Origin of the sequence: Evansella vedderi (assembly GCF_030813435.1) — a bacterium.
GTDB lineage: Bacteria > Bacillota > Bacilli > Bacillales > Salisediminibacteriaceae > Evansella > Evansella vedderi.
The window spans coordinates 115,344-173,014 of the sequence record NZ_JAUSUG010000003.1 but is presented as its reverse complement, the minus strand read 5'-3'; the positions used below and the strand labels follow the sequence as shown (position 1 = coordinate 173,014).

At 38.0% G+C, this 57,671-nt stretch carries 56 protein-coding genes (2 of these 56 cut by a window edge); all 56 read left to right on the top strand.

What is annotated here, in order from left to right; genetic code table 11:
* On the top strand, positions 1-210 hold the 3' portion of the coding sequence (locus J2S74_RS05220; protein ID WP_307322710.1) for a flagellar FlbD family protein. It extends 12 nt beyond the left edge of the window; 210 of the gene's 222 nt are visible here — the last part of the coding sequence; its start codon lies beyond the left edge, outside the window; it ends in the stop codon at positions 208-210.
* A gap of 5 nt (positions 211-215) precedes the next feature.
* Positions 216-647: a flagellar basal body-associated protein FliL gene (gene fliL / locus J2S74_RS05215; protein ID WP_307322707.1), complete on the top strand. Its 432-nt coding sequence runs from the start codon at positions 216-218 to the stop codon at positions 645-647.
* Between the two features lie 38 nt (positions 648-685).
* Positions 686-1,681, top strand: coding sequence for a flagellar motor switch protein FliM (gene fliM, locus J2S74_RS05210; protein WP_307322705.1), 996 nt, complete (start codon positions 686-688; stop codon positions 1,679-1,681).
* Entirely contained in the window at positions 1,674-2,849 is a 1,176-nt protein-coding gene (fliY, locus tag J2S74_RS05205; protein WP_307322702.1) for a flagellar motor switch phosphatase FliY, read from the top strand. Before fliM ends, fliY begins: the two co-directional genes overlap by 8 nt.
* 33 nt (positions 2,850-2,882) lie before the next feature.
* Positions 2,883-3,245 carry a response regulator gene (locus tag J2S74_RS05200; RefSeq protein WP_307322700.1) on the top strand — a complete coding sequence of 121 codons (363 nt, stop codon included), beginning with the start codon at positions 2,883-2,885 and terminating at the stop codon, positions 3,243-3,245.
* 15 nt (positions 3,246-3,260) lie between these two features.
* Positions 3,261-3,950: a flagellar biosynthetic protein FliO gene (fliO, locus tag J2S74_RS05195; RefSeq protein ID WP_307322697.1), complete on the top strand. Its 690-nt coding sequence runs from the start codon at positions 3,261-3,263 to the stop codon at positions 3,948-3,950.
* A complete protein-coding gene (gene fliP, locus J2S74_RS05190) occupies positions 3,951-4,619 on the top strand; it encodes a flagellar type III secretion system pore protein FliP (RefSeq protein ID WP_307322695.1) in 669 nt (222 codons plus the stop codon).
* Positions 4,620-4,632: 13 nt separating this feature from the next.
* Positions 4,633-4,902 carry a flagellar biosynthesis protein FliQ gene (gene fliQ / locus J2S74_RS05185; RefSeq protein ID WP_307322692.1) on the top strand — a complete coding sequence of 90 codons (270 nt, stop codon included), beginning with the start codon at positions 4,633-4,635 and terminating at the stop codon, positions 4,900-4,902.
* Positions 4,903-4,908: 6 nt separating this feature from the next.
* Positions 4,909-5,688, top strand: a complete 780-nt coding sequence (gene fliR / locus J2S74_RS05180) for a flagellar biosynthetic protein FliR (RefSeq protein ID WP_307322689.1) — start codon at positions 4,909-4,911, stop codon at positions 5,686-5,688.
* Positions 5,688-6,767: a flagellar biosynthesis protein FlhB gene (gene flhB, locus J2S74_RS05175; protein WP_307322686.1), complete on the top strand. Its 1,080-nt coding sequence runs from the start codon at positions 5,688-5,690 to the stop codon at positions 6,765-6,767. Before fliR ends, flhB begins: the two co-directional genes overlap by 1 nt.
* Positions 6,768-6,820: 53 nt before the next feature.
* Positions 6,821-8,863 carry a flagellar biosynthesis protein FlhA gene (gene flhA, locus J2S74_RS05170; protein ID WP_307322683.1) on the top strand — a complete coding sequence of 681 codons (2,043 nt, stop codon included), beginning with the start codon at positions 6,821-6,823 and terminating at the stop codon, positions 8,861-8,863.
* Entirely contained in the window at positions 8,860-9,975 is a 1,116-nt protein-coding gene (gene flhF, locus J2S74_RS05165) for a flagellar biosynthesis GTPase FlhF (RefSeq protein WP_307322681.1), read from the top strand. Before flhA ends, flhF begins: the two co-directional genes overlap by 4 nt.
* Positions 9,976-9,980: 5 nt before the next feature.
* The gene (locus tag J2S74_RS05160) at positions 9,981-10,865 is read left to right on the top strand and encodes a MinD/ParA family protein (protein ID WP_307322680.1); all 885 of its coding nucleotides are present in this window, start codon (positions 9,981-9,983) and stop codon (positions 10,863-10,865) included.
* Positions 10,865-11,950, top strand: a complete 1,086-nt coding sequence (locus J2S74_RS05155) for a protein-glutamate methylesterase/protein-glutamine glutaminase (RefSeq protein ID WP_307322678.1) — start codon at positions 10,865-10,867, stop codon at positions 11,948-11,950. Before J2S74_RS05160 ends, J2S74_RS05155 begins: the two co-directional genes overlap by 1 nt.
* Before the next feature lie 11 nt (positions 11,951-11,961).
* Positions 11,962-13,986 carry a chemotaxis protein CheA gene (locus J2S74_RS05150; RefSeq protein WP_307322676.1) on the top strand — a complete coding sequence of 675 codons (2,025 nt, stop codon included), beginning with the start codon at positions 11,962-11,964 and terminating at the stop codon, positions 13,984-13,986.
* A gap of 101 nt (positions 13,987-14,087) precedes the next feature.
* The gene (locus J2S74_RS05145) at positions 14,088-14,567 is read left to right on the top strand and encodes a chemotaxis protein CheW (RefSeq protein ID WP_307322674.1); all 480 of its coding nucleotides are present in this window, start codon (positions 14,088-14,090) and stop codon (positions 14,565-14,567) included.
* Entirely contained in the window at positions 14,567-15,208 is a 642-nt protein-coding gene (locus J2S74_RS05140; protein WP_307322672.1) for a chemotaxis protein CheC, read from the top strand. The genes J2S74_RS05145 and J2S74_RS05140 overlap by 1 nt, the downstream gene beginning before the upstream one ends.
* The gene (locus J2S74_RS05135; RefSeq protein WP_307322670.1) at positions 15,201-15,689 is read left to right on the top strand and encodes a chemotaxis protein CheD; all 489 of its coding nucleotides are present in this window, start codon (positions 15,201-15,203) and stop codon (positions 15,687-15,689) included. The genes J2S74_RS05140 and J2S74_RS05135 overlap by 8 nt, the downstream gene beginning before the upstream one ends.
* Positions 15,690-15,743: 54 nt before the next feature.
* Entirely contained in the window at positions 15,744-16,505 is a 762-nt protein-coding gene (locus J2S74_RS05130; RefSeq protein ID WP_307322669.1) for a FliA/WhiG family RNA polymerase sigma factor, read from the top strand.
* A 67-nt stretch (positions 16,506-16,572) separates the two neighbouring features.
* The gene (locus J2S74_RS05125) at positions 16,573-17,952 is read left to right on the top strand and encodes a flagellar assembly protein A (protein WP_307322667.1); all 1,380 of its coding nucleotides are present in this window, start codon (positions 16,573-16,575) and stop codon (positions 17,950-17,952) included.
* Between the two features lie 47 nt (positions 17,953-17,999).
* Positions 18,000-18,326 (top strand): hypothetical protein, encoded by a 327-nt coding sequence (locus tag J2S74_RS05120; RefSeq protein WP_307322665.1) that lies wholly within the window; start codon positions 18,000-18,002, stop codon positions 18,324-18,326.
* 10 nt (positions 18,327-18,336) lie between these two features.
* Entirely contained in the window at positions 18,337-18,876 is a 540-nt protein-coding gene (locus J2S74_RS05115; RefSeq protein ID WP_307322663.1) for a DUF6115 domain-containing protein, read from the top strand.
* A gap of 733 nt (positions 18,877-19,609) precedes the next feature.
* Positions 19,610-20,320, top strand: a complete 711-nt coding sequence (gene rpsB / locus J2S74_RS05110; protein WP_307322660.1) for a 30S ribosomal protein S2 — start codon at positions 19,610-19,612, stop codon at positions 20,318-20,320.
* Positions 20,321-20,576: 256 nt separating this feature from the next.
* Complete coding sequence (gene tsf / locus J2S74_RS05105; RefSeq protein ID WP_307322657.1) at positions 20,577-21,461, top strand: translation elongation factor Ts; 885 nt, start codon at positions 20,577-20,579, stop codon at positions 21,459-21,461.
* A gap of 124 nt (positions 21,462-21,585) precedes the next feature.
* Positions 21,586-22,311 carry a UMP kinase gene (gene pyrH, locus J2S74_RS05100; protein WP_307322655.1) on the top strand — a complete coding sequence of 242 codons (726 nt, stop codon included), beginning with the start codon at positions 21,586-21,588 and terminating at the stop codon, positions 22,309-22,311.
* Positions 22,311-22,868 (top strand): ribosome recycling factor, encoded by a 558-nt coding sequence (frr, locus tag J2S74_RS05095; RefSeq protein ID WP_307322652.1) that lies wholly within the window; start codon positions 22,311-22,313, stop codon positions 22,866-22,868. Before pyrH ends, frr begins: the two co-directional genes overlap by 1 nt.
* 284 nt (positions 22,869-23,152) lie before the next feature.
* The gene (uppS, locus tag J2S74_RS05090) at positions 23,153-23,923 is read left to right on the top strand and encodes an undecaprenyl pyrophosphate synthase (RefSeq protein WP_307322651.1); all 771 of its coding nucleotides are present in this window, start codon (positions 23,153-23,155) and stop codon (positions 23,921-23,923) included.
* Between the two features lie 15 nt (positions 23,924-23,938).
* A complete protein-coding gene (locus J2S74_RS05085; RefSeq protein ID WP_307322649.1) occupies positions 23,939-24,730 on the top strand; it encodes a phosphatidate cytidylyltransferase in 792 nt (263 codons plus the stop codon).
* Positions 24,731-24,742: 12 nt separating this feature from the next.
* Positions 24,743-25,891: a 1-deoxy-D-xylulose-5-phosphate reductoisomerase gene (locus tag J2S74_RS05080; protein WP_307322647.1), complete on the top strand. Its 1,149-nt coding sequence runs from the start codon at positions 24,743-24,745 to the stop codon at positions 25,889-25,891.
* Between the two features lie 18 nt (positions 25,892-25,909).
* On the top strand, positions 25,910-27,169 hold the full coding sequence (gene rseP, locus J2S74_RS05075; protein ID WP_307322644.1) for an RIP metalloprotease RseP: 1,260 nt from the start codon (positions 25,910-25,912) through the stop codon (positions 27,167-27,169).
* A 158-nt stretch (positions 27,170-27,327) separates the two neighbouring features.
* A complete protein-coding gene (locus tag J2S74_RS05070; protein WP_307322642.1) occupies positions 27,328-29,028 on the top strand; it encodes a proline--tRNA ligase in 1,701 nt (566 codons plus the stop codon).
* 132 nt (positions 29,029-29,160) lie between these two features.
* Positions 29,161-33,465 (top strand): PolC-type DNA polymerase III, encoded by a 4,305-nt coding sequence (locus J2S74_RS05065; protein ID WP_307322639.1) that lies wholly within the window; start codon positions 29,161-29,163, stop codon positions 33,463-33,465.
* Between the two features lie 478 nt (positions 33,466-33,943).
* The gene (gene rimP / locus J2S74_RS05060; protein ID WP_307322636.1) at positions 33,944-34,414 is read left to right on the top strand and encodes a ribosome maturation factor RimP; all 471 of its coding nucleotides are present in this window, start codon (positions 33,944-33,946) and stop codon (positions 34,412-34,414) included.
* A 68-nt stretch (positions 34,415-34,482) separates the two neighbouring features.
* Positions 34,483-35,658 carry a transcription termination factor NusA gene (gene nusA / locus J2S74_RS05055; protein WP_307322633.1) on the top strand — a complete coding sequence of 392 codons (1,176 nt, stop codon included), beginning with the start codon at positions 34,483-34,485 and terminating at the stop codon, positions 35,656-35,658.
* Between the two features lie 14 nt (positions 35,659-35,672).
* Entirely contained in the window at positions 35,673-35,939 is a 267-nt protein-coding gene (gene rnpM, locus J2S74_RS05050) for an RNase P modulator RnpM (protein ID WP_307322630.1), read from the top strand.
* Positions 35,936-36,238, top strand: a complete 303-nt coding sequence (locus J2S74_RS05045) for a YlxQ family RNA-binding protein (protein WP_307322627.1) — start codon at positions 35,936-35,938, stop codon at positions 36,236-36,238. Before rnpM ends, J2S74_RS05045 begins: the two co-directional genes overlap by 4 nt.
* A 68-nt stretch (positions 36,239-36,306) precedes the next feature.
* A complete protein-coding gene (infB, locus tag J2S74_RS05040; protein ID WP_307322625.1) occupies positions 36,307-38,493 on the top strand; it encodes a translation initiation factor IF-2 in 2,187 nt (728 codons plus the stop codon).
* Entirely contained in the window at positions 38,490-38,771 is a 282-nt protein-coding gene (locus J2S74_RS05035) for a DUF503 domain-containing protein (protein ID WP_307322623.1), read from the top strand. The genes infB and J2S74_RS05035 overlap by 4 nt, the downstream gene beginning before the upstream one ends.
* 37 nt (positions 38,772-38,808) lie before the next feature.
* Positions 38,809-39,159 (top strand): 30S ribosome-binding factor RbfA, encoded by a 351-nt coding sequence (rbfA, locus tag J2S74_RS05030; protein ID WP_307322620.1) that lies wholly within the window; start codon positions 38,809-38,811, stop codon positions 39,157-39,159.
* 307 nt (positions 39,160-39,466) lie between these two features.
* A complete protein-coding gene (truB, locus tag J2S74_RS05025) occupies positions 39,467-40,378 on the top strand; it encodes a tRNA pseudouridine(55) synthase TruB (RefSeq protein ID WP_307323163.1) in 912 nt (303 codons plus the stop codon).
* Between the two features lie 49 nt (positions 40,379-40,427).
* Positions 40,428-41,393 carry a bifunctional riboflavin kinase/FAD synthetase gene (gene ribF, locus J2S74_RS05020; protein ID WP_307323160.1) on the top strand — a complete coding sequence of 322 codons (966 nt, stop codon included), beginning with the start codon at positions 40,428-40,430 and terminating at the stop codon, positions 41,391-41,393.
* 113 nt (positions 41,394-41,506) lie between these two features.
* Positions 41,507-41,776, top strand: coding sequence for a 30S ribosomal protein S15 (rpsO, locus tag J2S74_RS05015; RefSeq protein ID WP_307322617.1), 270 nt, complete (start codon positions 41,507-41,509; stop codon positions 41,774-41,776).
* A 241-nt stretch (positions 41,777-42,017) separates the two neighbouring features.
* Positions 42,018-44,108, top strand: coding sequence for a polyribonucleotide nucleotidyltransferase (pnp, locus tag J2S74_RS05010; RefSeq protein ID WP_307322615.1), 2,091 nt, complete (start codon positions 42,018-42,020; stop codon positions 44,106-44,108).
* 130 nt (positions 44,109-44,238) lie between these two features.
* Positions 44,239-45,198: a polysaccharide deacetylase family protein gene (locus J2S74_RS05005; protein ID WP_307322612.1), complete on the top strand. Its 960-nt coding sequence runs from the start codon at positions 44,239-44,241 to the stop codon at positions 45,196-45,198.
* A gap of 53 nt (positions 45,199-45,251) precedes the next feature.
* Complete coding sequence (locus J2S74_RS05000) at positions 45,252-46,490, top strand: M16 family metallopeptidase (protein WP_307322610.1); 1,239 nt, start codon at positions 45,252-45,254, stop codon at positions 46,488-46,490.
* 178 nt (positions 46,491-46,668) lie between these two features.
* Positions 46,669-46,899 (top strand): YlmC/YmxH family sporulation protein, encoded by a 231-nt coding sequence (locus J2S74_RS04995; protein WP_013489038.1) that lies wholly within the window; start codon positions 46,669-46,671, stop codon positions 46,897-46,899.
* A 247-nt stretch (positions 46,900-47,146) separates the two neighbouring features.
* Positions 47,147-48,049 (top strand): dipicolinic acid synthetase subunit A, encoded by a 903-nt coding sequence (gene dpaA / locus J2S74_RS04990; RefSeq protein ID WP_307322602.1) that lies wholly within the window; start codon positions 47,147-47,149, stop codon positions 48,047-48,049.
* A gap of 1 nt (position 48,050) precedes the next feature.
* The gene (locus J2S74_RS04985; protein WP_307322600.1) at positions 48,051-48,644 is read left to right on the top strand and encodes a dipicolinate synthase subunit B; all 594 of its coding nucleotides are present in this window, start codon (positions 48,051-48,053) and stop codon (positions 48,642-48,644) included.
* Positions 48,645-48,890: 246 nt separating this feature from the next.
* Positions 48,891-49,940 carry an aspartate-semialdehyde dehydrogenase gene (asd, locus tag J2S74_RS04980; protein WP_307322599.1) on the top strand — a complete coding sequence of 350 codons (1,050 nt, stop codon included), beginning with the start codon at positions 48,891-48,893 and terminating at the stop codon, positions 49,938-49,940.
* An 84-nt stretch (positions 49,941-50,024) separates the two neighbouring features.
* Entirely contained in the window at positions 50,025-51,245 is a 1,221-nt protein-coding gene (gene dapG, locus J2S74_RS04975) for an aspartate kinase (protein ID WP_307322598.1), read from the top strand.
* 20 nt (positions 51,246-51,265) lie between these two features.
* Positions 51,266-52,132 (top strand): 4-hydroxy-tetrahydrodipicolinate synthase, encoded by an 867-nt coding sequence (dapA, locus tag J2S74_RS04970; RefSeq protein WP_307322596.1) that lies wholly within the window; start codon positions 51,266-51,268, stop codon positions 52,130-52,132.
* 122 nt (positions 52,133-52,254) lie between these two features.
* The gene (locus tag J2S74_RS04965) at positions 52,255-53,013 is read left to right on the top strand and encodes a ClpP family protease (protein WP_307322594.1); all 759 of its coding nucleotides are present in this window, start codon (positions 52,255-52,257) and stop codon (positions 53,011-53,013) included.
* Positions 53,010-53,231 carry a YlzJ-like family protein gene (locus J2S74_RS04960; protein WP_307322593.1) on the top strand — a complete coding sequence of 74 codons (222 nt, stop codon included), beginning with the start codon at positions 53,010-53,012 and terminating at the stop codon, positions 53,229-53,231. The genes J2S74_RS04965 and J2S74_RS04960 overlap by 4 nt, the downstream gene beginning before the upstream one ends.
* 147 nt (positions 53,232-53,378) lie before the next feature.
* The gene (locus J2S74_RS04955) at positions 53,379-55,757 is read left to right on the top strand and encodes an FtsK/SpoIIIE family DNA translocase (RefSeq protein WP_307322592.1); all 2,379 of its coding nucleotides are present in this window, start codon (positions 53,379-53,381) and stop codon (positions 55,755-55,757) included.
* Between the two features lie 22 nt (positions 55,758-55,779).
* Entirely contained in the window at positions 55,780-56,499 is a 720-nt protein-coding gene (locus tag J2S74_RS04950) for a GntR family transcriptional regulator (RefSeq protein WP_307322591.1), read from the top strand.
* 222 nt (positions 56,500-56,721) lie between these two features.
* Positions 56,722-57,671: the 5' portion of an EF-P 5-aminopentanol modification-associated protein YfmF gene (gene yfmF, locus J2S74_RS04945; RefSeq protein ID WP_307322590.1), read on the top strand. The gene runs 328 nt beyond the window's last position; 950 of the gene's 1,278 nt are visible here — the first part of the coding sequence; it begins with the start codon at positions 56,722-56,724; its stop codon lies off the right edge, out of view.

The window sequence follows — 57,671 nt, the reverse complement described above, 5'->3', positions numbered from 1 at the left end:
ACAAGGTTAAATAATCAGCAATTTACACTAAATGCTCTTCTGATTGAACAAATGGAAGAACTTCCTGATACTACTATAACCTTAACAAGTGGGAAAAAAATTGTGGTAAAGGAATCAGAACAAGTTATTATTCGTAAAGTGGAAAATTTTTATAAACGTATTGGACTATTATCAATTCAAACGCTACCAGAAAACAAAGAGAAAGGGTGAGGAAATTGTTTAATAACAGACTAGTAAATATTATGCTCGTCATTTTAATCACCCTTACGTTAATAGGCGCACTAACATTAGTTCTTTATACACAAGTTTTTCAAGAATCAGTTGCTCATGGTGAACCTACTATAGATGAAATTCTAAGAACTTCTGTTGAAACGGAAGAAATAACCACAAATTTATTATCTAATCATGTTATTCGAACGCAATTTGTTATTCAGCTCGATAGTACCAGAGCAAAAACAGAGTTCGAAAAGCGAGATTTTCAGGTTAATAATATTATCATTCAAGAACTGTCTGATATGAAAGAGAGCGATTTTCGAGGTTCCGAGGGAATTAGGAGTCTTGAGAAAAGAGTGAAAGATAGAGTAAATGAAATTATGTTAGATGGGGAAGTAGTAGGGGTTTATATGAATCGACGTATCGTGCAATAGAATTGATGACGCAGGAATAGAAATTGAGGTGAGGCTCCATGGCAGATGTACTTTCACAAGGGGAAATTGATGCCCTGTTATCTGCATTATCTACTGGAGAAATGGATGCAGAGGAATTAAAAAAAGAGGAATCACAGAAAAAGATAAAGCTATATGATTTTAAGAGAGCCCTCCGTTTTTCAAAGGATCAAATTCGAAGTCTGACGAGAATTCATGAAAATTTTGCAAGGCTTTTGACAACACAGCTTTCGGCTCATTTAAGGACATACGTTCAGATTTCTGTAGCTTCCGTAGATCAACTCCCATATGAGGAATTCATTCGTTCTGTCCCAAAAATGACCATTTTAAATGTTTTTGAACCTTATCCACTAGAAGGAAGGTTTGTAATGGAGGTTAATCCAAATATTGCTTACGCCATGCTGGATCGCATGTTGGGTGGTCAAGGCGAAGCCTTGAATAAAGTAGAGAATTTAACTGAAATTGAGACAAAAATATTAACACAGCTTTTTCAAAGAACGCTAGATACATTGAGAGAGGCGTGGGAGTCCGTTGTGGATATAGATCCGATGATGGATGAAATTGAAGTTAATCCCCAGTTTTTACAACTGGTTTCACCTAATGAAACAGTAGTAGTAATTTCTTTGTCTACGACAATTGGAGAAGCCTCAGGGATGATTAATATTTGTTTACCCCATGTGGTTATTGAATCTATCTTACCAAAGCTGTCCATCCATTTATGGATGCAGCAAAAAAAGAAGGATCACCAACCAGGAGAGTATCCTGCCCTTGAGAAAAATTTAAAGAAGGCTCCATTAAATCTAAGTGTAGAACTTGGTAAATCACAAATTACAATACAAGAGTTTTTACATCTTAGGGAAAATGACGTTATAGAATTGGATCAATTGATAGAAGATCCATTACTTGTACTTGTGGCAGATCAACCAAAGTATTTAGCCCAACCAGGAAAGTTCAAAGGTAATTTAGCTGTTCAAATTACGGAAGTTATGGAAAAGGAAGGTGAAGACAATGAGTGATGAGATGCTTTCTCAAGAAGAAATAAACGCTCTGTTGATGGGGATGTCTTCCGACAATGAAGATGAGAATAAGACTGAGGATTTAGATATAGGTAATTATTTATCAGGTATAGAGGAAGATGCCCTTGGTGAGATTGGGAATATCTCCTTTGGAAGTGCGGCTACAGCATTATCTACTTTGTTAAATCAAAAGGTAGATATCACAACACCACATGTATCCGTTATTCACAAAAATAAATTAAGCGAAATTTTTCCAAAGCCACATGTTGCTGTTTCTGTAAATTATACAGCGGGATTTGAAGGGATGAATCTTCTTGTTATAAAAACAACAGATGCTGCCATCATTGCCGATTTAATGTTTGGAAATGATGGAAGTAATGCAGGAGAAGACTTAGGAGAAATGGAACTCAGTGCTGTACAGGAAGCAATGAATCAGATGATGGGATCTGCCTCCACTTCCATGTCGACTATTTTTAATAAACGTGTAGATATATCTCCGCCAAATATAGACCTTTTGAACTTAAAGGAAAATCCGGATCATGCTGATATTCCCGAAGATGACGTACTTGTACAAATATCCTTTGATATAAAGGTAGGGAATTTAATAGATTCAAAGCTTATGCAGCTTGTAACTGTAAGTTTTGCAAAGAACATGGTAGAACAGTTGATGAATCCAGATTATGAACTTCCAGAGACTGCCTCAGAGGCTAACACTGCAGAAGTGAAGCATAGTGAGGGCGGTTATACAGAGCAAGTTCATTCTAATGATCTGAATCACCGAATGGAGAGGGACTTATATAGCCCAGAACGTAAGGAACTACAACAAGCTCCAAAACTGGACCGTTCAGCTAAAGTTCAGCCTGTTGCTTTCTCGAACTTTGAAGCACCATCATTAGGAGAAACGGAAGCAAAAAATTTAAATATGCTATTGGATATTCCCCTTGATGTAACAGTTGAGCTTGGCAGAACAAAAAGATCTATTAAGGACATACTCGAATTGACACAAGGTTCTATAATTGAACTGGACAAACTTGCAGGTGAACCGGTAGATATTTTAGTGAATCAACGACTTATTGCAAAAGGTGAAGTTGTTGTCATCGATGAAAACTTTGGTGTCAGGTTAACAGATATTGTCAGTCAAAGGGAACGAATCCAAAATCTTAAATAAAAATAATGAACGAACGAGGAGGCTCTTTTTCAAATGGCGACAAAAGTCTTAATTGTAGATGATGCAGCATTTATGCGAATGATGATTAAAGATATTTTAACAAAAAACGGGTATGAGGTTGTTGCAGAGGCTGGGGACGGTGCTCAAGCAATTGAATTATATAAAGAACATTCACCAGACTTAGTAACAATGGATATTACAATGCCTGATATGGATGGAATTACATCCTTAAAAGAAATTAGAAAGATGGATCCAAATGCTAAAGTAATTATGTGCTCAGCGATGGGGCAGCAAGCGATGGTTATCGATGCTATCCAGGCTGGTGCAAAGGATTTTATTGTTAAACCATTTCAAGCAGAACGGGTGCTTGAGGCAATAAGTAAAACCATCAGTTAATAGGAGTGTCGTCCATTGGGACATATTCAACGTAAAGTAATCATTATAATAACAATTTTTCTATTTTTACAGGCTCCTTTTCTAGTATCGGCAGACGATCAAGACTGGGAGGCTGGAGATGGCAACGTTCTAGACAATCTACTCAGAGAGTCTACTAATAACAGTAGCGAGATAGAAGATAACGAGGATGAAATCATTAGTAGTCCAACGAATGAAGATGATTCAAGTATTGTAGTTGGTGGAAATGACCAAAACGTTTTCTGGCTTTTGTTTCAAATGTTTTTAGCTTTGGCATTTATTCTCTTTTTAATATATGGACTTCTAAAGTTTATCAATAGTAAAAGTCGTTCCTTCCGGAGTAATTCCACCATTGAAAGTATTGGTGGTGTACCCCTTGGTTCCAACCGTTCGGTACAAATCGTCCGAGTAGGGAAGAAATTATTTGTAGTTGGTGTGGGGGATTCCATTCAACTGATTAAAGAAATTGATGACCCTGTAGAAGTGGAAAGGATTTTGGAAGAGCATCGTCCATCAGAATTCGTTGACCAGCCTGTGAGTAAAGTAATTAATTGGTGGAAAGAAAAAGCTTCTAATTCTGCTTCACATGAGGATAATCGTTCGTTTCAGCATCTCCTCCATAAAGAATTGAAAGACGTCAAGGAATCTCAACAAAAAGTTCATTCTGCATTGAAGGGGAAGGAATAAATGATTGAAATACCAGCATTGGACATATTTAGTGAAGAGCCGGAGAATTTAACTGCTACGATTCAACTGTTACTTTTATTAACAGTCCTGGCTTTGGCACCAAGTATTCTTATCCTAACTACTTGTTTTACCCGAATTATTGTTGTATTGTCCTTTGTCCGTTCAGGGCTGGCAACGCAGCAAATGCCACCTAACCAAGTTTTAATAGGTCTCGCCCTATTTATTACATTTTTTGTAATGGCACCAGTATTTTCAGAGGTTAATGAGCAAGCGCTGCAGCCTTTATTTGAAGGAGAAATCACTCAGGAAGAGGCCTTTGAAGCAGCAGCAATACCCATGAAAGAATTTATGGCCCGTCATACACGGGAGAAGGATTTAGCTTTATTTATGGGCTATGCAGGTTTACCTAGACCTGAAACGTTGGATGATATACCACTAACCGCCCTTATTCCCGCCTTTGCCATTAGTGAATTGAAAACAGCCTTTCAAATAGGCTTTATGATCTTTGTACCGTTTCTAGTAATAGATATGGTAGTTGCAAGTATTTTAATGTCTATGGGAATGATGATGCTTCCACCTGTCATGATTGCCCTGCCATTTAAGATTTTACTATTTGTTATGGTTGATGGATGGCACTTAGTTGTCCGATCGTTGCTACTTAGTTTTTAGAGGGTGATAAATGATGAGTTCCGAAATGGTAATATCGTTAGCAGAAAGAGGCGTATTTACTGTAATCATGATAGCTGCACCACTTTTAATAACAGCATTAGGCCTAGGGCTGATTGTAAGTATTTTTCAAGCCACAACGCAAATTCAAGAACAGACACTAGCATTCATACCTAAGATTGTTGGAGTGCTTATTGCCTTGATTATATTTGGACCTTGGATGCTTTCCGTTGCCTTAGCCTTTGCAGAGCAAATATTTAGCAATCTTCATCAATTTATAGGGTAAGAAAGAATGATTGAAATATTAGAGTGGTTTCCTGCATTTCTATTAATTTTAGTCCGTATTTCTGCATTCATGATTACAATGCCGTTCTTTTCTTATCAAAATATACCAGCATCAATAAAAATCGGTATTTCCGTGTTTATAAGCTGGATTATGTTTTTTACAGGGGACTGGCCCCTTTTAAGCATAGATTATGTTTTTTATTTATTAATTATCAAAGAGGCATTAGTGGGGCTTACCGTTGGCTTTATCGCCATGATTCTTTTATATGCAATCCAGGTTGCTGGAGGCTTTATTGATTATAAAATGGGCTTTATGATTGCCAATGTTATTGACCCGCAAACTGGTGCGCAAACTCCTTTAACTGGGGGGTATTTATATACCTTCGCTCTGTTGTTTTTGCTTGCTACCGATGCCCATCATCTATTGTTAGATGGTGTATATTACAGCTATCAGTTTATACCGTTAGAGCAATTGTATCTGCCTTTAGGGAGTGAAGCTGTACTGGAGCATGTTGTAACAGCCTTTACAACTATGTTTCTTATTGCCTTTCAAATGTCCATGCCTATCGTAGGCTCGTTATTTCTGATCGATGTTGCATTAGGGATGGTTTCTAGGACTGTTCCTCAGATTAATGTTTTTGTAGTGGGGCTGCCCCTTAAAATTATTGCAGGTTTTATTATGTTGTTTCTAGTGATGGCCCCATTTTTTGTTATTGTTCAGCAATTAATTGAGACAATGACGCTAACAATGAGGACGCTCATGCAATTATATGGAGGGGTTTCTTAGTGTATCTTTCCCTTGATTTACAATTTTTTGCTCAAGAGAAAACAGAAAAAGCCACCCCAAAAAAGCGTCAGGAAACAAGAAAAAAGGGTCAGGTGGCCAAGAGTAACGATGTGAATACTGCCTTTATATTGTTATTCGTTTTCCTATCCTTTTTATTCCTTGGAAGATTTGTAGTAGAGCAGTTAATTTCCATTACAAGATATACCTTTCAAGATTATTTATTAATCGATTTAACTGCCAATAACGTACAATCCATGTTTATAGATTACAGTCTTCAGGCAGCTCTAGTAGTGGGACCGGTAATGTTTATTGCCATGATAGCCGGTATTTTTAGTAACTATTTGCAAGTTGGTGTTTTGTTCGCTCCAGAAGCAATCAAGATGAAATTAAGTAAGATTGATCCTATTCAAGGAGCAAAGCGAATTTTTTCCATACGTGCACTAGTGGAGTTTCTTAAATCTATGCTTAAAATTTCCCTAGTTGGATTAGTGACCTTTACAATTATTTGGATTTATTTAGAGGAAATACTTATCCTATCCCTCTATTCAGTAAGGGAAGGGGCTCTATTTGTTGGGAATTTAACGGTTATTATGGGATTAGCAGTGGCTTTTCTTCTTATCTTTCTTTCTGTATTTGATTATATGTATCAAAAGTATGATCACGAGAAAAACATCCGAATGTCAAAACAAGACTTAAAGGATGAATACAAAAAAACAGAAGGCGATCCCTTAATTAAATCTAAGGTGAAGGAAAAGCAGCGGCAAATGGCTATGAGCAGAATGATGGCAGAAGTACCAAAAGCAGATGTAGTTATAACAAACCCCACACATTATGCAGTTGCATTAAAGTATGATGATCAGCAAATGGATGCACCGGTAGTTATTGCAAAGGGAGTAGATTTTATTGCATTAAAGGTCATTAATGTAGCAAAGAACAACGATGTGATAACAGTTGAAAACAGACCTCTAGCAAGGGCACTTTATGCTCAAGCAGAGATAGGGGATCAAGTTCCAGAGGATCTATTTAAAGCTGTAGCAGAAGTATTGGCTTATGTATATAGAATACAAAACAAAATGTAAAACACGTTAAATCACCACCTATTGGTAGTATCGCATTAAGGAGAGAAGTGCAAATGGCAACGAGAGATTTTAGTATTTTATTAGGGGTAATTCTTATAGTAGTTATGCTGATTATTCCCCTTCCAACAGGAATGATCGACTTTTTGATAATTGTAAATATCTCTATTGCCTTACTTATCATTTTAGTTTCCATGAATACGAGAGAACCATTACAGTTCTCCATATTTCCTACTCTATTATTATTAGTAACTCTGTTTCGTTTAGGCTTAAATGTTTCTACTACAAGGGCAATCCTAGGTAATCAAGGGGATGCAGGAAATGTTATTGATACATTTGGTAATTTTGTAGTGGGTGGAAATGCTTTAGTAGGTTTTGTCGTATTCATTATCCTCGTTGTAATCCAATTTGTGGTTATAACGAAAGGGGCTGAGCGAGTTTCAGAGGTCGGGGCTAGATTTACATTAGATGCCATGCCAGGGAAACAAATGAGTATCGATGCGGATTTAAATGCTGGCATGATTTCTGATTCGGAAGCAAGGGAACGGCGCAAAAAGATTGAACAAGAGGCTGATTTCTATGGATCCATGGACGGTGCCAGTAAATTCGTAAAAGGGGATGCTATTGCAGGGATTGTCATTGTCTTAATAAATATTATCTTCGGATTAGTTATTGGTATGGTGCAGGAGGGATTACCTCTTGCTGCAGCAGCCAATAAATACACACTACTTACCGTTGGTGACGGATTAGTGAGTCAAATACCAGCTCTATTAATTTCAACCGCTACAGGGATTGTAGTAACTCGTGCTGCATCAGAGGGGAACCTTGGACATGACGTTACAAAGCAATTGTTTGCCTATCCTAAAATGTTGTATGTAGCCGGTGGAACGATAGCATTATTAGGGTTTATGACACCAATTGATCAGTTTGTTACAACAACTGTTGCGATCTTTTTGGGAGTAGGTGGTTTTCTATTAGATCGAAATGAGAAGAATACTCAGATATTAGAGGAACCGGATGGGGAGTTAGAAGAACAAGAAGAAGATATGAAATCTCCAGAAAGTGTTGTCAACCTACTTCAGGTTGACCCTATTGAATTTGAGTTTGGATATGGTTTGATACCATTAGCAGACGCAAATCAAGGGGGAGACCTATTGGATCGGGTTGTGATGATTAGAAGGCAGCTGGCTATTGAGATGGGAATGATTGTCCCTGTTATTCGAATTAGGGATAATATTCAGCTGCAGCCGAATGAATACTCCATAAAAATAAAAGGTAATGAGGTAGCTAAGGGTGAGCTATTGTTGGATCATTTTATGGCAATGAGCCCTGGGGTGGATGATGAAAATATAATTGGGATTGAAACGATAGAACCTGCCTTCGGCCTCCCTGCTATTTGGATTTCAGAGGAATATAAGGAGCAGGCTGAACTTTCCGGTTATACAGTTGTAGACCCTCCTTCCGTTGTGTCTACTCACTTAACGGAAGTCATAAAACGTCACGCCCATGAATTAATAGGAAGACAAGAAACGAAACAGTTAATTGATCATTTAAATGAGACTTACCCGACGTTAGTGGAGGATGTAACACCAAATCCGCTGACAACAGGTGATATTCAAAAGGTTCTTAGTAAACTATTGAGAGAAAAAGTATCCATTAAAAATTTGCCTGTTATCTTCGAGACTTTAGCAGATTATGGACAGATGACAAAGGATACGGATTTATTAACAGAATATGTTCGACAATCCCTTTCACGTCAATTGTCAAAGCAATATACAGTAGAGGGAGAGGCTATGTATGTTATCACAGTAAGCGGAGCAGTTGAGAAAATGATTGCTGATGCAGTACAGCAAACGGAGCATGGCAGCTTCTTAAATTTAGACCCTAACTCCATGCAGTCAATTGTAGAATCTACACTAATGGAGATTGAAAGAATTCAAGAAACAGGACATATGCCAGTCATTTTATGTTCTCCAGCAATAAGGATGTATTTCCGTCATTTATTAGAGAGAACTGTCCCACAAGTACCTGTACTATCTTACAATGAATTGGAGCCTTATATTGAAGTACAAAGCGTTGGAGTGGTGAATGGACCATGAAGGTAAAAAAGATTATCGCAAGAAATATGCCAGAAGCAATGACGAAAGTACGAGCCGAACTAGGAAATGATGCCGTTATATTAAACTCAAAAGAAGTCTACACTGGCGGTTTCCTAGGCTTTTTTACAAAAAAGAATATGGAAGTAATAGCGGCTGTTGATCCAGTAAAGCCTCAAAAAACAGAAAGGATGCCGACGAGATCTCCAATCAAGCATGAAAGGCAGAGAAGAGATAAAATTGCCATGGAAATTGCAGAATTAAAACGGCTAGTAAAAGGAATAAATGAACAACAACAGGAGAAAACATTAACCTTGGATCCAGCTTATCCTGGCTATTTACAAAATATAAATCAGCGTCTTCTTGAAGAGGAAGTGAAGGAAGTTCACCGTCTCCAAATTATGAAACAATTACTAAAGCGTTGGTATTCGGAAAATGGGGAAGAAGAAAGGGAAGAACAACTTCTACTGTGGTTAAAGGAAGCGGTAGCTGACTATTTAAATGATGTGGAATATGGTCCTTTCCTTTTTAAGAAACGTTATTTAAATGTTGTGGGTCCCACAGGGGTAGGGAAAACGACTACTCTTGCTAAGATTGCTTCAAGAGCAGCAATCTTACATCAAAAAAAGATAGCTTTTATTACAACAGATACTTACCGTATTGCGGCGATTGAGCAGCTTAAAACATACGCTAAGATACTAAATGTTCCTATAGAGGTTGCTTATTCAATTGATGATTTTAAACTGGCAAAGGAACGGTTAAAAAATTTTGATTTTATATTAGTGGATTCTGCTGGGAGGAATTTCAGAAATCCATTATATGTGGAGCAATTAAGGGAAGTAATTGATTTTGATGATGAGATGGAAACGCATCTTGTTTTATCATTAACATCAAAATATCGGGATATGAAAAACATTATGGATCAATTTCAAAAGGTAAAAATTAATAAAGTCATTTATACAAAAGCTGATGAGACAGACACATACGGTGCAATGATTAATATCCATGGCGATTATAAAATTGGGGCCTCCTACATTACAACAGGGCAAAATGTACCTGATGATATTTTAGAAGCTTCGAAAGAGACAGTGATAGATAGGATACTAAGGAGCTGACAATGATGAAAGACCAAGCAGATGTATTAAGGGAAAGAATGGCATATGTTCGACAAGGTGCCATAAAGAATACAAAGGTTATTGCTGTTGTCAGTGGTAAAGGTGGAGTCGGAAAATCTAATTTTGTTGTCAATTTTGCTATTGCGTTACAACAATTAAATAAAAAGGTTTTGGTATTTGATTTAGACATTGGGATGGCAAATGTGGATATTCTTTTAGGAAGAACGTCCTTCCAATCGATTGTGGATATGTTAGAGAAGGACTTGAACATTAGAGAAATTATCGAGGACGGTCCTGAAGGGTTAACCTTTGTATCTGGTGGATCCGGCCTAACTGAATTATTTGAAATGAATCAACAAAAAATAGATATATTTATTAAACAATTGTTTTTGTTACAACAAGATTATGATTATATCATTTTTGATATGGCAGCAGGTGTTTCTAATGATAGTCTTCAATTTCTACTATCGGCTCATGAGGTAATATTAGTAACGACTCCGGAACCCACGTCGATTACAGATGCTTACGCAACGATTAAATATATACATTCACAAGATAAAAAATTACCAATTTCCTTGGTGGTTAATAGAATCCATGATCGTCGGGAAGGTCCCTTAACAGCAGAAAATATGGCAGCAGTATGTTCCAAGTTTTTGGGAAAGGAAATAACACATCTTTCCACTATTCCTGATGATGAGGCTGTATCGAAAGCCGTACGTTCGCAAACACCATTTATTTTAAAGTCTCCGAGGGCAGAGTCTTCTAAAGCGATAAAAGAAACCGCTAAATCCTATATAGGAACGACGGAAATTCAAAGTGATAAAGGTGGTAACTCCCTTCACAGCTTTGTGGACAGGTTCACAAGCTTCTTCCGAAAGCAGGGGATATAATGATAAACGTTCTTGTAGTAGACGACTCCGCGTTTATGAGGAAAATGATCTCAGATATTTTAGAAAAGGACTCTCGGATTAAGGTGGTTGACAGGGCGAGAAATGGGGAAGATGCTTTAAAAAAGATCAAGCTTCATAACCCTGATGTCATTACACTAGATGTGGAAATGCCTATAATGGATGGACTTGAAGCACTCCAAATAATAATGAGGGAGTATCCGAAGCCGGTTATTATGGTTTCAAGTACTACTAAAGAAGGGGCCGCAACGACAATACGTGCAATGGAGTACGGTGCATTTGACTTTATTGAGAAACCTTCAGGATCCATTTCCTTAGATATTTATAAAGTACAGACAGATTTAATTGATAAGGTAATTTATGGTGCAAAGGTTTCCATCACTAAATTATCAACTAATCACCAGAAAGATCCATGTAAAGAAGCTCCAATTATTTCAGAAGTTAGTAATAGTTTTCCAGTCTCCTATCCTTTCATAAATTCAAAAAAATTAAGTTCAAAAGGAATAATCGCTATAGGGACTTCAACTGGTGGTCCGAAAGCATTGCAAAGAATTTTATCGGAGTTACCGGAAGACTTTCCTCACCCAATCCTTATTGTACAGCATATGCCTATTGGGTTTACTAAATCATTAAGTGAAAGATTGAATACTTTGTCCAAAATTTCAGTAAAAGAGGCGGAGAATGGAGAATTTGTCCAAAGGGGTGTAGCCTATATTGCACCCGGAGGTTACCATTTAAAGGTAAGGAGACTTGGTACTGCCCTAGTCATCGTACTGGATCAATCAGAACAAATAAATAATCACCGCCCATCTGTTGATGCCTTATTCCTGTCATTATCTGAGCTTCCAAAGCAAGATGTAATGGCTATCATCTTAACAGGTATGGGATCTGATGGAAAAAACGGCTTATTACAACTGAAGAAAACCACCCCTACGATAGCTGTTGCAGAATCCAATGAGTCAGCCATAGTGTATGGTATGCCCCGCGCTGCCATTGAAACAAACAAGGTAGATATTATAGTAAACATCGAACAAGTAGCTTCAACAATTGTACGCCATTGTAAGTAGGAGGGGTCTTCATGGATAAAAGTCAATATTTAGATATGTTCATCGATGAAAGTAAGGAGCATTTGCAAGCAATCAATGATAATTTACTGCTGTTAGAAAAAAATCCTTCAGAAGAGAATATCATTAACGAAATTTTCCGTTCAGCACACACTTTAAAGGGAATGTCAGCTACGATGGGGTTCAGTGATTTGGCAAATCTAACCCATCAAATGGAAAATGTTCTAGATGGAATACGTAATGAAATTATCATGGCATCCAGCGAATTAATAGATATGGTATTTGAATCTGTTGATTATTTAGAAGCTATGATTCAAGATATTGCCGATGGAGGCAACGGGCAAAAAAATGTAACAGAAATAGTGAAAAAGCTAGAAATGCTTGAAAAAGGATCTTTCGAAGAGACTTCCACTACAATAGAAATTATAAATCAGATGGAAATTACAGATTATGATGATTTTGAGCAAACCGTTTTATCTCAGTCTAGGGAACAAGGCTTTAATGCATATTATGTATCTATTTCTTTACGGGAAGATTGTATCTTAAAGGCTGCAAGGGTATATATGGTGTTTGAAGTATTAGAACAAATCGGTGAAGTAATTAAATCTGTACCTTCTGTGGAAGAGTTGGAAGAGGAATCTTTTGACTTTGATTTTTCTGTTACTTTAATAACGAAGGAAGCAGAAAGCGATGTAAAAGGAAAAGTATTAAAAGTATCTGAGATTGAAAGTGTAAGTATTCAAGAATTAACAATGGAAAAGGGGAAGAGAAGCTCTAAAGAGTCCAATCAACCCCAAAAATCGGTAACGACGGAAGAGGATGTAAACCCCTCCCTTCCTGTAGAAGAAAAGGGTGACACCACCACTAGTTCTCAAATAAAAAACGGTACATCAAGTAAAACGATTCGAGTAAATATCGAACGACTTGACAGCTTGATGAATTTGTTTGAGGAATTAGTTATTGATCGTGGACGTCTTGAGCAAATATCTAGTGAATTAAAGGACAATGATTTAACGGAAACTGTGGAACATATGTCAAGAATATCAAGTGACCTTCAAAGTATCATTTTAACGATGAGAATGGTTCCGGTCGACCATGTATTTAATCGCTTCCCAAGGATGGTTCGTGGTCTCGCTAAAGAGCTAAATAAAATGGTAGATTTAGAAATCGTCGGTGCTTCTACAGAGCTTGATAGAACAGTTATAGATGAGATTGGTGATCCACTCGTTCACTTGCTACGAAATTCCATTGATCATGGAATTGAAAGCTGTGATATAAGGAAAAGGGAAGGGAAGTCAGAGATAGGTAAAATCACCTTAAAGGCCTACCATAGTGGTAATCATGTTTTTATAGAGGTTTCTGATGATGGAGCCGGAATAAACCGCCAAAAAGTAATGGATAAAGCGATAAATAATGGAATTATTCATAGGGAAACAGCAGCAACTCTAACAGATCAAGAAGTGGACGAGCTTTTATTTTCTAGTGGTTTTAGTACTGCAGAAGAAATTTCCGACATATCTGGCCGAGGAGTTGGCCTGGATGTAGTAAAAAATAAAATCGAATCCTTAGGGGGAAGCGTCTCTGTTTTTTCTAATCCAGGGGAAGGAACTACTTTTTCTATTCAATTACCATTAACCTTATCGATTATTTCAGCAATGCTAGTAGAGGTGCAGGATGAAATTTATGCACTCCCGCTCTCCTCTATTATTGAAACGGCAATAATTAAAGAAGAGGATATACTTTCGGCCCATAACCAGAAGGTCATTGATTTTAGAGGAAGTGTTGTTCCTGTTATTGATTTAACGGAGTTTTTCCAAGTGCCCGTAAGTAAGGAGCAAAGTGAATATTACTCTGTAGTTGTGGTAAGAAAATCAGATAAAATGGCAGCTTTAGTGGTCAATTCTTTTATAGGGCAGCAAGAGATCGTTTTGAAATCGTTAGGAAACTATTTAACTTCTACCTTTGCCATTTCAGGTGCAACAATTTTAGGAAACGGTGAAGTTGCTTTAATTATTGATTGCAATGCTTTCATTAAATAATAGGACAGGAAAGAACTATGTACGTATTTGGAATGGAATGGGATAATTATTTGAGGGATTTTGTCGAATAAAACAGAATATACATGGGGGAGGGAATACAAATGAGCAAAATAAGTGTAGAAAAGGATTTAAAAGCGATTGTATTTCAGCTTAGAAACGAAGAATATGGTGTAGAAGTGGATCAGGTACGATCCATTGAAAGACTTCAACATATTACTAGAGTCCCTAGATCACCGGAATTTGTTAAAGGGGTTATTAATCTTCGAGGAGTCGTAACTCCAATAATCGATTTAAGAAGCAGGTTTGGAATGGAAGCACAGGAGTATACAGATACATCCCGAGTGATTATCGTATCTATTGAGGACATGAATGTTGGTTTAGTGGTAGACGGTGCAAATGATGTAATAGATGTTCCTATAGAAGCCATAGAAGCACCCCCAGAAGTAGTTGGAGGTATAGAGGCAGATTATATTCGAGGAATCGCAAAACTAGATAAAAGATTATTAATCATTTTAAACCTTGATAAAGTTCTTCGTACAGATGAAATAAAAGAAATGGAAAATTTAGAGGCTAATACGTAATGAGCTATTTGAAGGGGATGGAACCCAAGTACTTAGATGTTCTACAGGAGGTTGGGAATATCGGGGCAGGCCATGCTGCTACGGCAATGTCGAAACTCTTAAATAAAGGGATAGATATGAAGGTTCCGGCAGTTAAAGTAGTCCCTTTTAAAGAAATGAATGACTCTGTTGGGGATGAAGAAGGGGTTGTAGCTGCCATTTACTTCAGAATTCAAGGTGAAGCTTCAGGACATATGTTTTTTATGATACAAGCTGAAGAAGCCTCAAAGCTGATTCAGCAAATAGTGGGCGATCCTATGATAGATTTTACCCTTCCAACTGTTAATGAGATGGCTTTATCAGCACTAAGTGAAGTGGGAAATATTCTTGCAGGCTCTTATTTATCTGCCTTTTCGGATTTTACTGGTTTACATTTACAACCAACTCCCCCAGCCTTAGCTATTGATATGCCAATGGCCATATTAAGCTATGGTTTAATGGAGTTTTCTGAGGCTGGGGATGTAGCTATTCTTATTAATACAGAAATCAATGAGAAAATGGAAAATGATGTAATGGGATCAAAAGGTCATTTTTTCTTATTACCTGATCCAGACTCTTTGGAACAGATTTTTACCTCCTTGGGAGTAAAGGTGAATGAGTAGGGTTATTAAAGTGGGGATGGCACATTTCGATTTTGCTAAGGCACCTGACAAAATACGTACCTCGGGATTAGGTTCTTGTGTGGGTATTATTATATTTGATGAATGGAGTAAGATATGTGGACTAGCTCATATTATGCTCCCCGAGTCAGTCATGGCTAGGACAAATACTATTCAACGGGCTAAATATGCGGACACTGCTATTGCTGATATGTTAACAGAACTCTTAAAAGATGGTGCTTCCCCTTACCGTTTAAAAGCAAAAATAGCAGGGGGAGCTCAAATGTTTCATTTTGGGTGCAGTAATGAGAGGATGCGTATTGGGCCAAGGAATGTTGAGGCAGTACGTAAGATTTTAAACCATTATGGTATAAAAATTATCGGAGAGGATGTTGGGGGAAATAATGGGAGGACCATTGAATTCGACCCATCTACATCCATTTTAGAAATTCGTACAGTAAATCAAGGCACAAAAGAACTTTAATTATTAATAGCTTCTATTATGAAAAGTTAAATCATGAAGATTAGGAGGGGTCCCATGTCGCAAGTCACCGCCGCAACATTAAAACAAGATTGGAATAGCTGGAGTGATGGACGTGATTCTTCAGCATGTGAAAGATTAATAAAAGCATATCTCCCCTTAGTGGAATACCATGTTCAGAGGATTGGAGCTAACCTTCCCCGTAATGTACAATTGGATGATTTACGTAGTAATGGGATGCTAGGTCTATATGATGCATTAGAAAAATTTGATGAACATCGGGAATTAAAATTCGATACGTATGCTTCCTTTCGTATACGTGGTGCCATCATTGATGGTCTTCGCCAGGAGGATTGGTTACCGCGATCTGTAAGGGAAAAGGCAAAAAAGATAGAAAAAGCGACTGAGAAGCTAGAACAAAAATTTGGGCGTTATGTTAATGCTAAAGAAGTAGCTGAATTTTTACAAATGGACGAAGGTGAAGTACTTCATACCATGAATGAAAGCTTTCTAGCAAATCAGCTGTCTATTGATGAACCTACTAAGGATTCAGACAAGGATGATACTTATACTTCTACATTAAAGGATGATAAAACACCGACTCCTGAACAGAGAATAAACCATCAGGGGCAACTTGAAGAGTTAGCAGAAGTCATAAAATCATTAACTGAAAAAGAGCAGTTAATTATAAGTCTATTTTATTTTGAAGAATTAACATTAACGGAAATTGGTGAAATATTAAACCTTTCCACATCTAGGATTTCACAAATCCATTCCAGAATTATATTTAAATTACAGCAACGGTTAAAAACGGATTAAATGCTTCCCCTTTTTATAGCTATTGAAACTTTTATTGCAAATTTCATAGAAGAAAGGGGCTCTTTTTGTGGAGACGATACATGATTTTTTCAAAATAGAGTTATTAAATAACAACCTTAAAGCTATTTTAAAGAAAAATAAGGATTTTGAGGATGAAGTGACTTTAGAGGATTTACACAAAGTTCTGCGGGAAAGGGGAATTGTAAATGGTATTAATGAAAATGTATTAATAGATATAGTGAATGGTCAAATAAGCCTTCCTGCTGTTATAGCCGAAGGCTTACCTCCAGTAGAAGGAAAAAGTGCTTACTTGAAACCTGTCTACTACCATCAGGATAAAGATAAATCTGAAGGTAACGGAAATGATCTTTTTAAAGATTTAAAAGAAATAATAGTAATACCTTCCGTAGTGTCCGGAGATGTTGTTGGTTTAAAAGTAGAGAAGGAAGATGGAAAAAATGGAATAGATGTTTTGGGCCAAGAAATTAAGGTTAAACCAAGCCGTGACTTTACATTAAGACCAGGGAAAAACACCAAAATAAGTGAAGACGGTCTTCGTGTTATTTCATTAATTGATGGGCAAATTTCTCCTGAGAAGAAGGTAATTCATGTTTTTCCTTCTTATGAGGTTAATGGAGATTTAGATATGAAGGTAGGTAACATTGATTTTGTGGGTAATGTAAATATACGGGGTGGAGTGCCGTCTGGATTTAAGGTCGTTGCTAAAGGAGATATTCGTGTTCACGGAACGGTGGAAGGGGCAGAATTAACAGCTGGGGGCTCCATTTTTATACAACAAGGAATTGTTGCCCAAGGAAAAGGTTCCATTAAAGCAAAGGGCAATTTACATACGTCATTTATTAATCAAGGGAATATTCAAGTCGATGGGGATTTAAATGTTAATCAATCGATCCTTCATAGTCAGATTGATGCTCTCGGGTATGTTTATTGTAAAGGAGGACGAGGTAACATTGTAGGAGGGAATATTTCAGCAGGACAAGGGATTGAAGTAAACGAAGCAGGAAATTCCATGAATACCCCCACTGTCTTTTACGTAGGGGTCAGTCAACAGGTTATTGAAAAGGAAAGGGATTACAAGAAATCAATCCTTGAGTCTGAGTCGGAATTACAAAAGTTGAGTCTCTTATTCGATACAATAAAGAAAAAAGAACAGCTTGGTGCACTTTCCCAAAAGGAAAGAATATTGAAGCTTAGAGTTCGCCATACAATAGAAGAAACGACAGCATTAATGGAGAATAAGAAAGAAAAGTTGCTAGATTTACATGATTTGCTAGACTCTCAACCAAATGCGGCCATAAAGATATATAAAAATGTTTTCCCAAATACAGATATTTTTTTTGGTAAATATAGGAGAAAAGTGCTTACTAATCATCAAAAAATTGTATTTAAATTAGCAAAAAGTGAAATTAGGCTAGAGCATCTCTAGATTGATGGTTAAATATTCAGTGATGCTTTTCTATTGGAGGGGTATAGATGAGCGGTTTAAAGTCCATTGAATTACAAGTTGCCTTACCAAGGACCCAAACTGCTGGAAAGCTTCAAGATCAAATACAGCAGAGGGGTACTGTGAGTCAAGACCATTTGGCTCAAAAAAACACAGAAGACCAGTTGAGAAAAAAAGCTACCGTAAACAAAATGGAACAAGGGGAAAAACCACGTATAAACAAGGATGACAATAGGGGTAAAGGAATAAAAAAACAACAGCGAAAAAAAAGGAATTCCCAGACGGAAGAAACAGAAGAGCAATTTAAGAAAGAGTTACATCCATACAAAGGGAAAAATTTTGATGTGAAGTGGTGACATATTTACAATGGGTTATTTATTAATAATTAGTTTTATTTTACACCTTGTGAGTTTTTACTTTATGATTCTTCTTTTTCAACGACAAAAGGAGCAAAATCCTGTAGATCAAGAAAAAAACTTAAAGGAAATGGAAGATTTACTGCTATCCTATACGGCAGAGATGAAGGAAAACAATGAACGTTTAGTCAAAATGGTCCTTAAGGAAAAGGGACTGCAACGTGCGAATGAGTTAAAACAACAAACTGAACAAACTCAAAAGAGTCCGAAACCCTCTATTACGCATGTTGATGTTTCTGGAGTTGAGTCAACGAAGGTTACTGAGGAAAAAAATGAGACTAAGGAAGAAGAGCTTCCTATGTTAAAGGATGAGGAAAAATATAAAGATTATGCTCCCCCTACCCCAAAAGAAGAGGAGCATGACACTACTCCATCAGATACCTCAAGAGTTTTATCACTTCATCAACAGGGCTATACTGTAATGGAAATTGCTCAGAAATTAAATATGGGCATTGCAGAAGTGGATTTACTATTGAAGTTTCATAAATAGACTCCCCTTAATATAGCGCTCATTACTCCGTTAAAATATGTTTTTCATAATCCATGGTGCAATTTTAAATTGCTTATTGGTCTACCCTGAAAATACAAATACTGTGTTGGTATTCGCTGCAGCCCACTCCCTTTCCGCGGGCGAACCGCAAGCCTCCTCGGCTTACGCCTGTGGGGTCTTGCCTGGCTCGCTTTTCCCGCAGGAGTCTCGTGTGCTTCCCGCTCATACCACCTGCAATAATGATCTTGTATTTTCATACTACATGGTGCAAAATTTCACTTGTATAGAGATCTACCTGAAAATACAAATCTCGTGTTGCCGTTTGCACTCTCGAAGGAGTGAAAGGCGGCGACTCCAGCGACGAGCGTTTACTTCTTGAATAAGCTTCGAGTTGTCTCGACGCATGCTTCTACAGCGCGAAGCTAGAAGAGGAAGAGACAGGAACCCTAAGAGGCTGAAGCGTTGCCCGCGGGAGCCAGGATGGCGACATTACGCCTGTAACGGATTCGAGAGACAATGTACAATTTTCATTCACCATGGTGCAATTTTTAATTTGTAGGGGAGTTATCAAGAAAAAAACTTGACTACTACTTGTCATTGTTTCGACAATATGGTATATTATTTCTCGGTGTTAATCACACACGCTTTCCTGATTTAAGTAATGGTGCTGCAATGCAGTCTTACTTAAAGAGGATGGAAGCGGAGGACAAAAAACCAAGAGGAGGTGTGTGAAATGGCAGTGATTTCCATGAAACAATTATTGGAAGCTGGGGTACACTTCGGTCACCAAACACGTCGTTGGAACCCTAAGATGGATCGCTACATCTTCACAGAAAGAAACGGTATTTACATTATTGATTTACAAAAGACGGTAAAGAAAGTAGAAGAAGCATTTAACTTCGTTCGCGACCTTGCTGGACAAGGTGGTACTATGCTTTTCGTCGGAACTAAGAAGCAAGCGCAAGATGCTGTTAAAGAAGAAGCTGAGCGTTGTGGAATGTACTTCATTAACCAACGTTGGTTAGGTGGTACATTAACTAACTTCGATACTATTCGTAAGCGTATTGGTCGTCTTAAGAGCTTAGAGCGTATGCAAGAAGATGGTACATTTGATGTACTTCCTAAGAAGGAAGTAGTTATCTTGAAGAAAGAAATGGATCGTCTTGAGAAGTTCTTAGGCGGTATTAAAGATATGGAAAGAATTCCAGATGCTTTATTCATTATCGACCCTCGTAAAGAGCGTATTGCTGTTGCAGAGGCTCGTAAGTTGAATATTCCAATCGTTGGGATCGTAGATACAAACTGTGATCCAGATGAAATCGATTATGTAATCCCTGGTAACGACGATGCAATCCGTGCTGTACGTTTACTAACTGCAAAAATGGCGGATGCAATTATCGAAGCAAACCAAGGTGAAGAAACAGCAGCAACAACAACTGCTTAAGATGTCTTAAAGGGTGATAGAGGGCTAGACCCTTTATCACCTTTTTTAAGAAGAACTGACCAAAGGTGTTCTTCCTTTGGTCAGTTCTTTGAAACGATGAGTGAGCCGTCGCCATCTCTTAAAGTCTTTTACGAGTGCTCTTCTCGTAAAAGACATGCGACGCGCGAGCCATCGTAAACTTATTTCCGATTATTTTATTTCCTAAAATGGATAACACTAAATCTAAGAAGATACATAATTTTAAGGAGGAATTCCCATGGCAATTACAGCAAGTATGGTAAAAGAGCTCCGTGAAAAAACGGGTGCAGGTATGATGGATTGTAAGAAAGCTCTTACAGAAACAAATGGTGATATGGAAAAAGCAGTTGACTTCCTTCGTGAAAAAGGGATTGCAAGTGCAGCTAAAAAAGCAGACCGTGTTGCTGCTGAAGGTTTAGCACACGTTAAAGTAGAAGGAAACTACGCTGTTATCGTAGAAGTGAATGCTGAAACAGACTTCGTATCTAAAAATGAAAATTTTATTAATTTAGTTGATACTGTTGCTACACACCTTTTAAACAAAAAACCAGCTAATGTTGAAGAAGCTTTAGCACAAGATTTCGATGGTGATGCAGATACATTGCAAAACTACATTAACAACCAAATTGCAAAAATCGGTGAAAAAATTTCCCTTCGTCGTTTTGAAATTGTTGAGCGTTCTGACAACCAAGCATTCGGTTCATACATTCATATGGGGGGACGTATCGGTGTATTAACTCTATTAGATGGAACAACTGACGAAGAGCTTGCAAAAGATATTGCTATGCATATCGCTGCAATCAATCCTAAATATGTTAGCCGAGATCAAGTTTCTCAAGAAGAAGTTGAGCGTGAGCGCCAAGTATTAAAACAACAAGCTTTAAATGAAGGAAAGCCTGAAAATATCGTTGAAAAAATGGTAGAAGGCCGTCTTGGAAAGTACTTTGAAGATGTATGCTTAAATGATCAAGCATTTGTTAAAGACAGCGACCAAAAAGTAGGGAAATACGTTGCTTCTAAAGGTGCTAGCGTAAAATTATTCTTCCGTTATGAAGTCGGGGAAGGTATGGAAAAAAGAGAAGACAACTTCGCAGAAGAAGTTATGTCTCAAGTGAAAAAGTAATGGTATCAACAAAAGGGACACAAAGTGTCCCTTTTTTCCAAAGATGTTTTACCGTTCGTAAGACGTAATACATTCATTTAAATGACAACATGAAATAACGGAAACGAGAGTATTGGAGGACAATATGGAAAAACCAAAATACAATCGTATTGTGTTAAAATTAAGTGGAGAAGCGTTAGCGGGGGAGCAAGGGTTTGGTATTGATCCTACTGTTATACAATCCATTGCAGAACAAATACGTGATATTGTTGAATTAGAAGTGGAAGTAGCGATAATTGTTGGTGGAGGGAATATTTGGAGAGGAATGGCTGGCAGTGCCAAAGGAATGGATAGAGCAACAGCCGACTACATGGGCATGTTAGCAACAGTAATGAACTCTCTAGCACTACAGGACAGCTTAGAAAATATTGGTGTTCAGACACGTGTACAAAGCTCCATTGAAATGCGCCAAGTGGCAGAACCATACATAAGAAGAAGAGCTATACGCCACTTAGAGAAAAAACGAGTAGTTATTTTTGCGGCTGGTACTGGTAATCCTTATTTCTCTACAGATACAACTGCTGCTTTACGTGCTGCAGAGATTGAGGCAGACGTTATCCTCATGGCCAAAAATAAAGTTGATGGAGTATATAGTGCTGACCCATCCGTAGATGCCTCAGCTGTTAAATATGATGAGCTTACGTATCTAGATATCTTAAAAGAAGGATTAGCTGTAATGGATTCAACAGCATCCTCACTATGTATGGATAACGATATTCCGTTAATTGTCTTCTCAATTATGGAAGAAGGAAACATTAAACGTGCAGTACAAGGTGAAGAAATTGGTACAATTATAAGGGGGAGAGAATAATGTCAAAAGAAGTACTTCAACAAACGAAAGACAGGATGAATAAATCTGTAGATGCCTTCCGTAAAGAGTTAGCTACTATTCGTGCCGGACGTGCTAATCCATCATTGCTAGATAAAGTGCAAGTGGAATACTATGGTATGATGACGCCTCTTAATCAATTGGCTACAATTGCTGTTCCAGAAGCAAGAATGTTAACCATTCAACCTTTTGACAAGTCATCCATTTCCGACATTGAACGTGCAATTCAAAAGGCTGATCTAGGGTTATCCCCAAGTAATGATGGAAATATCATTCGTATAGCAATTCCTGCATTAACAGAAGAGCGCCGCAAAGAGTTGGTGAAACTAGTGGGGCGTTATGCAGAGGATGCTAAAGTAGCTGTAAGAAATATTCGCCGTGATTCTAACGATGAATTAAAGAAGCTTGAGAAAGATGGGGAATTAACAGAAGATGATTTACGCCGCAGTCAAGATGATGTTCAGAAATTAACGGACAATACAATTAAAAATATTGATGAAGTGGCTGCTTCTAAAGAACAAGAAATAATGGAAGTATAGTACAAAAACATGTAAAATATATATTGTAAAAGACCCTCTATAATAATGGGGGTTTTTTACACGTTTAGAGTAATAATGAAATATTTTCGCGGGAAAAAATGCTCCTACACATACACGTCACTGGAGTTGCCGCCTTCCGCTTCTCCAAGCTAAAAAGCATCAAAGTTTGCGAAAATAGCCATTTATTAAGATAATTATTAAACAATAGGTTTAAATTGTTTAATAATTATCAAAGCTTTAGAAGTATTCATATATTTTTAGTTAAGCAATTTGGGGGAAAAAGTATGTTAAAAAAATTAACTGAGCTTAAAAAGCAATTATCCCAAAACAAAAAAGACATAGAACTTTTGCATAATGAAAATATTCCGGAACATGTAGCTATCATTATGGACGGGAATGGGAGATGGGCCAAAAGAAGAGGACTCCCTAGGGTTGCTGGTCATAGAGAGGGAATGAATGTAATAAGAAAAATTGTCCGTCAATCAAATAAATTGGGGGTTAAGGTTCTTACGCTGTATGCTTTTTCTACAGAAAACTGGAAACGGCCTAAGGACGAAGTAGACTTTTTAATGCGCTTGCCTGAAAGGTATTTAAACAAGGAACTTCCTGTACTTATGGAAGAAAACGTTGTTGTCCGCATGACAGGTTCAAAGGAAGACCTCCCTCGATTCACCTTAAACGCTGTAGAAAATGCCATTGAAAAAACCAAAAATAATGATGGACTAATTTTAAATTTTGCTCTGAATTATGGTAGCCGTTATGAGATTATACAAGCCGTTAAGAAGCTTTACCTCTCCATAGATAATCAAACGGAAAGTGTTGATGATATCACGGAAGAGTCCTTGTCCAAATTTCTCATGACCGGAGATTTAAAGGATCCAGACTTATTAATCAGGACAAGTGGTGAAATACGTCTTAGTAATTTCATGCTTTGGCAATTAGCTTATTCAGAATTTTGGTTTACAGATGTTCTATGGCCTGATTTTACGGAAGAGCATTTTAATGAAGCAATCCGTGTATATCAAAAGAGAATACGTAGATATGGCGGCGTGTAGAGAGGAGCTTTTACATTGAAGCAACGAATTATTACAGCAATTATAGCAGGGGCTGGTTTTCTATCCATTATCATTATTGGGGATTGGCCATTTACACTGTTAATTTTTGCTTTAGCAACAATAGCAATGCATGAACTATTAAAAATGAAACAAATGAAATTGAGTTCCCCAATAGGGTTATTAAGTTTATTTTTAATGTGGATTTTATTACTTCCAGAAACTATTCTTGGATTTAGATGGCTACATATCGATAAGTTAGAAATGTTCCTCCTGCTCATTATTGTTTTGTTAGCTCTTACCGTAATAACAAAAAATAAATTTACATTTGATCAAGCTGGATTCATAATATTATCCTCTGTTTATATTGGCTTCGGGTTTCATTTTTTCATTTACACTAGGTTCTTAGAACAAGGCCTTTCCTTGTTATTTTTTATTTTAATCTTAGTTTGGGCTACCGATTCAGGTGCCTATTTCTCAGGAAGGTTTTTTGGTAAACATAAACTATGGCCTCAAATAAGTCCGAAAAAAACGATTGAGGGAGCCCTTGGAGGTGTGCTTTTAGCTTTTATTATAGGTATAGTATTTATTACTTTTATACCTCTATTCACTAATTGGTTTACCACTGTTTTGTTTATTTTAGTAGTTTCCGTTACTGGACAGCTTGGTGATCTAGTGGAATCGGCGTTAAAAAGGCATTACTCCGTTAAAGATTCAGGACAAGTACTGCCCGGACATGGAGGTATTCTTGATCGTTTTGACAGCTTAATATACGTCATGCCAATTCTTTATTTATTGAATCTCATTTAAAGGAGCTGCTATATGAAGAAAATAAGTCTGTTAGGTTCTACCGGTTCAATCGGAAAACAAACTTTGGATGTAATACGCTCCCATAAGGATGATTTTCAATTAATTGCTTTAAGCTTTGGTCGCAATATAGAAGAAGGGTTAAAGCAAATACTTGAATTTCACCCATCAATCGTTTGTGTTGAATCGAAGGATATTGCTAATAAAATTGTTAACGAACTGCCAAGTCATATAAAATTGGTTGACGGAGAAGAAGGGTTAATGGAGGTTGCTTCGATAGCAGAAGCAGATATATTAGTGAACGCAGTTATGGGAAGTGTTGGTTTAAAACCAACATTAGCTGCAATTGAGTGTGGAAAGGATATCGCCATTGCAAATAAAGAAACCCTTGTAACTGCTGGACACATAGTTACGGAAATGGCAACAAAACATGGTATAGAGCTCGTTCCTATTGATAGTGAGCACTCTGCTATTTATCAATGTCTAGAGGGGGATGTTGAGAAAGAGGTCTCCCGGCTTATTTTAACTGCATCGGGAGGTAGCTTTCGGGACAGAACTAGGGAAGAATTAGTAGATGTAACCGTATCAGCTGCTTTAAAGCATCCAAATTGGCAAATGGGAGCTAAAATTACTATAGATTCTGCAACAATGATGAATAAAGGTTTAGAGGTAATAGAGGCGAGATGGCTTTTTAATATGCCTTATGAAAAAATTGATGTCATATTACATAAAGAAAGTATTATCCACTCTATGGTAGAATATATTGATGGTAGTGTACTAGCTCATCTTGGCACACCGGACATGCGTGTCCCCATTCAGTATGCCTTATCTAAACCTAAAAGGCTTGATTTAACAGGGGGAAAAAGGTTAAACTTATGGGAAGTTGGATCCCTCCATTTCCAAAAACCAGATTATAGCAGATTCCGTTGTTTATATTTAGCATTTGAAGCAGGCAAAGCTGGTGGAACAGCACCTACGGTGTTAAATGCAGCAAACGAAGTTGCTGTTGCAGCTTTTCTAAATGGTAAAATAAAGTTTTTGGAGATCGAAGAACTGGTGGAAAGGGCACTACAGGAACATATAATCACCTCTGTCCCTGAATTGGACGAGATTCTTGCTGTAGATGAGGAAACTAGAAATAAAGTTATATCCTATATGAGTTAAAGTAAAGGTTGTGTTGCGATGAATACATTCATATCTATCATAATTATTTTTGGACTATTAGTGTTTATTCATGAGTTAGGTCATCTCGTATTTGCAAAACGTGCCGGTATACTTTGCCGTGAGTTTGCTATTGGTTTTGGACCAAAGATTTTCTCCTTTAAAAAGGGGGAAACAGTATACACCATTCGCCTCTTACCTTTAGGTGGTTTTGTTCGAATGGCAGGGGAAGATCCTGAAATCATTCAAATAAAGGCCGGTTACGAGATAGGATTACTTTTTAATGCAAAAGGGAAAGTAAATAAGCTTATTATTAATAACAAATCAAAGTACCCTGATTGCAAAATAATCCAGGTAGAAAGAATTGATCTAGAGAAAGATCTCTTTGTTACTGGATATATTTCTGATGAGGAAGGCCTTGTGACCTATTCTATTGATGAAAAAGCGGAATATGTTCACGATGAGCAAGCTACTCAAATAGCTCCGTATGATCGTCAATTTAGTTCTAAAACAAAAAGGCAGCGTGCACTAGCTTTATTTGCCGGTCCTGCCATGAACTTCGTATTAGCAATTGTAATACTGACAATGTACGCATGGATAGCAGGGATGCCAGTAGATGAACCTTTGGTTGGAGAGGTAATAGAGGATGGAGTTGCAATTGGAGCTGGATTGCAAAGTGAGGATAGAATAATTTCCATCGGTGGACAAGAAGTTAATACATGGGAAGAAATGACAACCATTATACGATCTAATCCTAACACCCCTTTAGAATTTGGGATTCAAAGGGGATTGGAACAATTTGAAGTTACCATGACTCCTCAAGAAAGGGTACTTCACGAGGATCAAGTAGAAGGATTTGTGGGTATAGCTCCTATGATGGAAAAATCAATTATTGGAGCAGTAGCTTTTGGTTTTACCCAAACCTACGAATTCACAGTATTAATTTTCGAAGCATTAGGAATGCTCGTTACAGGCCAATTTTCTTTAGATCATTTAGCAGGACCTGTTGGTATTTACAGTTATACAGATGAAGTTGCGCAAATGGGCTTCTTAGTATTAATGCAGTGGACAGCGATTCTAAGTGTAAACTTAGGAATAATCAACCTGTTACCTCTTCCAGCACTAGATGGAGGAAGGCTCATGTTCATTGGTATAGAAGCACTAAGGGGAAAACCAATAGACCCTCAAAAAGAAGGAGTCGTCCACTTTATTGGTTTCGCATTATTAATGCTCCTCATGTTAGTAGTAACCTGGAACGACATAAACAAATTTTTCTTGTAGAAGATGAAGGTGAAAAAGCGTTTTTCTTTTTCACCTTCATCCAAACAATGAGCTAAGCCGTCGCAGTCTCTTTAAGCCTCTTATGAGCGATCTTTTCATAAGAGGCGCGCGACGAGCGTGCCATTGTTTAATAAATTTCATATTACGAGGTGGCATAAATGAAACAAAATACATACCTGGCACCTACATTAAGGGATATTCCTAGTGATGCTGAAGTAAAAAGTCATCAATTAATGCTCCGTGCCGGCTTAATTCGTCAAAGTACCTCTGGGGTGTACTCCTTTTTACCTCTAGGCTTAAAAGTACTTAAAAAAGTAGAAAATATTATTCGTGAAGAAATGAACCGTGCTGGTGCACAGGAGCTCTTGATGCCTGCCATTCAACAAGCAGAGCTTTGGCAAGAGTCTGGTCGATGGGAAGCTTACGGACCGGAATTAATGCGTTTAAATGACCGCCATGGAAGGCAATTTGCGTTAGGACCTACACATGAAGAGGTGATTACCACTTTAGTTAGGGATGATGTTCATTCCTATAAGAAACTGCCAATGACTCTTTATCAGATTCAAAATAAGTTTCGTGATGAAAGACGCCCACGTTTTGGTGTATTAAGGTCAAGGGAATTTCTTATGAAGGACGCCTATTCTTTTGATGCTACAGCAGAAGGCTTAGATGTAAGCTATGAAAAAATGTATGATGCTTATAATAAGATTTTTACTCGCTGCGGTTTGGACTTCCGTGCAGTTGTAGCAGATTCAGGAGCAATCGGTGGTAAGGAAACCCATGAATTTATGGTTTTAACAGAGGTTGGGGAAGATACAATTGCTTATTCTGACCAGTCTGACTTTGCAGCAAACATCGAAATTGCCCCGGTTAAGGTAACTTATACAAAATCGGATGAAACCTTGAGGGAATTAGAATCAGTTGAGACCCCTGGAAAGAAAACGATAGAAGATGTTTCGTCCTTTTTAAATGTTACAAAAGATAAGCTGATAAAGTCTGTATTATTTATTGTAGACGATGAGCCTGTTCTTGTCCTTGTCCGCGGGGACCATGAAGTTAACGATGTAAAGGTCAAGCATTTATTCGATGCACAAATCGTAGAAATGGCTACAGAGGAAGAAACAAAAAACTGGATGAATTGCATCCCAGGTTATGTTGGACCTGTAAAAGTACCTAAAGGTGTTAAAGTGGTTGCCGACCACGCTGTTGAAGCTATTGTTAATGGCGTCTGTGGTGCAAATGAAGAAAATAAACATTTTATTAATGTGAATGTAGAGAGAGATTTCTCCGTTGAACAATTTGCTGACTTGCGAAATATACAAGAAGGTGACCCTTCTCCGGACGGAAAGGGAACAATCCGTTTTAAAGAGGGTATTGAAGTTGGTCATGTATTTAAGCTCGGTACAAAATACAGTGAAGCTATGGGAGCCAATTTCTTAGATGAAAATGGTAAAAACAAACCGATGATCATGGGGTGTTACGGAATTGGTGTTTCAAGAACAGTTGCGGCTATTATTGAACAGCATCATGATGATGATGGTATTGTTTGGCCTGCTACAGTTTCTCCCTTTGACATTCATTTAGTACCAGTAAATATGAAACAAGAGGATCAAAAAAACCTTGCTGAAGAATTATACGACCAATTAGGTGAAGAACGTTTTGAGGTATTATTCGATGATCGACCAGAACGTCCTGGTGTAAAATTTAAGGATGCAGATCTATTTGGATTCCCGATTCGGATAACGGTTGGTAAAAAGGCATCTGAAGGAATCGTTGAACTTAAAGTTCGAAAAACAGGGGAAACTCTGGAAATCCATAAAGACAATCTTTTAGATACCATTAAAGAAAAATTAGTGTAAAATAGAATAAGAAAGAAAATAGGAGAGGTTGTTCCATTTTGGGACAGCCTCATCTAAATTTAATTTTAAATTTGTCTAGCGTTCGCGTCTATTCACAAGGCGCTTACGCTTTTCGTATGAGGAGGAACCGACATGAACGAGGAACAACGGATTCGAAGGGAGCGATTCCAGCTTCTGTTAGAGCAAGTAGTCATGCCGGATGAGTTAATTAAAAAATATTTGAAAGAAGGAGCTATTGAAAAACTAGAAGTTTTTCAGAATGAAAGAAAATGGATTTTTCATATTTCACTTCCTGGAATATTACCTTTCCCAGCTTTCGAGCTTTTTCAAAATCAAATAATAAATAGATTAGAACATATCGCTAAGGTAGACATTATCCTTAGTTATACAAATGAAGTGAATCCAAATGAATATCTTGCTCAGTATTGGCCTTTTTTTATTGAAAAGCTACGTTCCTCTACAAACGGACTGATAAGACGGCTACAAGAACAAACACCTACTTTAAATGGTAGTAAAATCATGATTACAGTTATGAATGATACAGAAGGGGAAATGATGAAGCGCCGTGTACAAGCACCTCTTCAACAAGCCTTTGAGGAAGTAGGGTTTGGTAAACCTATTGTGGAAACTAGAGTGGTAGAATCCAAGGAAGCAGTAGAAAAGTTTGTGGAACAAAAAAATGAAGAAGACCATTCCAAAATGGTGGCAGCCATGATGGAGAAGAAGAAACAAGAGGAGAAACAAACTGAAGAAGGACCAAGTGGACCAGTATCCATTGGACATGCCATCAAACAAGACGAATTGGTGTCTATTAGAGAAATAATTGAAGAAGATCGTCGTGTAGCAATAGAAGGTTATATATTTGATGCGGAGATAAGGGAACTAAAGAGTGGTCGATCTCTATTAACCTTTAAGGTTACTGATTACACAGATTCTATTCTCGTTAAAATATTTTCAAATGGAAAAGAAGACCTTCCCATGCTGGAGTCCATTAAAAAGGGAATGTGGGTAAGAGTAAGGGGATCCATTCAGTTTGATACCTTCGTAAGAGACTTAACGATGATGGGGAGGGACCTACAAGAGATTAAACCACCTGCTCGTCCAGATAATGCTCCAGAAGGGGAAAAGCGTGTTGAACTCCATCTTCATTCTCCAATGAGTCAGATGGATGCTGTTACTGCCGTCTCGAAACATGTGGAACAGGCGAATAAGTGGGGACATAAAGCCATTGCTATAACGGATCATGCCGTATTACAATCCTTCCCTGAGGCTTATTCAGCAGGGAAAAAGACGGGGGTAAAAATCCTTTATGGTGTGGAAGCAAATCTCGTAGACGACGGTGTTCCTATCGCGTATAATCCTGCCGATAGAACTCTGTTAGACGATACGTATGTGGTTTTTGACGTAGAGACAACGGGATTGTCCGCTGTTTACAATACAATTATTGAGCTTGCAGCCGTTAAGGTGAAGGATGGGGAAATTATCGATCGTTTTGAATCCTTTGCTAATCCACACGAGAAGTTATCCCCCCTTATCATTGATTTAACAGGAATTACAGATGATATGGTGGAAAATGCACCGGAAATTGCTGACGTTATTAAGGATTTCCATGAATGGATTGGCGACGATATTTTAGTTGCCCATAACGCTAGCTTTGATATGGGGTTTATTAATGCTGCCTTGAAAAAAGTAGGTTATGAGCATGCTAGTAATCCCGTTATCGATACACTTGAATTAGGGCGAACGCTTTACCCTACCTTTAAAAATTACCGGTTAAACACCCTTTGTAAAAAATTTAATATCGAACTAGTTGCTCACCACAGAGCTATTTATGATGCGGAAGCAACGGGACACCTTTTATGGAAAATGGTGAAGGATGCAACTGAGAAGGGGATATTTAACCATAACCAATTAAATGAACAAACGTCTAAAGATGATTATAAGAAACAAAGACCTAACCATTGTATTATTTTTGCTAAAAACAAAAAGGGCTTACGTAATTTATATAAGCTAGTTTCCTTGTCTCATATTAACTATTTTTATCGAGTCCCGAGGATTCCAAAATCTGTTTTAACGGAGCACAGAGAAGGATTGATCGTAGGGTCGGCTTGTGACAACGGTGAGGTTTTTGATGCCATGATGCAAAAGTCCCCTGAAGAGGTGGAAAAAGTTGCGGAGTTCTACGATTATTTAGAAGTACAACCGCCAAGTAATTACTATCATCTCATTGAAAAGGAAATTGTTCGCGATGAGCTAGCCTTGAAGGATATCATCAAAAAAATAATCGACCTGGGTGAAAAATTAGGGAAAAAAGTAGTTGCTACTGGCAATGTTCACTATTTAAACGAGGTTGACTGGATCTATCGAAAAATTTTAATTGGGTCCCAAGGGGGAGCAAACCCTTTAAACAAACAAACATTACCACAAGTACATTTCCGAACAACAGACGAAATGTTAGCTTGCTTTAGTTTCCTTCCAGAGGAAAAAGCCAAAGAAATTGTAGTAACAAATACAAATGCTATAGCAGATGAAATAGAAGAAATCAAACCTATTCCTGACGACCTATATACCCCGAAAATTGAAGGGGCAGACGATGAAATGCGGGAAATGAGTTACGGAATGGCCCGTAGTATTTATGGTGAAAATTTACCTGAAATAGTGGAAGCACGATTAGAAAAAGAATTAAACAGTATAATTAGCAACGGATTCTCTGTTATTTACCTTATTTCTCATAAGCTCGTAAAAAAATCCCTCATCGACGGTTATCTTGTAGGGTCCCGGGGATCGGTTGGTTCAAGCTTTGTGGCAACTATGACAGAAATTACGGAGGTAAATCCACTACCTCCACATTACGTATGTCCAAATTGTCATCACTCTGTCTTCTTTGATGATGGTTCCGTCGGTTCCGGCTTTGATTTACCAGATAAGGATTGTGAAAAATGTGGGACAAAATATAAGAAAGATGGACAGGATATCCCATTTGAAACCTTCTTAGGATTTAAGGGAGATAAAGTACCCGATATTGATTTAAACTTCTCTGGGGAGTATCAATCAATTGCACATAATTATACGAAGGAGTTATTTGGAGAAGAATTTGTGTACAAAGCGGGAACGATTGGTACTGTTGCAGAGAAAACGGCTTACGGTTTTGTAAAAGGTTATGAAGATGATAATCAATTGCAGCTAAGGGGTGCTGAAATTGATCGACTTGTTTCGGGGTGTACTGGTGTAAAAAGAACGACCGGCCAACACCCAGGGGGAATCATTGTAGTTCCAGATTATATGGATATTTATGATTTCACACCTATTCAATATCCAGCAGATGATCATGAATCAGAATGGCGGACAACCCATTATGATTTCCATTCCATCCACGATAATTTGCTAAAGCTTGATATACTCGGTCACGATGATCCAACGGTTATTCGTATGCTACAAGACTTAAGCGGTATAGATCCAAAAGATATTCCAGTTGACGATCCAGAAGTATACAAATTATTTGGTGGAACAGAATCTTTAGGTGTGACGGAAGAACAAATTATGTGTAAAACAGGAACATATGGGATCCCAGAGTTTGGTACACGATTTGTACGTCAAATGTTAGAGGAAACGAAACCAAATACCTTCAGTGAATTAGTACAGATTTCTGGCCTTTCCCACGGTACAGATGTATGGTTAAATAATGCTGCTGACCTCATAGCTAATGGGACATGTGTTTTAAAAGATGTTATTGGGTGTCGTGATGATATCATGGTTTACCTAATATACAAAGGTTTAGAGCATTCCTTAGCCTTTAAAATCATGGAATCCGTCCGAAAAGGAAAAGGACTTCAGGATGAATGGGTGGAGGAAATGAAGAAAAATGGTGTTCCTGATTGGTACATTGGCTCATGCTTGAAAATAAAGTATATGTTCCCTAAAGCTCACGCAGCTGCCTATGTATTAATGGCTGTCAGAATTGCCTACTTTAAAGTTCATTACCCTATTTTATTTTACGCTGCGTATTTTACCGTAAGGGCTGATGATTTTGAATTAGACACAATGGTGAGGGGATCAGCAAGTATCCGTAAACGTATTGAAGAGATATACAGCAAAGGGTTAGATGCAACCCCTAAAGAGAAAAGTGTGGTAACCGTACTGGAATTAGCACTAGAAATGTGTGAACGTGGAATGTCGTTTCAAAAGGTTGATTTAAATCGATCTTCCGCTAAGGAATTCCTTGTGGATGGGAATAGCTTAATCCCTCCGTTTAATGCTTTAAATGGAGTTGGAACAAACGCCGCAGTAAATATTGTGAAGGCAAGGGAAGATGGAGAGTTCCTATCGAAGGAGAATTTACGTGAGCGAAGCAAAATTACGAAAAGTGTCTTAGAAAACTTAGACGACCATGGCTGCTTAGAAGGACTCCCAGATTCCAACCAACTATCTCTCTTTTAAGGAAGACTTAATTAATGGACAGTATTAACTTTGAAACAGCGTTGATTGAAGCGGAAGGTGCGAGACTCCTGCGGGAATAACAACAGCTGAAGACACCGCAGGGTGCACTTCCCGAGGAGGGTGAAGCGTTGCCCGCGGAAAGCGAGCACTCTTTACCTGCGACGAGCAAACGAAGTGGCGCAGGAGCATCCTGAAGCGAAAATCAACATCCAAGTTCAAGAGATCATTTAATTAAATAGAAGATCGCTGAAAATGGCTTATTTGCAAGGCTTTGAGGTTTATGTTATAGTTAGATGGAAATACTGGTAATAGCGACGGCAGAAAGAGTGGGTCTATCCCACTCTTTCTTTTGCGATTAAAAACTGTATTTATTAATTAATGGGTACAATAAACAAAAGTTCAATTGACCTAAGTATAAAATGACGAACCAATAAGGTGCAATTTAGGAAGGTAAAAGTCATATAAAGGAGGTATTACTGTGTCTGGAAATGTCCGTGAGGCAACGGAATCGTTAGTTACACCAATATTAGAAAAACTCGCTTTAGAATTGGTTGATATCGAATTTACAAAGGAAGGTAAAAGTTGGTTTCTTCGTGTTTATATAGATCGTGAAGGCGGAGTTGACTTGGATGATTGCACAGCAGTCAGTGAGCAGCTAAGTGAAGCATTAGATAAACACGACCCTATAGATCAAATGTATTATTTAGAGGTTTCTTCACCAGGAGCAGAACGTCCGTTGAAAAAACCACAAGACATAACGAGAGCTGTAGGGAAAAATGTACATGTTACTACATATGCTCCGATTGATGGAGAAAAGACATTTGAAGGAATCCTTAAGGATTTTGATGGTGAAACACTTACCATTGAGATGAAAATGAAGACGAGGAAGAAAAACATTGAAATTCCTTATGAAAAGGTTGCAAAAGCAAGACTTGCTGTTGCATTTTAAAATTATCAAATTGCAGACGATTTAGACCGTCTTATGCTTTTTTAAATTGAAAGGGGGAAACGAAATTCATGAACAGTGAATTTATGGATGCGCTAACTAGCATCGAAAAAGACAAAGGTATTGACAAAGAAATTATACTTGAAGCTATTGAACAAGCATTGATTACAGGCTACAAACGAAATTTTAATTCAGCACAAAATGTCCGAGTGGATATTGACCGGACTTCTGGGAGCATTCGTGTTTTTGCTAGAAAGGAAGTTGTAGAAGAGGTCTTTGATGCCCGTCTAGAAATATCACTTGAGGCAGCTAAGGCAATTAATCCTCAATATGACGTCGATGATGTGGTTGAAATTGAGGTTACACCTCGAGACTTTGGCAGGATCGCTGCTCAAACTGCGAAGCAAGTAGTAACGCAAAGGGTTCGGGAAGCAGAACGGGGTATTATATATTCTGATTTCATTGATCGTGAAGAGGATATAATGACTGGTATTGTACAACGGCAGGATCACCGGTTTATTTATGTAGATTTAGGAAAAGTGGAAGCACTGATGCCAGTAAATGAGCAAATGCCTAACGAAACGTATCGCCATAATGACAGAATTAAGGCATACATCACAAAAGTTGAAAAAACAACAAAGGGTCCTCAAATTATGATTTCCCGTACACACCCTGGATTACTAAAACGTCTCTTTGAATTAGAGGTTCCAGAAATTTATGACGGAACTGTGGAAATAAAGTCCGTATCTAGAGAAGCAGGAGACCGCTCCAAGATTGCTGTTCACGCGGAAGACCCTGAGGTGGATCCGGTTGGATCATGTGTTGGCCCTAAAGGACAAAGGGTACAGGCAATTGTAAACGAATTAAAAGGGGAAAAGATTGATATTGTCCGATGGTCTGATGATCCAAAGGTATACGTGGCCAATGCACTAAGTCCATCCAAGGTCGTTCAAGTAACAGTAAACGAAGAAGAAAAAATGACTCAGGTTGTTGTTCCTGACTATCAATTATCACTAGCCATTGGAAAGCGGGGACAAAATGCCAGATTAGCTGCAAAGTTGACCGGCTGGAAAATTGATATTAAAAGCCAAAGTGAAGCTGAGGAACTAGGCTTATACGATCCCAATGCACCTGTGAAAGAGGAAGGATCCTGGGACATTGAGGAGCATGATGATAATTTTGAAGTTCTTGAGGAACTTGATGATAGTGTGGAAGTAGATGAAAATACAGAGGAACAAAATCAATAAAGGGAGTGGTAAGATTGGCTGGAAATAAAAAAACACCACTTCGTAAATGTGTTATTACTAATGAAATGAAACCCAAGAAAGAATTAATTAGGGTTGTAAGAACGCCAGAAGGTTCAGTAATGATCGATCATACTTCAAAAAAATCTGGCCGTGGTGCTTACATTACTTTGGATGAAGAAGTAATTAAAGAAGCTAAAAAGAAAAATGCTTTAGCTCGGCACCTAAAAGTAGAGGTTCCAATTGAAATATATGATCAATTATTAAAGGAAGTTAAACCATGAATGATACAGCTTGGCTCAATACGTTAGGGCTCGCATATCGAGCTAGAAAAGTGGTAACGGGAGAAGAGCTGGTTGTAAAGGCCATACAGAAAAAAAAAGTTTTCCTTGTTATTGTGTCTGAGGATGCCTCTGACAATACAAAGAAAAAGCTCAAGGATAAATGTACGTATTACCATGTTCCGTTGGTAATTAAAGGGGAACGAAGGTTAATTGGAAGTGCTATCGGAAAAGCAGAGCGGGTAGTAGTTGGTATTGAAGATCCTGGATTTGCTAAAAAAATAAAGACATTAATTGAATAACTTTGTGGGTACCATCCTAATCGCATAAGCCATATAGATGGAACAGCACGAAGGTGGGAGGTAAGTATATGAGGAAAATGCGTATTTATGAATATGCTAAAGAGAACAATACAACAAGTAAAGCTGTCATCAAGAAATTAACAGATATGGGGATTGAAGTGACTAATCATATGAGCGTAATTCAAGGAGAAACATTGGAGAAATTAGAATCAGAAGCAAAAGGGAAAACAGAAAAAGCAAATTCCCAAGGAAATCAAAAAGCTGCCGAAAAGTCGAACCAGCCTTCGAATGAAAACAATAAGAAACCTTCACCACATTCAAAAGAGAAAAACGAGAAGGAAGAGCCAACGAAAGAAAAGCCAGTTAAAAAGCAATTTAAAGACGACGACGAAAAGAAGCGTAATAGATCAAAAGACAACAAGAAAAAAGGGAAACAATATAACCAGAAGCATCAAGAAGTAAAGAGTAATAGACAAGGACAAACGCCTCCGGCAAAAAAGGAAACACCTAAAAAAGTAACTTACAGCTTACCAATAACCGTTGGGGCATTTGCTGAAAAAATTAATAAAGAGCCTTCAGAAATTATTAAAAAACTTATGTTTTTAGGAGTTATGGCTACCATTAATCAAGAGTTGGACAATGATTCCATTGAACTATTAGCAGAAGAATTCGGTATCGAAGTGGAAGAAGAAGTTGTCATTGATGAAACAGAGTTTGAAAACTTCGATGAGGTGGATGATCCAGCAGCATTAAAAGAGCGTCCTCCTGTAGTAACAATAATGGGACACGTTGACCACGGGAAAACAACCCTTTTAGACAGTATTCGTCATACAAAGGTAACCGCGGGAGAAGCTGGTGGTATTACCCAGCATATTGGTGCCTATCAAGTAGAGGAAAATGGAAAGAAAATCACTTTCCTTGATACACCAGGTCACGCAGCATTTACTACAATGCGTGCAAGGGGTGCACAAGTTACAGATATTACAATATTAGTAGTTGCTGCAGATGATGGTGTTATGCCGCAAACGGTTGAAGCTATCAACCACGCTAAAGCAGCAAATGTTCCTATTATAGTTGCCGTAAATAAAATTGATAAGGAAGCATCTAACCCTGATCGAGTGATGCAAGAATTAACAGAGCATGGGTTAGTATCAGAAGCTTGGGGCGGAGAAACTATCTTCGTTAACGTTTCAGCACTTAACGGAACTGGTATCGATGAGTTATTAGAGATGATTCTTCTAGTTGCAGAAGTGGAAGAGCTTAAAGCAAACCCAGATAAGCCAGCAAGAGGGACAGTAGTTGAAGCGGAGTTGGATCGTGGTCGTGGTCCTGTAGCTACATTATTAGTTCAGGCTGGAACTCTTCATGTAGGTGATCCGATTGTTGTTGGAAACACATTTGGACGTGTTCGAGCTATGGTAAATGACCGGGGCCGTCGAGTCAAGTCTGTTGGTCCATCTACCCCAGTTGAAATTACTGGTTTAAATGCTGTTCCACAAGCGGGAGATCAATTCCTAGTGTTTGAAGATGAGAAGAAAGCTCGTCAAATTGGTGAAACACGTGCGATGAAACAGCGTGAAGCAGACCGAAGGGAATCTTCCAGAGTAAGTCTTGACGATTTATTCGAACAAATCCAACAAGGGGATTTAAAGGAAATTAATGTCATTGTGAAAGCGGACGTACAAGGCTCTGTAGAAGCAATGAGAGGCTCCTTAGAAAAGATCGAAGTAGAAGGTGTTAAAGTAAATATTATCCATACTGGTGTAGGAGCTATTGCGGAATCTGATATTATTTTAGCAAGTGCCTCCAATGCTATCGTAATAGGCTTTAACGTTCGTCCAGATGTCAATGCGAAGCGGACAGCGGAAGCGGAGGGTGTTGACATTCGTCTTCACCGTGTTATTTATAACGCCATCGATGAAGTAGAAGCTGCGATGAAGGGTATGCTTGACCCTGAATATAAGGAAAAAGTAATTGGTCAAGCAGAAGTACGCCAAACCTTTAAAGTATCTAGAATCGGTACTATTGCAGGTTCATATGTTACAGATGGAAAAATTACGAGAGATGCCACAGTAAGACTTATTCGTGATGGTGTTGTTATCTTTGAAGGGGAAGTAAATGCGTTAAAACGATTTAAAGATGATGTAAAAGAGGTTGCACAAAATTACGAATGTGGTATTACCCTTGAAAACTTTAATGATGTTAAAGAGGGAGATATCATTGAAGCGTATGTAATGGAGGAAATTAAGCGTTGATTCTAGGTACCATCATCGTAGATGCTATCATCTATGATGCACAATCCTTAAAGGATAAACGTTCCGTCTTAAAAAGTGTATCAACTAGAATAAGACAACGATATAATGTATCCATCACAGAGTCTGATCATCAAGATGTTTGGCAACGTACACAGTGGATTGTTGTATCAGTAGGAACAGCTCGAACTCAAGTAGAAAAAGAATTACAACGGGCATTGACCGTCATCGATAATCACCCCGATCTAGAGGTAACAACAGTAGATTGGGAGTGGTTATAGATGACAGATCTATACTTTGACAGGGGTGTGTTAACTTATGAGTAATGTTCGTGCCAATCGCGTAGGAGAACAAATAAAGAAGGAATTAACAGAAATCATTCAACGAGAGCTAAAGGACCCTCGAATCGGTTTTATCACTGTAACAGCAGTGGAGGTAACTGGGGACTTACAACAGGCAACTGCCTACATTACTGTTTTTGGAGATGACGACCAACGCACGAAAACATTGGAGGGTTTGGGAAAGGCAAAAGGCTTTATTCGTTCTGAAATTGGCCAACGTATTCAGCTTCGAAAAACACCCGAACTATCTTTTAAATTTGATGAAAGCATTGAACGGGGCAATCGAATAGAAGAGTTACTCCGCAAGCTGAATCAAGACGATAAATAAGGATGGTATGGGGATAGATTTTTCGTCTATCCCCTTTTCTTTTTGGCTCTCTACGTATAACTTGATGTTTTTCATAGCTCGAAGGAGTGAAAGGCTCCGTTGCCCACAAGCGGGACCTGAGACGCTTCCTCGAGTAGTTGGCGTCGAGTAATCGCAGACGCAGGACGTGGGCTGCCCTTAGGCGTAATTGGTCCGCCTGTAACGTATTTGAGCGAATCTACCTGACAATAAGCAAACTAACTTTTAGAAAACAACAGCCATACTATTTTATTTTATTAATTTGGAGGTGGAAAAGATGAAAAATGAAGTGAACGGAGTTTTGCCATTGTGGAAGCCCCGAGGAATGACTTCCTTTGCTGCTGTACAGGAAGTTAAGAAGATTTTTTGGACGAAGAGGGCAGGTCATACCGGTACACTGGACCCTGATGTGGATGGCGTTCTGCCTATTTGTTTGGGCCGTGCTACCAAAATTGTCGAATACTTAACTGCCGACAGAAAAACGTATGAGGGAGAAGTAACATTAGGCTACTCCACTACCACGGAAGATCAATCAGGGGAAATAGTGGAAAAAAAGTTGGTAGACCGAATTATAAAAGAAGAAGAAGTGCTCCGTATTTTTCAAGAGTTAACGGGTGAGATCAAACAGATTCCTCCTATGTTTTCCGCTGTAAAGGTTAAGGGAAAACGTCTATATGAATATGCCCGTGAAGGTATAACAGTGGAACGGCCAGAACGGATAGTTACCATTTATAATTTAGAACTTCTTTCACCTATCGAAAAAACAGAAGAAGGTTATGTTCGTTTTCGGTTTAGAGCTACGTGTAGTAAAGGGACATATATTCGAACTCTTTCTGTAACAATTGGTGAAAAATTAGGGTTTCCCGCACATATGTCTTTATTGACCCGAACAGCATCAGGGGTATTTTCTAAGGAAAATTGTATCCCATTAGAGGAATTAAAGTTACAGGAAGAACAAAGGGATAAATACATAATCTCTGTGGAAGATGCACTAAAGGAATACCCTAAGAAGATCATTGGCCTAGATACGGAACAGAAGGTGTTAAATGGTGCAATATTGCCTTTTTCTATCATTAATATGGACGAACCTTTAATTGCTCTGTATAATCAACAGGGGAAATGCTTAGCATTATATGAAAAGCACCCAAAGAGACACGGTATGATGAAACCTGCAAAAATGTTAGTGTCTGTGGATTCCTAAAATCTTTTACTTCCTTCAAAAGTAAGAAGGAGCAGCCGAGGTGGAGAAAGTGAAAACGATAAAAATCAAACATCCTCATTACCATATTGAGCTGCCAAAGCTTTCCTTGGCATTGGGCTTTTTTGATGGTGTACATGCAGGACATCAAACAGTTATCGAAAAAGCAAAAGAGGAAGCAAAGAAGCGGGGGATAAAATCTGGGGTAATGACTTTTTTTCCTCATCCGAAAGAAGTATTAAGAAAAGATAGCAGAGTACGTTATTTAACTTCTATGAAACAAAAACAAGCCTTAATAGAAATGTTAGGTGTTGATTATTTAATTATAATTGATTTTGATAATGGATTTTCTGAACTAACCCCCCAACAATTTGTGGATTATTATTTAATAGGGTTAAATGTGAAACACGTTGTGGCAGGGTTTGATTATACTTACGGAAGGTTAGGGAAAGGAACAATGGAGACACTTCCCTTTCATTCCCGAAATAAATTAACCTATACTACTGTTGGAAAAGTAGAATTTAAGGGAGAAAAAATAAGTTCAACAAGTATTCGACAGGCGTTAGAAGATGGTAATCTTTCCAAAGTAAACCGCTATCTAGGAAGAAATTACGAGACAGAAGGTGTTGTAGTACATGGAGAAAAACGAGGAAGAACCATTGGTTTTCCAACGGCAAATGTTCAACTTGAAGCCCGTACATATATCCCTGCTGTAGGTGTATATTTCGTCCGTTTATTTGTCAATAATGAATGGTATGATGGGGTGTGTAATATAGGATACAAACCGACTTTCCATAATGATAAAGAAGGTGCTCCTGTGGTTGAAGTCCACCTCCTTCATTTTAACGACAATATTTATGGTTCATCTGTTAAAATACAATGGATGGAGAAAATAAGGGATGAAAAGAAGTTTGATTCTGTTAACCAATTAATAAATCAATTGGAAAAAGATGTACAAGCAGCCAAAAATTATTTTGCAACCGAAGAAAATTCAACATCATTTTGTAATAATCCTTGATTATTGATGAGAATACTAGTATGCTTATATATGTTCTAAAACCATTGCTTGGCGGAACGATTCACCAACGTCTGCTCGGCTTATGGGGATTTTAATTGAAGGAGGTGGAACGGATGGCACTAACACAAGAACGTAAAAATGAAATTATCCAAAATTTCAAGACGCATGAGAATGATACAGGTTCTCCTGAAGTTCAAATTGCTATCCTTACTGAGCAAATCAACACGCTTAATGAGCACTTACGTACTCACAAGAAAGATCACCATTCACGTCGTGGTCTTCTAAAAATGGTTGGTCAGCGTCGTAACCTACTTACGTATCTACGTAATAAAGACGTTACTCGCTACCGTCAACTTATTGACAGACTTGGTCTACGTCGATAATGAAGATAAAAAGCGGGATGATATTTCCCGCTTTTTTTTGTATGTTCATAAATTGCCACTATTCCTTATTTCTACATTTTTTGTTATGATTAAGCTTAGGGGCTTTAAAAAAGGATAAACTTTCCTTCATTTCCAGTGTGAAATCAATTTTTTTCAAAGACAACAGGTTTACTACATAAAAAAAAGCCAACAATAATTATAATAAGTCAAGATTAAAGGGACGAGAGGAGTACTCGTAAAGATGAATCAAGAAAAACAAACATTTTCAATGGAATGGGCAGGTCGTACGTTGACCTTTGAAATTGGACAACTTGCTAAACAAGCAAATGGTGCCGTTTTAGTGCGCTATGGCGATACAGCAGTACTATCAACAGCAACGATGTCAAAGGAACCGAAAGATCTTCCGTTTTTCCCATTAACTGTTAATTATGAAGAGAGATTGTATGCTGCTGGTAAGATCCCAGGAGGCTTCATTAAACGTGAAGGCCGTCCGAGTGATCATGCTGTTCTAACAAGCCGTTTAATAGACCGGCCAATTCGACCGTTATTTCCAGATGGGTTTAGAAATGATGTACAAGTTATCAGTATTGTAATGAGTAACGATCAGGATGCACCAGCTGAAATGGCAGCGATGATCGGTTCTTCCCTTGCACTTTCTGTATCTGATATTCCATTTTCCGGCCCAATAGCAGGTGTAACAGTAGGGCGAATTGATGGAGAATTTATCATTAATCCTACTCCTGGTGAATTGGACAAAAGCGACATTGAACTTGTAGTAGCAGGTACAAAAGAAGCTATTAATATGGTAGAGGCAGGTGCCGAAGAGGTGCCGGAAGAAACCATGCTGGAAGCAATCATGTATGGACATGATGAAATCAAGAAAATTATTGCATTCCAAGAAGAAGTGGTTGCGCAAGTGGGTAAAGAAAAAGTAGAGGTTCAATTAAAGGAAGTAGATGCTGAACTCGAAGCAGAGCTTCGTGAAAAGGCTATGACTGAATTGAAAACCGCTGCATTAGTAGAGGAAAAGCATGCCCGTGAAGCTGCTGTAAAAGAAGTAATGGACAGAATTACTGAAGAATACATTACAGAAGAAGAAGACCGCTCTTCTGAGGCACGTGAAGTATTGGACAAGTTATTTAAAGAAACTGTCCGTGTGTTAATCACAAAGGACAAAATACGTCCAGACGGAAGAAAACCGGATGAAATTCGCCCATTAGCTTCTGAAACGGATGTTCTTCCAAGAACACATGGATCTGGATTGTTTACTCGTGGGCAAACACAGGCCCTTAGTGTTTGTACATTAGGAGCCTTAGGTGATGTTCAAATATTAGACGGATTAGGTATCGAAGAATCCAAACGTTTTATGCATCACTATAATTTCCCATCCTTCAGTGTGGGAGAAACAGGACCAATTCGCGGACCTGGCCGTCGTGAAATTGGTCATGGTGCATTAGGTGAAAGGGCTCTTGAACAAGTTATTCCTTCAGAAAATGAATTTCCATACACCATTCGTCTAGTTTCTGAGGTCCTTGAGTCTAATGGCTCCACATCACAGGCAAGTATTTGCGCAAGTACCCTTGCAATGATGGCAGCAGGTGTGCCAATTAAGGCTCCAGTTGCTGGTATTGCTATGGGACTTGTTAAACATGAAGAGGATGTTACTATCTTAACAGATATTCAAGGTATGGAAGATGCTCTAGGGGATATGGACTTTAAAGTTGCTGGTACTTCCCAAGGAATTACAGCAATTCAAATGGATATCAAAATTGCAGGGATTAGCCGTGAAATTTTAGAAGAAGCATTAGATCAAGCCAAACGTGGTCGATTGCAAATTTTAGAAAATATGTTGTCAGCTATTCCTGAATCTCGTAAAGAATTAAGTCAATATGCGCCTAAGATACTAACAATGAAGATTAACCCTGATAAAATCCGTGATGTTATTGGACCGAGTGGAAAAATGATTAACCAAATCATTGAAGATACTGGGGTAAAAATTGATATCGAACAAGATGGTATGGTATATATCGCTTCTGCTGATAAGGAAATGAACGATAAGGCGAAACAAATTATCGAAGATATTGTTCGAGAAGTGGAAGTTGGGCAAACATACTTAGGAAAAGTAAAACGAATTGAAAAGTTTGGTGCATTCGTTGAGCTATTTAAAGGGAAGGATGGATTAGTCCATATTTCTCAGCTGGCTAAAGAAAGAGTAAATAAAGTAGAAGACGTAGTTTCCATTGGGGACGAGATACTTGTTAAGGTTACAGAAATTGATAACCAAGGCCGTGTTAACCTTTCAAGAAAAGTCCTCCTAGCGGATGAAAAATAGGAATAAGTTAACAAAAGACTAGACTGGGTACATTATTTCCCAGTCTTTTTTCCTTTACCTCGGTGCGCTTCGCTTTTCTGTTCTACCTTGTCCATGTTTTGCATATTCCTAGTGGTGAGGGGGAATGGGAATGATGAAGAGGTTTATATTACAAAGTGCAACGTTCATTTTAATTTTATTACTTTCTTTTTCTAGTGTGGAACATCCAATTACCACTGGTTATATAAATGAATTAAGGGATCAGGCAATTACGGTTATGAAGGAAGAAGATCCTTTATATATGGAATTACTCCGTAAACAGAATGAATATAAGGTGGAACCACAAGATGCTGTTATAGATAAAGTATGGAAGGCGATTCCAGGTTTAAATGGTTTATCTGTAGACGTCCAAGCTTCCTATGAAGCAATGAAGGAAGATGGTTTCTTCCAAGAGGATAAGTTAGTCTTTAATCAAATTCCACCGGAAGTAACATTAAAGGACTTACCTCCTTCACCAATTTATCGAGGTCATAGTGAAAAGCCAATGGTTACATTCATGGTTAATGTTGCTTGGGGAAATGAGTATTTACCCGATATCTTAAAGATAATGAACAAGTACGATATTAAGTCTACGTTTTTTTTAGATGGCTCATGGGTAAAAAATAACCCTACTCTCGCTAAGATGATCGTAGAAGAAGGACACGAAATAGGAAATCATGCATATTCTCATCCTGATATGAAAAATTTAACGAGAGAACGTATTATAGAAGAAATCGTAAAAACAAATGAAGTTATTAAAGATACGATTAACCAAGAACCAAAATGGTTTGCACCACCTAGTGGAAGCTACCGTCAAGAAGTTGTGGAAGTGGCAGATGAGCTTGGTATGAATACAGTACTTTGGACTGTTGATACGATAGATTGGAGAAAGCCTGAGCCGAGAAGTATGGCAGATCGAATTATTGCTAAATCAGAGGCTGGTTCACTAGTATTAATGCACCCCACATCCTCGACTGCAGATGGACTCGAAATAATGATCGAGGGAATAATGAATAAAGGGTTTAAATTAGGCACATTAAGTGAAACGTTAAGTGAAAATAGGATACAATAATAAATAGTCATTGTTCTAGTTTGAATACATTGTAGATTATTAGGAGGATAACCGTGATAAAACGATTTACTGGAAGTAACGGTTTAAGAATTGTTTTCGAACCGAATAATACCGTCCGTTCCGTTGCAATTGGGATTTGGATCGGGACAGGTTCAAGGTTTGAAACGAAGCAGCAGAATGGAGTTTCGCATTTTTTAGAGCATATGTTTTTTAAAGGTACTAAATCAAGGACAGCTCAACAAATAGCAGAATCATTTGATTCCATTGGTGGGCATGTTAATGCCTTCACGTCGAAAGAGTACACCTGCTATTATGCAAAGGTATTAGACGATCATGCCAAGCATGCTGTAGATGTTCTTGCAGATATGTACTTTCATTCTACCTTTGATAAACATGAATTGGATAAAGAGAAGGGAGTCGTGCTAGAAGAGATAAAAATGTATGAAGATACTCCTGATGATATCGTTCATGATTTATTAAGCAGAGCCAGTTTTGGAGACCATCCCTTAGGATACCCTATTTTAGGAACAGAGGAAACGCTGTCTCAATTTTCCTCAGAATCTTTAGTTGACTACATGGACCAATATTATAATGCAGATAATGTGGTTATATCCATATGTGGTAATGTAGAGGAATCATTTGTAGCTTATGTTCAAGAGGTATTTGCTCCTATGAAGAAAGGAACAGGAAGGAAAGAGTTGATAAAGCCTACCTTTAACTCCGACCGTATAGCTAGAAAAAAGGACACGGAACAAGCACACCTCTGCATCGGGTTCGAAGGATTCCCATTAGACAATGAGGACATATTCAGCTTAGTACTATTAAATAATACCCTTGGCGGAAGTATGAGCAGCCGATTGTTCCAAGAAGTAAGAGAAAAAAGAGGGTTAGCCTATTCTGTCTTCTCCTATCATTCCGCATTCCACGATACAGGTATGCTCACAGTTTATGCAGGTACAGGTCAAGAGCAGCTTAATGAATTGTTTAAGGTTTTAATGGACACATTGGATAAAATTCGTGATGAGGGATTGACAGAGAGAGAGCTTCAAAATGGAAAGGAACAGCTTAAAGGGAGTATGATGCTTGGTTTAGAAAGTACCAATAGTAGAATGAGCCGTAACGGTAAGAATGAACTGCTTTTAGGAAAGCACCGAAGCTTAGATGAAATAGTCGAAGCGGTGGATCGTGTAACCCTTGATATGATTCGAGAAACAAGTGATCAAATCTTTTCAAAGGATTATTCCCTAACATTAATTAGTTCCAAAGGTGAGTTGCCAAATGGAATCCATTAATGTGGGTCGATAATTTACAGTAGTAAACTGCGCGTGTTTTTCTTTTAGTGGAAAACACGCGTTTTTTGTTGATAGGAAGGCTCATTTCAGACCCTAATCGAATAAATTCCACTCATCTGATAGCATGTTTTTCCCCTTTTCTCATACGATGGTATAAAGGCAAACGGGGGGATGAACCTTGAGACTAAGTGAAATAAGTAATAAGGAAATTATTGATTATCAAAAGGGTGAACGTTTAGGTGTATTAGGGCAGACCGACCTAATAATTGATGAAAAAAATGGACAAATTGAAGCTTTTGTAATCCCTACACTAAAATGGTTTGGCTTAGGCAAGCGGGAAAAGGAAGTTACGGTCTATTGGAAACAAATTAAAAAAATTGGTCAGGATATGATTATTATTGAAGTTTAAGATTCTGTTCAAAACTCTATGTCTTGAAGCAGCTTGAAGGGTAATTCCTTTAAGCTTTTTTTAATTTAGACTCTTTTGTAAAAGATTGCTGCCTCATTTTACGTTTATTTAAGATATCTATCCTTAAGAAAATTTTTATTTTGTCTATGTTTCACACCAATGAGGGCTCCTACATAAGATGTTGTGAACATCGCAAGCAAGGTCCCCTTTAAAATAAAAAGTCATGTAGAAAGGGGAGATAGTTGTTTTGTTAACTGATATGCACATTGCCGTAATAGGTGGAGATGCAAGACAATTAGAAGTAATTCGTAAGCTATCTGAGCAAGATGCCAAAATATCACTTATCGGGTTTGACCAGCTTGATGATGGTTTTGTGGGGTCGTACAAAGAAACATTTGATACGATTAATCCAAAAACAGTGGATGCCATTGTCTTACCTGTCAGTGGTATGAATGAAGATAGGGAGATCGAATCTATTTTTTCGAGGGATAAAACAATCTTGCCAGAAGATTGGTTAGAAAAAACGAAAAAACACTCTATTATTTATACTGGAATATCAAATGATCGATTGAAGGAAATGGCTAAACAATCTAATAAGAAGCTGGTGGAACTTGTGGAAAGAGATGACGTAGCGATTTATAACTCAATTCCTACTGCTGAAGGGACGATTATGATTGTAATCCAAAACACAGATATAACTATCCACAATTCCAATGTAATTGTGACTGGTTTTGGTCGTGTAGGTAAAACTATTGCCCGCACCTTTCAGAACTTAGGTGCTAACGTAAAGGTAGCCGCTGATGAACCGGAACTTCGGGCTAGGGCATTCGAGTATCATTTAGAAAGCTTCCCAGTTAAGGACTTATCAAAACACGTGGCGGATGCAGATGTTGTCATAAATACAATACCTGCCCATGTAGTTTCGGCTAACGTTCTATCTAAAATGATGCCCCATGCACTAGTAGTAGATTTGGCTTCAAAGCCTGGAGGTACTGACTTTAGATATGCTGAAAAAAGAGGGATAAAAGCGTTGCTAGCTCTAGGACTTCCCGGAATAGTAGCACCAAAAACAGCAGGTCAAATCATTGCTGGTGTATTAACCACTTTACTACAGGAGCACTGGGAAGAAATTAAAGGAGGAAGAAAGTAATATGTCACTTAAGGGGAAACATATCGGCTTCGGTTTAACAGGATCCCATTGTACGTATGAAGAGGTCTTGCCAGTTATGGAGCAGTTAGTAAAAGAAGGAGCTCGTGTGACTCCATTTGTAAGCTATACCGTTCAAACAACAGATACGAAGTTTGGGAAAAGTGCAGATTGGCTGGAGAAAATTCAACAAATCACAGATGAGCCATTAGTAGATACAATCCCTAAGGCTGAGCCATTTGGACCTCAAACTCCATTAGACTGCATGGTAATTGCCCCGATGACAGGTAATTCAACCAGTAAGCTTGCTAATGCATTAACGGATTCTCCCGTTCTAATGGGGGCAAAGGCAACACTTCGAACAGGACGTCCAGTTGTTCTTGCAATTTCTACAAACGACGCACTCGGTTTAAATGGAGTTAACGTTATGAAGCTCATGGCAACAAAAAACATTTATTTTGTACCGTTTGGGCAAGATCATCCTTTTAAGAAACCTAATTCCTTAGTTGCTGATATGACAAAGCTTCCTGATACAGTTAAGGCTGCTCTAAATCATGAACAATTACAGCCCGTTTTAATAGAAAGATATAAAGATTAGTGAAAAAAGAAGAAACTATTGATAAAATATAGATATAATGTAAGATGATAATATCTTGCTTGTATCGTATAAATCGTAGTTAAGGTAGATTACCTTAACTACGTATGTTTTTGCTATTTCCAATAGACAGTTTATAGATACTTGAAAAGTGTATATAAATGACAAAGCGATCAAGCAAAATCTTATCTAAGAAAAATCAGTTTACATTAAATAATTCGTTGCAATTTTGAAAGGAGATTTTTTGTCATGAGTCAAACAGGATATCGAGTAGCAGTAGTTGGAGCAACGGGTGCTGTTGGTCAACAAATGCTTAAAACATTAGAGCGTTTAAATTTTCCAGTAGCATCATTACTCCCCCTTTCTTCTAAGCGTTCAGCAGGAAAGAAGATTACATTTAAAGGGGAAGAAATTACCGTTCAAGAAGCAACACCAGAATCATTTGAAGGAATTCAGCTAGCGTTATTTAGTGCAGGTGGTTCCGTTTCGAAAGCACTTGCTCCAGAAGCTGTGAAACGCGGCGCAATTGTTGTTGATAATACGAGTGCTTTCCGAATGGATCCAAATATCCCTTTGGTTGTTCCAGAAGTAAATGAACAAGATTTGAAGGAACATAACGGAATTATCGCTAATCCAAACTGTTCCACTATTCAAATGGTAGTTGCTCTAGAGCCGATTCGTAAGGCTTTCGGTTTGAATAAAATTGTAGTATCTACGTATCAAGCTGTTTCTGGTGCAGGTGCAGAAGCAATTGACGAAATGTATAACCAATCCAAGCAAGTAATGAATAATGAAGAAGTTACAAAAGAGATTTTACCGGTTGGTGGCGATAAAAAGCATTATCAAATTGCTTTTAACGCAGTTCCACAAATTGATTTATTCCAAGAAAATGGATTTACCTTTGAAGAAATGAAAATGATTAATGAAACGAAAAAAATCATGCACGATAATGAATTACACGTAGCTGCGACATGTGTACGTCTCCCTGTGGAAACAGGACATTCTGAGTCTATATATATTGAAGTGGAAAAGAATGGTGTATCTGTAAAAGATCTGCATGAGGTTTTACAAGAGGCTCCAGGGTTAACCTTGCAAGATGATCCAACACAGCAAATCTATCCAATGGCCATTGATGCTGCTGGAAAAGACGATGTGTTTGTAGGCCGTATTAGAAAAGATTTAGATAATACTACTGGATTTCACCTTTGGGTAGTAGCAGATAATTTATTAAAAGGTGCAGCGTTAAACTCTGTACAAATAGCATTCTCCTTACAAAAACTAGGTTTATTAAAAGACTAATAGATCTTATTTAAAGGACTTATTAATTTATGAACTTTCTCTGCTCGATCACATTTTACTATAAAAGGTGGATGAGAATTAAAGATGAAAATTATAGTTCAAAAATTTGGGGGGACTTCTGTAAAAAATGAAGAACTCCGTGAACTAGCATCTGAGCATGTTCAGGATGCTATAAACGAAGGAAATAAAGTCGTTGTGGTAGTATCTGCAATGGGCAGAAAAGGAGATCCTTATGCTACAGATACATTGCTAGATTTGGTAGAGGGGAACAAAAGCCATGTATCAAAAAGAGAGTTGGACTTATTAGCAGCATGTGGGGAAACCATTTCATCCGTTGTTTTCTCTAATTTACTAAACAAAAAAGGTATTAAGTCATTAGCAATGACTGGTGCTGAAGCTGGCTTTAGGACAAATGAAGATTACACAAATGCTAAAATTTTAGAGATGAAAGTAAATAATTTGTTGAATGAATTGGAAAACTATGATGCTATCGTTGTTACAGGATTCCAAGGTCAAACTCCTAAAGGAACTACTGCTACTTTAGGCAGGGGTGGCAGTGATACATCTGCAACTGCCCTGGGTGCTGCTTTAGGAGCAGAAGTTGTTGACATTTTTACAGATGTTGAGGGTGTGATGACAGCTGATCCTCGGATTGTTACTAATGCTAAACCGTTAAATGTGGTAACTTATAACGAGATTTGTAACTTAGCCTATCAGGGTGCGAAAGTGATTCACCCTCGGGCAGTAGAGGTTGCTATGCAAGCAAAAGTTCCAATACGAATTAGATCAACGTCTTCTAAGGAAAAAGGAACGCTTATTACGTCTAGTATTACGGATAATGTAGGCAGAGATGTTGAAGAACGACTCATTACTGGAATTGCTCATGTAAGTAATGTTACACAAATAAAAGTTTTCTCAGAAGATGGAAACTATGATTTACAGTCAAAGGTTTTTAAAGCGATGGCAAATGAAGGTATATCTGTAGACTTCATTAATATTCATCCCATGGGGGTAGTTTATACTGTCAGTGATGAAGTGGCTGACAAAGCTGTCTCCATACTGGAGGCCATTAATTTAAAGCCAGTAATATTAAAAAACTGTGCAAAGGTTTCTGCTGTAGGGGCGGGGATGACAGGTGTCCCTGGAGTAACCTCACGTATCGTCGAAGCGTTAATTAGTAAAAACATTCCAATTCTCCAATCTGCTGATTCCCATACGACAATTTGGGTATTAGTAAGAGGAGAGGACATGATTAATGCTGTCAATGCTCTCCACGAAATGTTTTTAATTAAGAGTGATGATTGAGAAAGAAGGAGAGGATTTACATGAATTTCGGTCGAGTTGTTACCGCAATGGTTACACCATTCGACTCTAAAGGGAATGTTGATTTTCAGAAAACAACAAAGCTGTTAGAATATCTGATCGGGAATGGAACCGATGCAGTGGTTGTTTCAGGTACTACAGGAGAATCACCTACCTTATCAAACGAGGAAAAATTAGCTTTGTTCGAGCATGTTGTTAAGGTAGTTAAGGGGAGAATTCCTGTTATTGCTGGAACAGGCTCAAACAATACTTATGCTTCCATTGAATTAACCAGGAAAGCGGAGAGCTTAGGTGTTGATGCGGTTATGTTAGTGGCCCCATACTATAATAAGCCGACACAAAGGGGTTTGTATGAACATTTTAAAACCATTGCTGATAAAACATCTCTCCCTGTCATGATTTATAATGTACCGGGCCGTACTGTTTCGAATATAGAGGCAGACACCGTTATTGCCTTATCTAAGGTGAACAACATCGTGGCAGTAAAAGAAGCCAGTGGTGACTTAGATCAAATGACATCGATCATTGCCAATACAGATGACGATTTTGTATTATATTCAGGAGATGATTCATTAACATTACCTATTCTTTCCATAGGAGGAATTGGAGTAGTATCGGTAGCAAGTCATATTATTGGACCGAATTTACAAGAAATGATTCAATCCTTTGAAAAAGGTCAGACAGCACAGGCAGCAATTATTCATCAAAATATTCTTCCAATCATTAAGGCAGTATTTATGGCACCTAGTCCAACCCCTGTAAAAACAGCATTGCAGCTAAAAGGTCTAGATGTTGGCGGGGTTAGATTGCCGTTAGTACCACTCACTACTGAGGAACGGAAAACACTAGCTAAAATAATAAGTTCATAAAATAAATCAAAAAAGCTCCTTGCTTGTTCAAGCAAGGAGCTTTTTAGTGGGATTTTACTTTTCTTTTTGCATGATTTGATTAGTATCACTACATACTAGAACTGAAAGGAGTGGGTCTCGGAATGAGTGATGTATCAAATTCACCACAACCAACACCATCGAATCCCAACCAAGAGGGGAAAGATCAAAAAGAGTCAGGAATTTTAGATAAAATCCAACAATTAGGGCAAACGAACGTTCCGCAAATGGATCAGTCAAACATACATGTTTTAACAATTATTGGTCAAATTGAAGGCCATATGCAGCTGCCACCCCAAAACAAGACAACCAAATACGAACATATTATTCCACAATTAGTTGCTGCGGAGCAGAACCCTAAAATTGAAGGGTTATTAATTATATTAAATACTGTCGGTGGTGATGTGGAAGCAGGGTTAGCCTTAGCCGAAATGATTTCCTCCATGTCCAAACCAACAGTTACATTAGTATTAGGGGGCGGGCATTCTATCGGAGTCCCTATTGCCGTTGCAGCAGACTATTCCTTTATTGCTGAAACGGCAACGATGACTATCCATCCAGTCAGATTAACAGGTTTAGTTATCGGTGTACCACAAACATTTGAATACTTAGACAAAATGCAGGATCGTGTTGTAAGTTTTGTAACAAGGCACTCGTCCATATCTGAGGAGAATTTCAAAGAGTTAATGCTCTCTAAAGGAAACTTAACTCGAGATATTGGAAGTAATGTAGTTGGTAAAGATGCAGTTTCTTACGGTATTATTAATGAGGTTGGGGGAATTGGCCAAGCAATTAAAAAGTTAAATGAAATGATAGAACAAAATAGACCACAGTCACCTGGAAATGGGGATGTTGTCCAATGATCCTTTACACGTACCAAGCACAGGAATCTATTTTTCCTGTGGATGAACAGGAGTATAATAAGCAGCAGTTAGTGGATATACCGGGTGGACAACTGTTGGTTGAACGTGAAGAAGGAGAAATGGGGGGAGTAAATTACCGCATCGTTCGATTACTCTCAACAGATCCAAACATGTACTTAGACCAGAGATATACACCAGGACAATATTTTCAAATCTAACAAAGAAGAAAATCACCCCTTCTATGGAAAAGCATGGTTAAATTATGCTATAATAAAAAAACTAAAACAAGCGTTCGTCATGGTTAGACAGCAGCCGTATTGTCGGCTGCTGCTTCCATTTGTATATATTTCGGGGTGATTAATATAATGGCAAGAAAACGTAGAAAAAAACAGGAAAAATGGAAAAAACAACTTACATATGAATTAATTGGTTTATTTTTACTTATTGTATCTTTTGTAACTTTTGCTAGGCTTGGAATTGTGGGTGAGGGGCTCGTTCACCTATTTCGCTTTTTCTTAGGGAGTCTTCATATTGTGCTAACTATTGCATTGTTTTTGTTTGCTATTTACTTAATGGTAAAACGAGAGCTTCCTTCTATTTTTACAAGAAAATTAATAGGTGTTTATTTATTGATTTTTTCCATAGCACTAATAAGTCATAGGTTCTTGTTTATTGAACTTAGTACACACGCGGAATTTATTGACCATTCAGTTATTAGGAATACGTGGCATTTGTATTGGTTACAAATGCAGGATCAAGCTATAATAGATGAAATTGGTGGAGGAATGATTGGGGCATTAGGGTATGCTTTAAGTCACTTCTTATTTTCCTCTGAAGGATCACTCGTTTTTGCTGTCGGACTTATTTTAACATCTATCGTAATAATAACGGGTAAGTCCTTTATGGATGTATTGAAAAAAGGGGGAGGCAATTCCGCATCTGTCTTAATTAGAATTAAGGATTGGCTAAAGGCACAATGGCTTGATATGGTGGGTGTTTTCAAGAAAATAAAGATTAAGCCAAAGGAAAAGTCAAAAGTGTCAAAATCCCAGCAATCATTACAGTCTAGCGAACAAAAGGTAATTGAGGATTATGACGTAGAGGAACCGATTATTTACGATTTTTCCACTAAAGCCTATGAAGATCATCATCCAAAAGGGGGAGCGGAGGTAATTGATGTGGAATCCTCTGCACTTAAAACGGTAGGGGCTAAGCCAAATAAAGAAGAGAAGCAAAAGGATGAAGATATAGAACCATCACCTGTTCATACTACTTCTTTAGTTGTGAGTGCGAAGGAGAATGAGTTTTACGAAGTACCTACGTTAGATTTACTTGCTAGTCCAACAAAAGCAAACCAATCAAGAGAGCATTCCATGCTTTCCAAAAATGCTCGCAAACTGGAAAGAACGTTGGAGAGCTTTGGTGTTAGTGCAAAGGTTACAAAGGTCCATTTAGGACCATCTGTTACAAAGTACGAGGTCTATCCAAGTGTAGGTGTTAAAGTTAGTAAAATTGTTAATTTAACAGATGATTTAGCGTTGGCGTTGGCAGCAAAGGATATTCGTATGGAGGCTCCTATTCCAGGAAAATCAGCTATTGGTATCGAAGTACCTAACCAAGAGGTGGCTCTCGTTACCTTAAGGGAAGTATTGGAGTCTCAAACGATGAAAGAGAAGGATAATAAATTAGCTATCGGCTTAGGAAGAGATATTTCCGGAGATGCGGTTATTGCGGAACTAAATAAAATGCCCCATTTATTAGTGGCAGGCGCCACTGGAAGCGGGAAAAGTGTGTGTATAAACGGAATAATCGTCAGTATTTTAATGAGAAGTAAGCCACATGAAGTGAAGTTAATGATGATCGACCCGAAAATGGTAGAGTTAAATGTGTATAATGGTGTCCCACATTTATTATCACCGGTTGTAACGGATCCTAAGAAAGCTTCACAAGCATTGAAAAAGGTTGTTAACGAAATGGAACGGAGATATGAGTTATTTGCATACTCCGGTACAAGAAATATTGAGGGATATAATGCATATATTAAACGGGAGAATGAAAAGCTTCCTGAAGAAGACGAGCATCAACCGTTACCATATATCGTTGTTATAGTGGACGAGCTTGCTGATTTAATGATGGTAGCCTCATCAGACGTAGAGGACTCCATTACAAGATTAGCTCAAATGGCACGTGCTGCTGGAATTCATTTAATAATTGCAACCCAAAGACCTTCTGTAGATGTTATAACAGGGGTTATCAAAGCAAATATTCCATCTAGAATAGCCTTTGGTGTTTCGAGTTCTACCGATTCTAGAACAATCCTTGACGGAAACGGGGCAGAGAAGCTTCTTGGCCGAGGAGATATGCTTTTTCTTCCTGTTGGAGCTAATAAGGCTACAAGAATTCAAGGGGCTTTTCTATCCGATGACGAAGTAGAGAGAGTCGTTAATCATTGTATTGAACAGCAAAAAGCTCAATATGCAGAAGAGATGATGCCGCAGGAAGGGGAAGATGTAGTTTCCACTGAGGTGGATGATGACCTGTATGATGATGCTGTACAGCTTGTTGTAGAAATGCAAACAGCATCCGTGTCCATGCTGCAGCGTCGGTTCCGAATTGGTTATACAAGGGCAGCACGATTGATAGATGAAATGGAAGTTAGGGGCATTGTAGGCCCATATGAGGGTAGTAAACCAAGAGAAGTTCTCATTACAAAAACAGAGGATCAGGAAGTTTCAAACCATTAGTTGATGCAGGAGGGAGACAAGCATGATTAAATCTGATAATCGCCCATTATATCTTCAAGTGATAGATAAACTAAAAGAGGATATAGATAACGGAGTTTATGAAGCAGGGGAAAGACTTCCTTCCGAATTTCAACTTTCTAAGCAGCTAGGTGTTAGTAGGGCAACTTTACGAGAAGCACTTCGTATGCTTGAGGATGAAAGTGTGATTATACGCCGACATGGTGTAGGTACTTTTATCAATACAAAGCCATTATTTTCTTCTGGTATTGAAGAATTATTTAGTATAACGGATATGATCCAGCGTGGAAATAAAAAACCAGGAACGATTTTTTTATCTTCCGCTTTTACACCCGCAACGGAGGATGACAAGCATAAATTTCAAAATCATGGACTTACGGAATTATTAATGATTGAGCGAGTTAGGACTGCTGATGGAGAACCCGTTGTTTATTGTTTAGATAAAATCCCGAAGGAATATTTACCTGAATATGTCTCTCACCAGCATCAATCTATTTTTGAGCAGTTAGAGGAGTCAGGAACAACCATTTCCTATGCCTTTACACAAATTGAACCACTTGGTTATCATGATACAGTCTCAGAAATATTGCAATGTGAGCCGGAAACAGCCCTTTTAGCATTAAAACAAATGCATTTTGATGAAGAAGAACGACCTATTCTATATTCCTTAAATTACTTTAGGGCTGATAAATTTAAATTTCACGTATTACGAAAACGAATCTAATGGGAAAAACACATGTCATGAAAATGGACATGTGTTTTGTTGGTTTTTAGGTCTCAATGAAACTGTTTATGTTTAGTCGATAAATAATTAATTCCATATTTTTCTTCAATTTTTGCATTTTATTACCTTTTTTCGTTAAAATCAAATTACTGACAGTTTCCTAAACATAAACTAATTAGGGAATAGGTATGATAAAGGTAGGAAATAAAGGAGGGATTATTCTTGAAAGTTGGACCATTAAATATTCATGTATTACCTTCCACAACGTATAAAACGAACACTGTGTTTTTGCACATGCGTTCCCCGTTGACGAAGGAAACAGTAACGAAACGGGCACTACTTCCTTATGTATTACAGAGTGGTACGAAGGATTATCCAACAAGAAAAGAAATAAGAAAAGAATTAGATGATTTATACGGAGCAACCTTAAATGTGGATGTATCGAAAAAAGGGGAATTTCATCTCATGTCCTTCCGAATGGAAGTGGCTAATGAGAAATTTTTATCCGATGACCGCCCCTTATTTGAAAGGGCTCTCAAGCTTTTTGCATCGGTATTGCTTTCACCAAAGGAGTCAGATGGAGCTTTTGATAAATCCATAGTGGAGGGTGAAAAACGTACATTAAAACAAAAGCTGGCATCCGTGTATGACGATAAAATGAGATATGCCAATAAACGGCTTACGGAAGAAATGTGCGAGGACGAACCATTCGGATTATTTGTATTAGGTGATTCCGATGATATTCCTTCCATTGATGAAAAAAATCTATTTGAGTACTATAAAGAAGTATTGAATTCAGATCGATTAGATTTATTCATTGTGGGAGATGTAAAGGAAGAAGAGTTAGGGCCTATTATGAATAAATATTTTAAGGAATTTTCCAGTATTGCCGAAAGAGATCAGAATACAGTTCCTGAAAATAACATCAACAAACTGGACCGAAAACCTAGAGAGGTTATTGAGGAGCAAGAGGTTCAGCAAGGTAAACTCCATATTGGGTATCGAACCAATGTAACCTATAAAGATGATGATTATTTTGCTTTACAATTATTTAATGGAGTCTTTGGGGGCTTCTCACACTCTAAACTGTTTATAAATGTTAGGGAGAAAGCAAGTCTCGCTTATTACGCTGCATCTAGAGTAGAAAGTCATAAAGGTCTACTTATCGTCAT

Bases quoted from the DNA above. Each gene is read 5' to 3' on its own strand.
- fliM (WP_307322705.1), top strand. From the start codon at position 686: ATGGCAGATGTACTTTCACAAGGGGAAATTGATGCCCTGTTATCTGCA.
- fliY (WP_307322702.1), top strand. From the start codon at position 1,674: ATGAGTGATGAGATGCTTTCTCAAGAAGAAATAAACGCTCTGTTGATG.
- J2S74_RS05200 (WP_307322700.1), top strand. From the start codon at position 2,883: ATGGCGACAAAAGTCTTAATTGTAGATGATGCAGCATTTATGCGAATG.
- fliP (WP_307322695.1), top strand. From the start codon at position 3,951: ATGATTGAAATACCAGCATTGGACATATTTAGTGAAGAGCCGGAGAAT.
- fliQ (WP_307322692.1), top strand. From the start codon at position 4,633: ATGAGTTCCGAAATGGTAATATCGTTAGCAGAAAGAGGCGTATTTACT.
- fliR (WP_307322689.1), top strand. From the start codon at position 4,909: ATGATTGAAATATTAGAGTGGTTTCCTGCATTTCTATTAATTTTAGTC.
- flhA (WP_307322683.1), top strand. From the start codon at position 6,821: ATGGCAACGAGAGATTTTAGTATTTTATTAGGGGTAATTCTTATAGTA.
- flhF (WP_307322681.1), top strand. From the start codon at position 8,860: ATGAAGGTAAAAAAGATTATCGCAAGAAATATGCCAGAAGCAATGACG.
- J2S74_RS05160 (WP_307322680.1), top strand. From the start codon at position 9,981: ATGAAAGACCAAGCAGATGTATTAAGGGAAAGAATGGCATATGTTCGA.
- J2S74_RS05155 (WP_307322678.1), top strand. From the start codon at position 10,865: ATGATAAACGTTCTTGTAGTAGACGACTCCGCGTTTATGAGGAAAATG.
- J2S74_RS05150 (WP_307322676.1), top strand. From the start codon at position 11,962: ATGGATAAAAGTCAATATTTAGATATGTTCATCGATGAAAGTAAGGAG.
- J2S74_RS05145 (WP_307322674.1), top strand. From the start codon at position 14,088: ATGAGCAAAATAAGTGTAGAAAAGGATTTAAAAGCGATTGTATTTCAG.
- J2S74_RS05140 (WP_307322672.1), top strand. From the start codon at position 14,567: ATGAGCTATTTGAAGGGGATGGAACCCAAGTACTTAGATGTTCTACAG.
- J2S74_RS05135 (WP_307322670.1), top strand. From the start codon at position 15,201: ATGAGTAGGGTTATTAAAGTGGGGATGGCACATTTCGATTTTGCTAAG.
- J2S74_RS05130 (WP_307322669.1), top strand. From the start codon at position 15,744: ATGTCGCAAGTCACCGCCGCAACATTAAAACAAGATTGGAATAGCTGG.
- J2S74_RS05120 (WP_307322665.1), top strand. From the start codon at position 18,000: ATGAGCGGTTTAAAGTCCATTGAATTACAAGTTGCCTTACCAAGGACC.
- J2S74_RS05115 (WP_307322663.1), top strand. From the start codon at position 18,337: ATGGGTTATTTATTAATAATTAGTTTTATTTTACACCTTGTGAGTTTT.
- rpsB (WP_307322660.1), top strand. From the start codon at position 19,610: ATGGCAGTGATTTCCATGAAACAATTATTGGAAGCTGGGGTACACTTC.
- tsf (WP_307322657.1), top strand. From the start codon at position 20,577: ATGGCAATTACAGCAAGTATGGTAAAAGAGCTCCGTGAAAAAACGGGT.
- pyrH (WP_307322655.1), top strand. From the start codon at position 21,586: ATGGAAAAACCAAAATACAATCGTATTGTGTTAAAATTAAGTGGAGAA.
- frr (WP_307322652.1), top strand. From the start codon at position 22,311: ATGTCAAAAGAAGTACTTCAACAAACGAAAGACAGGATGAATAAATCT.
- uppS (WP_307322651.1), top strand. From the start codon at position 23,153: ATGTTAAAAAAATTAACTGAGCTTAAAAAGCAATTATCCCAAAACAAA.
- J2S74_RS05080 (WP_307322647.1), top strand. From the start codon at position 24,743: ATGAAGAAAATAAGTCTGTTAGGTTCTACCGGTTCAATCGGAAAACAA.
- rseP (WP_307322644.1), top strand. From the start codon at position 25,910: ATGAATACATTCATATCTATCATAATTATTTTTGGACTATTAGTGTTT.
- J2S74_RS05070 (WP_307322642.1), top strand. From the start codon at position 27,328: ATGAAACAAAATACATACCTGGCACCTACATTAAGGGATATTCCTAGT.
- J2S74_RS05065 (WP_307322639.1), top strand. From the start codon at position 29,161: ATGAACGAGGAACAACGGATTCGAAGGGAGCGATTCCAGCTTCTGTTA.
- nusA (WP_307322633.1), top strand. From the start codon at position 34,483: ATGAACAGTGAATTTATGGATGCGCTAACTAGCATCGAAAAAGACAAA.
- J2S74_RS05045 (WP_307322627.1), top strand. From the start codon at position 35,936: ATGAATGATACAGCTTGGCTCAATACGTTAGGGCTCGCATATCGAGCT.
- infB (WP_307322625.1), top strand. From the start codon at position 36,307: ATGAGGAAAATGCGTATTTATGAATATGCTAAAGAGAACAATACAACA.
- rbfA (WP_307322620.1), top strand. From the start codon at position 38,809: ATGAGTAATGTTCGTGCCAATCGCGTAGGAGAACAAATAAAGAAGGAA.
- rpsO (WP_307322617.1), top strand. From the start codon at position 41,507: ATGGCACTAACACAAGAACGTAAAAATGAAATTATCCAAAATTTCAAG.
- pnp (WP_307322615.1), top strand. From the start codon at position 42,018: ATGAATCAAGAAAAACAAACATTTTCAATGGAATGGGCAGGTCGTACG.
- J2S74_RS05005 (WP_307322612.1), top strand. From the start codon at position 44,239: ATGATGAAGAGGTTTATATTACAAAGTGCAACGTTCATTTTAATTTTA.
- J2S74_RS04985 (WP_307322600.1), top strand. From the start codon at position 48,051: ATGTCACTTAAGGGGAAACATATCGGCTTCGGTTTAACAGGATCCCAT.
- asd (WP_307322599.1), top strand. From the start codon at position 48,891: ATGAGTCAAACAGGATATCGAGTAGCAGTAGTTGGAGCAACGGGTGCT.
- dapG (WP_307322598.1), top strand. From the start codon at position 50,025: ATGAAAATTATAGTTCAAAAATTTGGGGGGACTTCTGTAAAAAATGAA.
- dapA (WP_307322596.1), top strand. From the start codon at position 51,266: ATGAATTTCGGTCGAGTTGTTACCGCAATGGTTACACCATTCGACTCT.
- J2S74_RS04965 (WP_307322594.1), top strand. From the start codon at position 52,255: ATGAGTGATGTATCAAATTCACCACAACCAACACCATCGAATCCCAAC.
- J2S74_RS04960 (WP_307322593.1), top strand. From the start codon at position 53,010: ATGATCCTTTACACGTACCAAGCACAGGAATCTATTTTTCCTGTGGAT.
- J2S74_RS04955 (WP_307322592.1), top strand. From the start codon at position 53,379: ATGGCAAGAAAACGTAGAAAAAAACAGGAAAAATGGAAAAAACAACTT.
- J2S74_RS04950 (WP_307322591.1), top strand. From the start codon at position 55,780: ATGATTAAATCTGATAATCGCCCATTATATCTTCAAGTGATAGATAAA.